At 69.0% G+C, this 55930-nt stretch carries 53 protein-coding genes and 6 pseudogenes (1 of these 59 cut by a window edge); 24 read left to right on the top strand and 35 right to left on the bottom strand.

What is annotated here, in order from left to right; all coding sequences use genetic code 11:
* On the bottom strand, nucleotides 1–332 hold the 5' portion of the coding sequence (locus tag ABZ656_RS18495; RefSeq protein WP_360269235.1) for a DNA-binding protein. Its footprint begins 1003 nt before the window's first position; 332 of the gene's 1335 nt are visible here — the first part of the coding sequence; it begins with the start codon at nucleotides 330–332; its stop codon lies beyond the left edge, outside the window.
* A gap of 404 nt (nucleotides 333–736) precedes the next feature.
* On the opposite strand from ABZ656_RS18495, the gene ABZ656_RS18490 reads away from it, so the two are divergent.
* A complete protein-coding gene (locus ABZ656_RS18490) occupies nucleotides 737–1258 on the top strand; it encodes a hypothetical protein (protein WP_360269233.1) in 522 nt (173 codons plus the stop codon).
* Between the two features lie 556 nt (nucleotides 1259–1814).
* On the opposite strand, the pseudogene ABZ656_RS18485 reads toward ABZ656_RS18490, so the two are convergent.
* Nucleotides 1815–2159, bottom strand: a pseudogene (locus tag ABZ656_RS18485) (Tat pathway signal protein); the annotation flags it as partial.
* Between the two features lie 189 nt (nucleotides 2160–2348).
* Here ABZ656_RS18485 and ABZ656_RS18480 point away from each other — a divergent pair.
* The 8 genes from ABZ656_RS18480 to ABZ656_RS18445 all read left to right on the top strand — a co-directional run bounded on the left by ABZ656_RS18480 (nucleotide 2349) and on the right by ABZ656_RS18445 (nucleotide 8786).
* The gene (locus tag ABZ656_RS18480) at nucleotides 2349–2846 is read left to right on the top strand and encodes a DUF6415 family natural product biosynthesis protein (protein ID WP_360269231.1); all 498 of its coding nucleotides are present in this window, start codon (nucleotides 2349–2351) and stop codon (nucleotides 2844–2846) included.
* Entirely contained in the window at nucleotides 2843–2986 is a 144-nt protein-coding gene (locus ABZ656_RS18475; protein ID WP_360269229.1) for a hypothetical protein, read from the top strand. The genes ABZ656_RS18480 and ABZ656_RS18475 overlap by 4 nt, the downstream gene beginning before the upstream one ends.
* Nucleotides 2987–3075: 89 nt before the next feature.
* Nucleotides 3076–4977 (top strand): glycoside hydrolase family 15 protein, encoded by a 1902-nt coding sequence (locus tag ABZ656_RS18470; protein ID WP_360269227.1) that lies wholly within the window; start codon nucleotides 3076–3078, stop codon nucleotides 4975–4977.
* Between the two features lie 26 nt (nucleotides 4978–5003).
* Nucleotides 5004–6521, top strand: coding sequence for an ATP-binding protein (locus ABZ656_RS18465; RefSeq protein WP_360269225.1), 1518 nt, complete (start codon nucleotides 5004–5006; stop codon nucleotides 6519–6521).
* Between the two features lie 73 nt (nucleotides 6522–6594).
* Nucleotides 6595–7110, top strand: coding sequence for a roadblock/LC7 domain-containing protein (locus ABZ656_RS18460; RefSeq protein ID WP_360269223.1), 516 nt, complete (start codon nucleotides 6595–6597; stop codon nucleotides 7108–7110).
* Nucleotides 7107–7520 carry a DUF742 domain-containing protein gene (locus tag ABZ656_RS18455; protein ID WP_360269221.1) on the top strand — a complete coding sequence of 138 codons (414 nt, stop codon included), beginning with the start codon at nucleotides 7107–7109 and terminating at the stop codon, nucleotides 7518–7520. The genes ABZ656_RS18460 and ABZ656_RS18455 overlap by 4 nt, the downstream gene beginning before the upstream one ends.
* A gap of 52 nt (nucleotides 7521–7572) precedes the next feature.
* Nucleotides 7573–8160: an ATP/GTP-binding protein gene (locus tag ABZ656_RS18450; protein WP_360269219.1), complete on the top strand. Its 588-nt coding sequence runs from the start codon at nucleotides 7573–7575 to the stop codon at nucleotides 8158–8160.
* Nucleotides 8160–8786: a GAF domain-containing protein gene (locus ABZ656_RS18445; protein WP_360269217.1), complete on the top strand. Its 627-nt coding sequence runs from the start codon at nucleotides 8160–8162 to the stop codon at nucleotides 8784–8786. Before ABZ656_RS18450 ends, ABZ656_RS18445 begins: the two co-directional genes overlap by 1 nt.
* Here ABZ656_RS18445 and ABZ656_RS18440 read toward each other — a convergent pair.
* Nucleotides 8752–8970: pseudogene (locus tag ABZ656_RS18440) on the bottom strand (DUF475 domain-containing protein); the annotation flags it as partial. The gene ABZ656_RS18445 and the pseudogene ABZ656_RS18440 overlap by 35 nt on opposite strands.
* 14 nt (nucleotides 8971–8984) lie before the next feature.
* On the opposite strand from ABZ656_RS18440, the pseudogene ABZ656_RS18435 reads away from it, so the two are divergent.
* The 3 genes and pseudogenes from ABZ656_RS18435 to ABZ656_RS18425 all read left to right on the top strand — a co-directional run.
* A pseudogene (locus ABZ656_RS18435) lies at nucleotides 8985–9581 on the top strand (CorA family divalent cation transporter); the annotation flags it as partial.
* Between the two features lie 106 nt (nucleotides 9582–9687).
* On the top strand, nucleotides 9688–10785 hold the full coding sequence (locus ABZ656_RS18430) for a magnesium and cobalt transport protein CorA (RefSeq protein ID WP_360269215.1): 1098 nt from the start codon (nucleotides 9688–9690) through the stop codon (nucleotides 10783–10785).
* A 307-nt stretch (nucleotides 10786–11092) separates the two neighbouring features.
* Nucleotides 11093–12964 (top strand): potassium transporter Kup, encoded by a 1872-nt coding sequence (locus ABZ656_RS18425; protein WP_360269213.1) that lies wholly within the window; start codon nucleotides 11093–11095, stop codon nucleotides 12962–12964.
* Nucleotides 12965–13276: 312 nt separating this feature from the next.
* Here ABZ656_RS18425 and ABZ656_RS18420 read toward each other — a convergent pair whose 3' ends face one another.
* Nucleotides 13277–13612: an SAV_915 family protein gene (locus tag ABZ656_RS18420; RefSeq protein WP_360269210.1), complete on the bottom strand. Its 336-nt coding sequence runs from the start codon at nucleotides 13610–13612 to the stop codon at nucleotides 13277–13279.
* Nucleotides 13613–13932: 320 nt separating this feature from the next.
* Between ABZ656_RS18420 and ABZ656_RS18415 the strand changes: the two genes are divergently transcribed.
* On the top strand, nucleotides 13933–14499 hold the full coding sequence (locus tag ABZ656_RS18415) for a universal stress protein (RefSeq protein WP_360269207.1): 567 nt from the start codon (nucleotides 13933–13935) through the stop codon (nucleotides 14497–14499).
* 7 nt (nucleotides 14500–14506) lie between these two features.
* Here the strand turns inward: ABZ656_RS18415 and ABZ656_RS18410 are convergent.
* The 5 genes and pseudogenes from ABZ656_RS18410 to ABZ656_RS18390 form a co-directional block, all read right to left on the bottom strand.
* Nucleotides 14507–14935, bottom strand: a pseudogene (locus ABZ656_RS18410) (ATP-binding protein); the annotation flags it as partial.
* Between the two features lie 63 nt (nucleotides 14936–14998).
* Nucleotides 14999–15799: pseudogene (locus tag ABZ656_RS18405) on the bottom strand (MFS transporter); the annotation flags it as partial.
* On the bottom strand, nucleotides 15799–16155 hold the full coding sequence (locus ABZ656_RS18400) for a nuclear transport factor 2 family protein (protein WP_360269204.1): 357 nt from the start codon (nucleotides 16153–16155) through the stop codon (nucleotides 15799–15801). The pseudogene ABZ656_RS18405 and the gene ABZ656_RS18400, both read right to left, overlap by 1 nt.
* A gap of 1 nt (nucleotide 16156) precedes the next feature.
* Nucleotides 16157–17614 (bottom strand): ATP-binding protein, encoded by a 1458-nt coding sequence (locus tag ABZ656_RS18395; protein WP_360269201.1) that lies wholly within the window; start codon nucleotides 17612–17614, stop codon nucleotides 16157–16159.
* Nucleotides 17611–18777 (bottom strand): transposase, encoded by a 1167-nt coding sequence (locus ABZ656_RS18390; protein ID WP_360269198.1) that lies wholly within the window; start codon nucleotides 18775–18777, stop codon nucleotides 17611–17613. The genes ABZ656_RS18395 and ABZ656_RS18390 overlap by 4 nt, the downstream gene beginning before the upstream one ends.
* A 419-nt stretch (nucleotides 18778–19196) precedes the next feature.
* Here ABZ656_RS18390 and ABZ656_RS18385 point away from each other — a divergent pair, with 419 nt between their 5' ends.
* Nucleotides 19197–20537: a cation:proton antiporter gene (locus tag ABZ656_RS18385; protein WP_360269195.1), complete on the top strand. Its 1341-nt coding sequence runs from the start codon at nucleotides 19197–19199 to the stop codon at nucleotides 20535–20537.
* Here ABZ656_RS18385 and ABZ656_RS18380 read toward each other — a convergent pair.
* The 19 genes from ABZ656_RS18380 to ABZ656_RS18290 form a co-directional block, all read right to left on the bottom strand.
* The gene (locus ABZ656_RS18380; RefSeq protein ID WP_360269192.1) at nucleotides 20491–22062 is read right to left on the bottom strand and encodes a Na+/H+ antiporter; all 1572 of its coding nucleotides are present in this window, start codon (nucleotides 22060–22062) and stop codon (nucleotides 20491–20493) included. The genes ABZ656_RS18385 and ABZ656_RS18380 overlap by 47 nt on opposite strands.
* The gene (gene glgB / locus ABZ656_RS18375) at nucleotides 22059–23954 is read right to left on the bottom strand and encodes a 1,4-alpha-glucan branching protein GlgB (RefSeq protein ID WP_360269189.1); all 1896 of its coding nucleotides are present in this window, start codon (nucleotides 23952–23954) and stop codon (nucleotides 22059–22061) included. The genes ABZ656_RS18380 and glgB overlap by 4 nt, the downstream gene beginning before the upstream one ends.
* The gene (locus ABZ656_RS18370; protein ID WP_360269186.1) at nucleotides 23951–26068 is read right to left on the bottom strand and encodes an alpha-1,4-glucan--maltose-1-phosphate maltosyltransferase; all 2118 of its coding nucleotides are present in this window, start codon (nucleotides 26066–26068) and stop codon (nucleotides 23951–23953) included. The genes glgB and ABZ656_RS18370 overlap by 4 nt, the downstream gene beginning before the upstream one ends.
* 37 nt (nucleotides 26069–26105) lie before the next feature.
* The gene (glgA, locus tag ABZ656_RS18365; RefSeq protein ID WP_360269183.1) at nucleotides 26106–27260 is read right to left on the bottom strand and encodes a glycogen synthase; all 1155 of its coding nucleotides are present in this window, start codon (nucleotides 27258–27260) and stop codon (nucleotides 26106–26108) included.
* On the bottom strand, nucleotides 27260–28555 hold the full coding sequence (locus ABZ656_RS18360; RefSeq protein ID WP_360269180.1) for an NDP-sugar synthase: 1296 nt from the start codon (nucleotides 28553–28555) through the stop codon (nucleotides 27260–27262). The genes glgA and ABZ656_RS18360 overlap by 1 nt, the downstream gene beginning before the upstream one ends.
* Before the next feature lie 30 nt (nucleotides 28556–28585).
* Nucleotides 28586–29338, bottom strand: a complete 753-nt coding sequence (locus ABZ656_RS18355; protein WP_360269177.1) for a P-loop NTPase — start codon at nucleotides 29336–29338, stop codon at nucleotides 28586–28588.
* A 67-nt stretch (nucleotides 29339–29405) separates the two neighbouring features.
* Nucleotides 29406–30644, bottom strand: coding sequence for a SpoIIE family protein phosphatase (locus tag ABZ656_RS18350; RefSeq protein WP_360269174.1), 1239 nt, complete (start codon nucleotides 30642–30644; stop codon nucleotides 29406–29408).
* Between the two features lie 7 nt (nucleotides 30645–30651).
* Entirely contained in the window at nucleotides 30652–31080 is a 429-nt protein-coding gene (locus ABZ656_RS18345; RefSeq protein WP_360269171.1) for an ATP-binding protein, read from the bottom strand.
* A gap of 19 nt (nucleotides 31081–31099) precedes the next feature.
* Complete coding sequence (locus tag ABZ656_RS18340) at nucleotides 31100–31411, bottom strand: STAS domain-containing protein (protein WP_360269168.1); 312 nt, start codon at nucleotides 31409–31411, stop codon at nucleotides 31100–31102.
* Nucleotides 31412–31455: 44 nt separating this feature from the next.
* Nucleotides 31456–33537, bottom strand: a complete 2082-nt coding sequence (glgX, locus tag ABZ656_RS18335) for a glycogen debranching protein GlgX (RefSeq protein WP_360269165.1) — start codon at nucleotides 33535–33537, stop codon at nucleotides 31456–31458.
* Nucleotides 33534–33881 carry an STAS domain-containing protein gene (locus ABZ656_RS18330; RefSeq protein ID WP_360269162.1) on the bottom strand — a complete coding sequence of 116 codons (348 nt, stop codon included), beginning with the start codon at nucleotides 33879–33881 and terminating at the stop codon, nucleotides 33534–33536. The genes glgX and ABZ656_RS18330 overlap by 4 nt, the downstream gene beginning before the upstream one ends.
* On the bottom strand, nucleotides 33878–35755 hold the full coding sequence (locus ABZ656_RS18325; protein WP_360269159.1) for an AGE family epimerase/isomerase: 1878 nt from the start codon (nucleotides 35753–35755) through the stop codon (nucleotides 33878–33880). The genes ABZ656_RS18330 and ABZ656_RS18325 overlap by 4 nt, the downstream gene beginning before the upstream one ends.
* Entirely contained in the window at nucleotides 35748–36221 is a 474-nt protein-coding gene (locus tag ABZ656_RS18320; RefSeq protein WP_360269156.1) for a VOC family protein, read from the bottom strand. The genes ABZ656_RS18325 and ABZ656_RS18320 overlap by 8 nt, the downstream gene beginning before the upstream one ends.
* Nucleotides 36221–36823 (bottom strand): DJ-1/PfpI family protein, encoded by a 603-nt coding sequence (locus ABZ656_RS18315; protein ID WP_360269153.1) that lies wholly within the window; start codon nucleotides 36821–36823, stop codon nucleotides 36221–36223. Before ABZ656_RS18315 ends, ABZ656_RS18320 begins: the two co-directional genes overlap by 1 nt.
* A complete protein-coding gene (locus ABZ656_RS18310; RefSeq protein WP_360269150.1) occupies nucleotides 36816–38393 on the bottom strand; it encodes a GMC oxidoreductase in 1578 nt (525 codons plus the stop codon). Before ABZ656_RS18310 ends, ABZ656_RS18315 begins: the two co-directional genes overlap by 8 nt.
* A 26-nt stretch (nucleotides 38394–38419) precedes the next feature.
* Complete coding sequence (locus ABZ656_RS18305) at nucleotides 38420–38809, bottom strand: nuclear transport factor 2 family protein (RefSeq protein ID WP_360269147.1); 390 nt, start codon at nucleotides 38807–38809, stop codon at nucleotides 38420–38422.
* Nucleotides 38810–38824: 15 nt separating this feature from the next.
* The gene (locus ABZ656_RS18300) at nucleotides 38825–39259 is read right to left on the bottom strand and encodes a nuclear transport factor 2 family protein (RefSeq protein WP_360269144.1); all 435 of its coding nucleotides are present in this window, start codon (nucleotides 39257–39259) and stop codon (nucleotides 38825–38827) included.
* 31 nt (nucleotides 39260–39290) lie between these two features.
* Nucleotides 39291–40928: a thiamine pyrophosphate-binding protein gene (locus ABZ656_RS18295; RefSeq protein WP_360269141.1), complete on the bottom strand. Its 1638-nt coding sequence runs from the start codon at nucleotides 40926–40928 to the stop codon at nucleotides 39291–39293.
* A gap of 59 nt (nucleotides 40929–40987) precedes the next feature.
* Nucleotides 40988–41809 carry a type 1 glutamine amidotransferase domain-containing protein gene (locus ABZ656_RS18290; RefSeq protein ID WP_360269139.1) on the bottom strand — a complete coding sequence of 274 codons (822 nt, stop codon included), beginning with the start codon at nucleotides 41807–41809 and terminating at the stop codon, nucleotides 40988–40990.
* A gap of 241 nt (nucleotides 41810–42050) precedes the next feature.
* Between ABZ656_RS18290 and ABZ656_RS18285 the strand changes: the two genes are divergently transcribed.
* From ABZ656_RS18285 to ABZ656_RS18250, 8 genes are all read left to right on the top strand, one after another.
* Complete coding sequence (locus ABZ656_RS18285) at nucleotides 42051–43094, top strand: ankyrin repeat domain-containing protein (protein WP_360269137.1); 1044 nt, start codon at nucleotides 42051–42053, stop codon at nucleotides 43092–43094.
* Between the two features lie 36 nt (nucleotides 43095–43130).
* Nucleotides 43131–43439 carry a muconolactone Delta-isomerase family protein gene (locus ABZ656_RS18280; RefSeq protein WP_360269134.1) on the top strand — a complete coding sequence of 103 codons (309 nt, stop codon included), beginning with the start codon at nucleotides 43131–43133 and terminating at the stop codon, nucleotides 43437–43439.
* 31 nt (nucleotides 43440–43470) lie between these two features.
* A complete protein-coding gene (locus ABZ656_RS18275; protein ID WP_360269131.1) occupies nucleotides 43471–44163 on the top strand; it encodes an EthD family reductase in 693 nt (230 codons plus the stop codon).
* Nucleotides 44160–44615 carry a nuclear transport factor 2 family protein gene (locus ABZ656_RS18270; RefSeq protein ID WP_360269128.1) on the top strand — a complete coding sequence of 152 codons (456 nt, stop codon included), beginning with the start codon at nucleotides 44160–44162 and terminating at the stop codon, nucleotides 44613–44615. Before ABZ656_RS18275 ends, ABZ656_RS18270 begins: the two co-directional genes overlap by 4 nt.
* A complete protein-coding gene (locus tag ABZ656_RS18265) occupies nucleotides 44615–45037 on the top strand; it encodes a nuclear transport factor 2 family protein (protein ID WP_360269125.1) in 423 nt (140 codons plus the stop codon). The genes ABZ656_RS18270 and ABZ656_RS18265 overlap by 1 nt, the downstream gene beginning before the upstream one ends.
* Nucleotides 45034–45930, top strand: a complete 897-nt coding sequence (locus ABZ656_RS18260; RefSeq protein WP_360269122.1) for an alpha/beta fold hydrolase — start codon at nucleotides 45034–45036, stop codon at nucleotides 45928–45930. The genes ABZ656_RS18265 and ABZ656_RS18260 overlap by 4 nt, the downstream gene beginning before the upstream one ends.
* 83 nt (nucleotides 45931–46013) lie before the next feature.
* Nucleotides 46014–46295 (top strand): UBP-type zinc finger domain-containing protein, encoded by a 282-nt coding sequence (locus ABZ656_RS18255; RefSeq protein ID WP_360269119.1) that lies wholly within the window; start codon nucleotides 46014–46016, stop codon nucleotides 46293–46295.
* Entirely contained in the window at nucleotides 46292–47989 is a 1698-nt protein-coding gene (locus tag ABZ656_RS18250) for an FAD-dependent oxidoreductase (protein WP_360269116.1), read from the top strand. Before ABZ656_RS18255 ends, ABZ656_RS18250 begins: the two co-directional genes overlap by 4 nt.
* 24 nt (nucleotides 47990–48013) lie before the next feature.
* On the opposite strand, the gene ABZ656_RS18245 is transcribed toward ABZ656_RS18250, so the two are convergent.
* The 7 genes from ABZ656_RS18245 to ABZ656_RS18215 form a co-directional block, all read right to left on the bottom strand.
* Nucleotides 48014–48448 carry a DUF3592 domain-containing protein gene (locus ABZ656_RS18245; RefSeq protein ID WP_360269113.1) on the bottom strand — a complete coding sequence of 145 codons (435 nt, stop codon included), beginning with the start codon at nucleotides 48446–48448 and terminating at the stop codon, nucleotides 48014–48016.
* Complete coding sequence (locus ABZ656_RS18240) at nucleotides 48445–49146, bottom strand: response regulator (protein WP_360269241.1); 702 nt, start codon at nucleotides 49144–49146, stop codon at nucleotides 48445–48447. Before ABZ656_RS18240 ends, ABZ656_RS18245 begins: the two co-directional genes overlap by 4 nt.
* Nucleotides 49147–49194: 48 nt before the next feature.
* A complete protein-coding gene (gene kdpC / locus ABZ656_RS18235; RefSeq protein WP_360269110.1) occupies nucleotides 49195–49824 on the bottom strand; it encodes a potassium-transporting ATPase subunit KdpC in 630 nt (209 codons plus the stop codon).
* Between the two features lie 21 nt (nucleotides 49825–49845).
* On the bottom strand, nucleotides 49846–51978 hold the full coding sequence (gene kdpB, locus ABZ656_RS18230; protein WP_360269107.1) for a potassium-transporting ATPase subunit KdpB: 2133 nt from the start codon (nucleotides 51976–51978) through the stop codon (nucleotides 49846–49848).
* A complete protein-coding gene (gene kdpA / locus ABZ656_RS18225) occupies nucleotides 51978–53642 on the bottom strand; it encodes a potassium-transporting ATPase subunit KdpA (protein WP_360269104.1) in 1665 nt (554 codons plus the stop codon). Before kdpA ends, kdpB begins: the two co-directional genes overlap by 1 nt.
* 36 nt (nucleotides 53643–53678) lie before the next feature.
* The gene (gene kdpF / locus ABZ656_RS18220) at nucleotides 53679–53768 is read right to left on the bottom strand and encodes a K(+)-transporting ATPase subunit F (RefSeq protein WP_360269101.1); all 90 of its coding nucleotides are present in this window, start codon (nucleotides 53766–53768) and stop codon (nucleotides 53679–53681) included.
* Between the two features lie 313 nt (nucleotides 53769–54081).
* Nucleotides 54082–54564 (bottom strand): ester cyclase, encoded by a 483-nt coding sequence (locus ABZ656_RS18215; protein WP_360269098.1) that lies wholly within the window; start codon nucleotides 54562–54564, stop codon nucleotides 54082–54084.
* A 432-nt stretch (nucleotides 54565–54996) separates the two neighbouring features.
* On the opposite strand from ABZ656_RS18215, the gene ABZ656_RS18210 reads away from it, so the two are divergent.
* A complete protein-coding gene (locus tag ABZ656_RS18210) occupies nucleotides 54997–55422 on the top strand; it encodes a TMEM175 family protein (protein WP_360269095.1) in 426 nt (141 codons plus the stop codon).
* Between the two features lie 16 nt (nucleotides 55423–55438).
* Nucleotides 55439–55561, top strand: a pseudogene (locus ABZ656_RS18205) (glyoxalase); the annotation flags it as partial.
* Nucleotides 55562–55930 lie beyond the last annotated feature (369 nt).

The following is a 55930-nucleotide window of genomic DNA, read 5'->3' as shown; positions in this document are numbered from 1 at the left end:
GCATCACGTGCGGTCATTCCGATTCGCTCTTCCAGATCCGGATCGTATGCGGGTACCTGGGGGTCGAAGACCTCAGACGGGTGCGCGAACAGCTGCTCCGCGGTGTATTCGGGGAACATGCGCTCAAGAATCGCGCACGTCTCCGCTCCGGGCAGGCCCACGAGCCGGCCAGCCGTCCAACGACGGAACTGAGGTTCTCCGCAGGTTGGATTGTTGGGGTTCCGGCCGAACAAATCCACGCCGGTCTGCGTGAACCGCTCATTGAACTTGCGGTATGTCAGCCGCTCCCGGTCACACAGCAACTTGAGCAGTGTGTTCGGCTCGCCGCTCATACCGCCCCCAGTCTCCAGCGCCGTTCATCTGGCGCGTCCTCGGATCAATCCCTTCTCGGGAAGGGGATACCTCCGACTCCCCCAACCGCAACACGTCCTGAATAGAAGCAACTTCAAAGCTACCCGGAGGCTATGTCCGTCACTCAGAAGCGCCCCAGAGGCAACTTCCTAGGACATGGCGGAGCTACGGGTCACAGGAGAACGCTGATCAGCCAACCCCCCGCTGAAGGTGCACGTCTAAGCACCAGCTGATCCAGGGAGTCCCTCGTGAGCCCGCCCCTACAGCGCACTGTCACCCCCACCACCGCTGACACGATCGCGGCCGTTGCGAACGTACTGCGCCCGACACCGGAGGCTGTGCGGTGAGAGAAGAGGTACGCGCGCCCGTAGAGGCCGGGACTGGCGTGCTTGTGCACTCCCGGCAGGACCGTGAAATCGCCGTCCGTGCCTGGCTCCTGGTAGCGGCGCCGGACGTGAGCGAGGCTACGGCACAGTGGCAGGAGAGCGGGATCGCGCTCCTTCGGTGCGGTGGCATCTTCGGCGCGGTCCGGATCTCCGCCAACTTGGTACGCGCAGCAGCCGGCACGGACAACACTCGGGAGATTGACGCCTTCCTCGCCGAAGCGTTGCAGGGCGGCCCGGTGTTCATGGACCTGTACACCCAGCGGTACTACGTCCTCGTACCGGTGAGCACCGGGCAGCGCTACGAGTGGACCTCACGCCGTGATCCGGAGGCAGAGTTCCTCGGGCGCGGCTGCTTCCTCGGCGTGCCACCGCTCGAAGCCACCGAACCGGAGGACGTGCGCTCGTACTGGTGCGTCCCGATGGATGGTCCCGGCACCCTCACCGTCCCGGACACGGTGTCCCAGTTCCTCACGGTCGCCCGGTCCCGGCGCGCCCAGGCGGAGAGGGAAGCCGATGAGTAACGAGGACGACTCGATCGACGCCGCCACGATCCGAGACGCGTACACGGCTGGCCTCGACGTGTGGGGCAGCTGCCCACCGAAGGCCGAGAAGCTGGAGCAGTTCCGCGACAGGCTCATCGAGCCCGTGCAGCTCCTCGTCCATGCGCTCACCCACTCAGCACCCCGGTCGAGAACACGTTGCCTCTCCCGCCGACCACACTCCAGCCGCTGCCTCCGACACCGCGGGCGGAGGGAGGACGAGCGGCAGGACGTCGCAGCCCGCCAGTTCACCCGTCTGGCAAGCCAGCGCTGCTTTGCACAACAGCGGCTTTCCGACGGCATTTTCGGTCGGAACGTTGATTCGATTCCTGGGACGTCCCAGGACGTCCCGACCGGGTCCTGTGGGGCGACACTGGTGACTCCGCATCCCTTGGACGATGCCCATGTGGCACGCCACGGCGTGCCACACCTGGACGAACCGCCCTTGTCGGCGAGTGGCGGCTCGAACTGCCTCGGCGACTCCTCTATGCGAGCCGCCGAGGCAGAGCTCCGCCCCTCGCCCACTTCGGATCCAGACCATGTCGAGATCGTCGCTTCCCAGCTCGGCCAGTGCGGTCAGAGGGTCGACGCTCCAGTCGGAACCACTGTCGATCGTGCCTGTCGGCTCTTCTTCCAGCCCGAGGTCGGCCGGGGTGAGACGGCGGCCAAGTCTGCGGGACAGCGTCTCGCGCAGGATATGCGGCGCTCTGCCACTCGGCTTCGTGCCCAGGACCCACATGGAAATGTGCGAGCGGGAGATCCCCTCCAGCTCACGCACCCCGCACTCCGCGGCCACCCGGGAAACGGCAGCGGCTGCTTGCGGCTGGGACCAGCCTGCTTCGCGCAGAAGTGCGGCGAGGGCGACGTTTCGCTCACGGGCCATGGACTGCCCCTCGGTTCCGAAATGATCTTTGGCGCCTTTGGCGGCCTTCCGGCCCGCGCACGCATACCCCTCAGACGGGATTCACGGTTCGCTCAACGTAGCGGCCAGATCACTCACTTCTCACGTCAGCCGTCGGAACCACTCGGCGATCTCAGCTCACTTTGGCTTGATCCGAACAGGAGTTGCGTCATGCGTCTTTCGCTGGTCCCTCGCCGAGGCGACATCCAGCGCGTGGACGGGAGCGGACGGCAAAGGCCCGCCACCGCGGAGCCAACGCCGCAGCGGAATCACGTGGTGGCCGCGTCGAAGACAGTGACGCTCGTACTGAGCGAGGATTCACCGCTGCCCGAGAGCGCTGCCGATGTGGAGGCCCTCGTTCGTCTTCTGCGCGGTCACGTTGCCCAGTTGGGAGCACGGACCGCTTCGGGCAGCCCTGTCCTGCTGTGCGCGCACCGGCTCTGCTCCGAAAGCATTCCCGAGGGCTACATGCCCAGCCGGGTGTACCTGGTCCAGCTCGCCGAAGCGACCCAGGAACTGGTCGCGTATGTGGAGCGCGTCGGTCCCGGGGCGATGCTCCCGAGGCGCAGGCGGCGTTGGCGGAAGCCGAGGATCAACGTGCTGCGCGGGGCGGTCTTCGCTGTTGCCCTCGCCTGCTTGGTCTGGGCCGCTTCGGTGCCGCGGACATGACGGCGACCGGAGCCGTCGTCATCGGGCTGATCCTCGTGCCGATGGCCTGGCTTGTTCTGCGGGGCAAGCGCGCAACCGGCCCTGCTGCGCCCGGCGAGGAGTCCCCGCCGTCTCAGATCGCCCCTTCCCCGCCCCGGTGACACCGGTGCCTCTCGTTCCTACCGTTCCCGGCCGCTGCGGCGGCCCCGAAGCCATCCCCGGATCCGCGGGGCCTACGGAGATCCACACGATGAAGCGCCTTCCGCGTATCGAGCATTACGGCCTGATCGGCGACATGCAGACCAGTGCCCACGTCTGCGACGACGGTTCGATCGACTGGCTGTGCCTGCCCCGGTTCGACTCGCCGGCCGTCTTCGCCAGCCTGCTCGGCACGCAGAAACACGGCACCTGGCGGATCGCTCCGGCCGCTCCCGCTGGCCGTTCCAGCTCCGAAGCAGTCGCCGAGCGCCGGTTCCGCGGTGACTCGCTCGTCCTTGAATCGGTATGGCGCACCCAGGCCGGTTCGGTCCGCGTCCTGGACTTCATGCCACCGCGCGACGGGGCACCGCAGGTGATCCGGATCGTCGAGGGCCTGACCGGTGAGGTCTCCATGGTCTCGGCCATGCGTCCGCGGCCGGGGTACGGCGGCGTCAGCCCGTGGATTCACGAGGTCGGTGGGCGCATGGTCGCGGAGGCTGGCGCGGACGCTCTGTGGCTCGACACCTGCGTCCAGCAGGTGGAGAAGGACGGCGTCATCGTCAGTGCCTTCTCCGTCGCCGCCGGGCAGAGCGTGGCGTTCGTCCTCAGTTGGTGCCCGTCCCACGCGACGGCGCCCGACGTTCCCGACCCGGAGGCCGCGCTCAGCGAGACGCTCACCTTCTGGCGGGACTGGACACGGGAGTGCACCTACGAGGGGCCCTATCGCGAACCCGTGGTCCGTTCATCGATCGCGCTGAAGGCGATGAAGTACGGGCCGAGCGGTGGGATCGTCGCGGCGCCGACCACGTCGCTGCCCGAGGAGATCGGCGGAAATCGGAACTGGGACTATCGCTTCACCTGGTTACGGGACGCCTCCACGACGCTGGCCGCGCTGCTGGGAACCGGATACCGGCAGGAGGCGCAGGCATGGCGGCGATGGCTCCTGCGAGCCGTGGCCGGCGATCCGGAGAACCTGCAGATCATGTACGGGATCACCGGGGAGCGTGACCTGCGGGAGCGGGTGTTGCCCTGGCTGCCCGGGTACGAGGGATCAGCCCCGGTGCGGGTCGGCAATGGGGCAGCCGACCAGCTGCAGCTCGACGTGTACGGCGAGGTGATCGAGACCCTGTACCTCGCGCACGAGAGCGGTGTGGCCCACTGCGCCGACACCGCCGTGCTGCACCAGCGACTCGTCGAGCACCTGGCACAGCGCTGGCAGGATCCCGACGAGGGGATCTGGGAGATTCGCAGGGCACGCCGGCACTTCGTGCACTCGAAGGTGATGGCCTGGGTGGCGATCGACCGCACCATCCGCTTGGTGGAGGCCGGCTCCCTCCACATGGACCTGGACTACTTGGCCGAACTGCGGGCGAAGATCCACCACGAAGTCTGCACCAAGGGCTTTGACCCGGTGCGCAACACCTTCACCCAGTCCTACGGCTCGCAGGAGCTGGATGCCGCCACGCTGCTGATCCCCCGCGTCGGCTTCCTGCCGCCGGACGATCCGCGCGTCGTCGGCACCGTGGACGCGGTACGTCGTGAACTCTCCACCCCGGACGGGCTCGTTCGCCGGTACCCGACCATCGGCGACCACGCCGGGGTGGACGGCCTGACCGGAGACGAGGGCACATTCGTCCTCTGCTCCTTCTGGCTCGTCGACGCCCTGGCCCTGACCGGCCGACTGGACGAGGCCCACGCCCTATTCGAACGCCTCCTCGCGCTGCGCAACGACCTCGGGCTCCTGGCCGAGGAGTACGACCCCGTCCAGCAGCGCCAGCTCGGCAACTTCCCGCAGGCGTTCAGCCACATGGGCCTGATCCAGAGCGCCCGGCTCCTTCAGCTCCTGGCGACGCAGTCCTCCCACCACCGCGGCGTGGTCGCGGTTCCGACGCCCCGCTCGACCTCACGCAGCACACGCCAGACCTGCGCAGACCTGACGCCGCAGCACGCTTAGCCACCCCCACCCTGACGAGGATTCCCATGCCTGACAGCGCCTTCCCGGCACGGCCGGCCGCTACCGGCCACCGCAGACGGCGGCCTCCGATCGACGCGTTCACGCTGCACCGTGTCCGCCGCGCCGTGGCACTGCCCCTGGTGCTCCTTGCCGCGCTGCTCGGTGCCGCCTTCCCCCTCTGGTCGGTGTCTGCGGAAGGCCCCGGCTGGCTCCTGGCCGGCCTAGTCTGCGGACTGGCTGGGGTCGCCACGGTGGCGGCTCGCGGAGCGCGAACGGCCGCAGGGGCCGTGCAGACAGCCGCGGAGGAGGCCCGGGCAGCGGCACTGACCGCGGTCGCGGGGGCAGCGGCAGCCGTCGAGAAGTCGGTGCAGTGGTCGGCGGACGAGCTGTGCCGCGGGGGACGCCCGCCGCTGCCGGACCTGCAGGCGCCACCATCGGCCAGTCCGAACGCCGAGATCAACAAGGCGTTGAGTGCAGTCCAGGCGCAGGCCATCGCGTCGCTGATACGTGTGCACGACGAGTCCCAGTCCGTCGTCCTCCTGGAAGTGCTGCGCCGTCTGGCCATGCGCGAGCACGCCCTGGTCGGCAAGGCGCTTCAGGCACTGAGCCAGCTGGAGATGCTGACCGACGACCCGGAGCTGCTGGCCAAGATCTTCGAGATCGATCACCTCGTGACGCGGATGCGTCGCCAGGTCGAGAGCACGGCGGTGCTGGGCGGGCAGTCCCTGCGCAGCGTGCGCCGGCCTGTTCCCGTCGCGACGGCGCTGCGCGGCGCGGTCTCCGAGGTCGTGCAGTATCCGCGTGTGGCTGTCGCGGCCGGGTCTGTGGGCGCCGAGCTGGGTCTTCCCGGACATGTGGGTCCGGACCTGACGCACCTGCTGGCCGAGCTGATCGAGAACGCCTGCGAGTGCTCCGATCCGGCGACGAAGGTGATGGTGCGTGCGCAGCGGGTGGCGAACGGGCTGGCGGTCGAGGTCGAGGACCGGGCCATCCCCATGCATCCGCAGACGCGGGCACAGATGAACCACCTACTCAAAGCCCCCGACGAGGTCGACGTCAGCGGCCAAGTCCGAGCCGGCCAGCTCGGCTTGCTGGTCGCCGCGAAGATCGCCCAGTCCCACGGGCTGTCCGTTCTCCTGCAGGAGAACGTGACAGGAGGCACCACCGCCCTGGTCGTTATTCCGGCACGGCTCCTCGTAGCGATTCCCTCCGTCGACGATGCGAGCGCGCTGCCAAAGGAAGCCCGCCCCTCCGCGCCGCAGCCGCGGCAGGTTGCCGCGACTCCAGCCATCCCGACGGCCGGCCAGGTCACACGCCCCGGCACCGCAGGGGCACCGGGAGCCGCAGAGACAGGTCACTCTGCTGATGCGCCCGCTCTTCCCACGCGTAGACGTCAGGTCGGCTCGTTCCATCCACCACGCGAGCGGGAGCAAGCCCCCGTGACCGCGGCGACGCCAGGGCTCGCAGCCGCCTTCCGCAACGGCATCCAGGCCGGCGGGGCCGCCGGTTCTCCCACCGCTTCGACAGAGCAGCCCAGGCCCTGAACCTCGCCCTTCCTTCCACGTTCCCGGCGGCCCGTTACATCCGCTGGCCCTTCCCCCTTTTGGAGCGATCCCTATGAGCACCCACCCCGCGATGAACAACGTGACCGGCGACGCGCCCGCATCCGAGACAACGGCAAGCGGACAGCGGGACAACATGGCCTGGCTGCTGCGTCAGTTCGCCTCCGATGTCCCGGGCGTCACGCACGCCGTCCTGCTGTCGCGGGACGGACTGCGGCTGCTGGACAGCGACGTCGACAAGGACTGGGCGGACGAACTGTCGGCCGCGCTCAGCGGAGTGGCCTCACTCGCGGCGAACATCACCGGCCCCAGCCACAAGAAGCGGCCGGCCAGGCAGGTCGTCATCGAGCGAGACGACTGCCTGTTCTTCGTCCAGAGCGCCGGTCGCAGCGCGGCCTTCGAAAACCACCCCGGCAACGAACGCGGTGAGGTGGACACGGTCCTCGCCGTCATCGCCACCACGGACGCCGACGCGGGCACCGTCGGGTACGAGACGGGGCGGCTGGTGCAGAGGTTCGCCCCCTACATGCAGATCCCCGTCCGCGTCGGCACGGGTGCTGAGGTCCGGTGACCACACACGGCCGCGCGGCCGAGGATTCGACGTTCGTGCGGACCTACACCCTGACGCGCGGGCGTACCAAGCCGCGGCACCTGCTCGGCCTGGAAACCGTGCTGGACGCCGGGCCGGGGCGTCCCGGCCCGGGCCAGGCCGAGGAATGCGAAGACATCCTCACCCTGTGCCGAGAGCGCCGACGTTCGGTGACCGAGCTGGCGGGCCGACTCGGCCGCCCTGTCACTGCCGTCAAGATCCTCGTCTCGGACCTCCTGGACGCCGACGCCCTGGTCGTCCCCGTCACCTCCCCCTATGCCGCAGCCGACGCGGACGCGGATGCAGGTCCCTCCCCGCAACTGCTGGCGGCCCTCTCAGCGGGCCTGAAAAGGAAGTGGCCCGATGCCATCGCCTACCCCCAGGCCGGATGACCCGGCCGTGGTGCTGCGGACTCCGGCGCGCCCGGATGCCGGTGCACCTACCGTGCTGAAGATCGTGATCGCCGGGGGCTTCGGCGCGGGCAAGACCACCGCCGTGGGCGCGGTCAGCGAGATCACGCCGCTGAGCACGGAGGAGTACCTGACCGAAGCGAGCGCGGACGTGGACAGCCTGGAAGGCGTCGAGGCCAAGCAGACCACCACGGTCGCCTTCGACTTCGGTCGCCTCAGCCTGCCCGACGCGCCCGTACCCCTGGAACTGTTCCTGTTCGGCACGCCGGGCCAGGACCGGTTCGTCGACCTCTGGTACGACCTCTCCCGCGGAGCCGTCGGCGCGGTCGTCCTGGTCGATACCCGCCGCCTGGAAAGCAGCTTCACCCCCGTCAGCTTCTTCGAAGACATCGGCCTGCCCTTCGTCGTCGCCGTGAACCAGTTCCACGGAGCACACCGCTACCACCCCGAACAGGTCCGTACCGCCCTCGAACTACCCGCCTCTGTACCGGTGGTCACCTGCGACGCCCGCGACCCGAACCACGTCGCCGGCGTCCTGCTGACCCTCGTCGGCCACGCCGTGAGAAACGCAGCGGCGGGCCCCGTCCGCCCCACACCCACTACCACCCTCCAGGACGCCTGATGACATACCAGCCCACCAACCCCTACCTCGGACCGCAGACCCCGCCCACGCAGGCACTGCCGCGCCGCAACCTGCGGGACCTCGCCCCTGGGCCGTCCGTCCCTGCCGCCGCCGTCACCGGCCCGCAGGCCCAGCGGACGACCGAACTGGCGCGGCGGTACGAGCTGATCGAGCGCCTGGGCATGCCTACCGCTGCCAGCGACGACTTCGACGAGATGGCCCGCGACATGGCCACGCAGGCCGGGTTCCTGTACGGGTTCGTCAATCTGTTCCTGGAGGAGCAGACCTTCGTCGGACTGCACCAGCCGCCCGCGGACAGCGGGTACGTCATCGTAGGCCGCACCATGAGCCGCGACCACGGCTGGTGCCCGGAGGTCATGGCCCGCAAGAAGGCCCTCCCGCTGCACGACGTGCACGCCAGCCCGCGCTTCAGCAGCAACCACGTGGTCGACGCGGTCGGGATCCGCTCCTACTTCGGCGCCCCGCTCATCCACGACAGCGGCACCGTGCTGGGCACGGTGTGCGTCATCGACCCCGAGAAGAGGCCCCTGAGCGAGGCGCGACGCCTCAGAGACATCGTCATCAACGCCGGCGCAGCCACTGGATGTCCCGGTCCTCGAAGATGAAGTCGAGGAAGATCATCAGCAGGAACATGCCACCGAAGGCGGCGATCGCCGAGTGGGCGTCGGTGACCAGCTGCTGGTAGCGGTCCTTGTTGTTGAGCGCCAGGTCGACGGCCTCGATCGGACCCATCTTGGCGCTGATCGCGACGATGACGATGGGGAAGACCAGCCTCATGCCGAAGACGGCGCCGCGTCCGCAGCCGCTTGGAGGCCGACCCCGGGCGGCTCGCCCACGGCCCGGCGGCCGTCCTGCACGCAATCGCCAACAGCGTCGTCGACCAGTACCTCGATGTCGTCGCCGCCCTGGAGGCCGACGCCGACGAGGTCGAGAGCGACGCCTTCTCCCCGGCCGTCGGCCACGACGTCGGCCGCATCTACCAGCTCAGACGCGAACTTGTGGAGTTGCGGCGCACGGTCGCGCCCCTCGCCCGGCCCCTGCGCGACCTCGCCGAACGCCGCGTCCCCGGCGTGGACAGGGAGCTGGCCCCCTACTTCTGCGACGTCCAGGACCACCTCGCCCAGGCCGCCGAACGTGTCGCGGTCCTGACCGAACTCGTCGACAACGCCTTGTCCATGGCCCTCGCCCAGACCGGCATCCAGCAGAACCACGACATGCGCCGCATCAGCGCCCTGGCCGCACTCATCGCTGTACCCATCATGATCGCCGGCATCTACGGCATGAACTTCGACCACATGCCCGAACTGCGCCGGGTCTTCGGCTACCCGATGATGCTCATCGCCACGGCCACGCTCGTCACGCTCATCTACCTGATCTTCCGCAAGAAGCGCTGGCTGTGACCCGGCTGGGCACCAGCGGCCGAGCGCGGCGTCCTGGGCACTTGACTTTCGCTTCACCGTCTCCTGGCACACTGTCCGGACCCGCACCGGCGAAGGAGAGTCCCGCATGTCGATGGTCGGCAACTTGCGCAAAGTCACCAGCCTGACCCGGCGCAACCGCCGCCGCGTGGACCTCAGCCACCCGGCCCGCTCCCCGCTCGGCTCCTCCGTCGTCAACTGCGTCCTCTACCGTGACGGTATCCGGCAGCCCGGCACGGACACGGTCGAAGAGGCCGTCCGGCACGTACGCAAGCACGGACACGACTTCGTGTGGCTGGGCCTGCACGAGCCCACCGAGACGGAGTTCGCCCGCGTCGCCGAGCTGTTCGATCTGCACCCGCTCGCCGTCGAGGACGCCGTCCAGGCGCACCAGCGGCCCAAGCTGGAGCAGTACGGCGACGTCCTGTTCGCCGTCTTCAAGACCGTCACCTACGTGGAACACGAGCAGCTGACCGCCACCAGCGAGGTGGTGAACACCGGCGAGATCATGGTGTTCACCGGCCCGGACTTCGTCGTCACCGTCCGCCACGGCCGGCACGGATCGCTCGGCCCCCTGCGTGAGGACCTGGAAGCCGAGCCCGAGCAGCTGACCAAGGGCCCCTCGGCCGTACTGCACGCCATCGCCGACCATGTCGTCGACGACTACGTCACCGTCACCGACGCCGTGCAGGAAGACATCGACGAGGTCGAGTCCGAGGTCTTCTCCCCGAGGGGCGGTCAGACCGCGGACGCCGGCCGCATCTACCAGCTCAAGCGCGAACTCCTCGAACTGAAGCGCGCCGTGGTGCCCCTCGGCCGCCCCCTGGAGACGCTCTCCACCAAGCCGCTTCGCTCCGTCGACCCCGGAATACGGGCATACTTCCGTGACGTCGCCGACCACCAGGCCCGGGTCACCGACCAGATCACCGGCTTCGACTCCCTGATCGACTCCATCCTTCAGGCCCACCTCGCCCAGGTCGCCGTCGCGCAGAACGACGACGCCCGCAAGATCACCGCCTGGGCCGCGATCATCGCCGTACCCACCATGGTGTGCGGCGTCTACGGCATGAACTTCGATCACATGCCGGAGCTGCGCTGGCGCTTCGGGTATCCCCTCGTCCTCGGCGTCATCGTCACCGCCTGCTTCCTCCTCCACCGTGCTTTCAAGCGCAACGGCTGGTTGTGACACGCGCCTCCTCTTCACCCAAAGATCAGAAGCAGCGGCGCGCCTGAACGGCGAGCAAGCTTCAGCGGCACAACCCACCACGCCAACGGAGCGAGACACCATTCCAAACGGAGAAGTGTCTCCTACCGGCGGGGGCGCCACGGGATGGGTATCGTCCGCCTCGATGCCCTGGCCTGCACTTCAGCGGCCTGCACGGAAGAGGATCACCATGGCCGATCGGCAGCGGAGAACTGCGTCAGACGACGGATGCGCTTCGCAGACGCCGGGGGCTCCACGGGCGGGCGCGCACGACACGACGCGTCTCGCAGTGGTGATCGGTGCTCTCGGCGTGGTCTTCGGCGACATCGGGACCAGCCCGATCTACACCCTCCAGACCGTGTTCAACCCGAGGGACCCGCACCCCGTCCCGGTCAGCACCCAGAACGTGTACGGCGTGGTGTCGCTCGTGTTCTGGTCGGTGATGACCATTGTGACGGTCACCTACGTACTTCTGGCGATGCGCGCCGACAACGACGGCGAGGGCGGCATCATGGCGCTGATCACCCTCGTACGGCGGTGGGGCTCGCAGCGGAGCCGGCGGGCCACGGCCGTACTGGCCGCGCTCGGCGTCTTCGGCGCTTCGCTGTTCTTCGGCGACAGCATGATCACTCCGGCGATCTCGGTACTCTCCGCGGTTGAAGGGCTCAAGGTCGTCCAGCCTTCGCTGGAGACCGCGGTCGTGCCGATCACCGCGGTGATCATCGTCCTGCTCTTCATCGTGCAGCGCCGAGGGACCGCCGCGGTGGGCCGGATGTTCGGGCCGGTCATGATCGCCTGGTTCGTGGTCATCGGCGCCAGCGGCGTGGCCGGCATCATCGACCACCCGGCGATCCTCCGGGCGCTGTCGCCCACGTACGCCCTGGGCTTCCTGTTCGGCCATTTCGGCACCGCTTTCTTCGCCCTGGCCGCGGTCGTGCTCGCGGTCACCGGCGCGGAAGCGCTCTACGCGGACATGGGGCACTTCGGCCGCCGGGCCATCACCCGCGGCTGGATGCTACTCGTCTTCCCGGCGTGCGTCCTGAGCTACCTCGGCCAGGGCGCGCTGATCCTCGCCGACCCGCACAACGTCAGCAGCCCCTTCTTCCTGCTCGTGCCCCACTGGGGCAGGTGGCCGATGGTCCTGCTGGCCACCGCGGCCACGGTGATCGCCTCCCAGGCCGTGATCACCGGCGCGTACTCGGTCACCTCCCAGGCCGCCCAGCTCGGCTACCTGCCGAGGCTGCGGATCGCGCACACCTCCGAATCCACCATCGGCCAGATCTACGTCCCCTGGATCAACTGGCTGCTGATGGTGTCGGTCCTCACCCTGGTCTTCGCCTTCCGCAGCTCCACCGCGCTGGCCTTCGCGTTCGGCATGGCGGTGACCGGCACCATCACCATCACCACCCTGCTGTTCTTCTACGTCGCCCGTGCCAAGTGGGGCACGCCCAAGTGGCTGATCGGCGTCGGCGCGACCGTGCTGCTCTCCGTGGACCTGCTGTTCGTTGCGGCCAACCTGACCAAGCTCGTCCACGGCGCGTGGCTGCCGCTGCTGATCGGCCTGACCGCGTTCACCGTCATGACCACCTGGCAGCGCGGCCGCGAACTCGTCACCTCCGAACGAGCACGCCAGGAGGGCCCGCTGCCGGAGTTCATCGACCGCCTCCGCAGCGGCGAGGTGTCGACGCTGCGGGTCCCAGGCACAGCCGTCTTCCTGAACCGCGGCAAGCAGACCACCCCCCTGGCCATGCGGGCCAACGTCGAACGCAATCACGTGCGACACGACCAGGTCGTGATCCTGGCCATCGAGACCGAGCCGGTGCCCCGCGTACCGGCCGACCAGCGACTCGCCGTCGACGACCTCGGCTACACCGACGACGGGATCATTCACGTCACCGCCCGTTTCGGCTATATGGAGACACCGGACGTACCCAGCACCCTGGCCACGCTCGAACCGGCGCAGACCGAAGGACTGTTGCAGCTCGAACAGGCGACCTACTTCCTGTCGAAGATCGAACTGCGGCGCGGCAAGGCAGCGACCATGGCGCCGTGGCGCAAGCGGCTCTTCATCGCCACCTCGTACATCACCGCAGACGCCGCCGAGTACTTCGGCCTGCCCCGTGACCGCACGGTCATCATGGGCTCGCACATCGAGGTATAGGCGCCGGTCGCTGATCGCCCGCGCAGACCCCACCCGGCAACCGCAGCACGCTCCCTGCCTGTTGACGGCGCGTTCCCACCGAGGAAGACGCCGTCGGCGAGGCCGCTGACGAGCCGGAAGTTCCTCAGGGCCGGGCGGATTTGGCGTGGTTCGTAGGGCAGTCGTGCGCCTCCCGGTACGGTCGCGGTCGCGGACCTCGGCCTCATCCAGGACGTAGAAAGGGATACCGAAGGGGTCGGGGGCCACACCCACAGGTCCGCAGCGTGTTGGGGGCGGTGGGTTCGTGAACCGTGGTCATCGTGTCTTCCCCTCTCAGGCGGTCCGCAGCGCGAAAGCAAGTGCCGGTGCGGACTTCGGCTTGGGGGCCGGGACGGTGAACTGCGGGTCCACCGTGAGGGCCGTGACGCCGAGCGGCTCGGTCAGCGCACGCAACGCAGGCTCGGCGAGGCGGATCCGCGCCTGGTCGCGGCCGAGCGTGGCGGTCAGCCGGCGCAAGGAGGTGAAGCCGACGGCCGTACGGTCGCCGAGCGGGGTGCGGAAGAGGCGGACCCTACAGCCCGAGGACCCCAGCCGGACCGGGACGTACAGGGGTCCGGCCGGGAACCGATCGGAGGGCTCAAGGTCTTCGCCATAAAGGAGTTGTGCCATGGCGTGCCTCTTGAAAGGCAGGGAGCGACAGATCTGGAATGCCCCGAATGCGGCGAGGCGGACCGGGGCTCACCGTCGAGGTTGTGCCTGGTGTCACCCGCTCGCGGGCGTGCCCTGACGAGACGCTGACGATGATCCGGACGACCTTGACGGAATGCTGACGCGCCTGGTCAGAGGACATGGAAAGGACTGTCAGAAGGGCGCCAAGAATTGGCGTACGGACTGTTCGAAAGTCCTGCGGGGAGATGAGATGGAAGCGATTCCAAGGAGGATCGTCGGCCGGGACACCTTCGGTCGGCGTGTGCAGAACGGTGTAAGTGATGTCCGAGTCCCGACCGCCCTCAGCCCCCCGCGTCGTTGCGGGAGTGAGCGGCTCGCTGGGCAGTCTCACCACCCTGGGCCGGGCAGCAGAGGAGGCCCGGCGCCGGGAGGCAGAGCTCTGGCCTGTACTGGCATGGGAGCCGCCGGGCGGGGATCTCACCGCGCGCAGATCCCCTTCCGCGTCCGCCATGGTCCCGGAATGGGAGCGGCTGGCACGCGAGAGGCTCCTCGGGGCGCTGCACGAAGTGTTCGGAGGCACGGACACCGGGCTGCCCGGACAGGCGCTCGTCGCACGGGGTGCCCCGGGACCGGTACTCGTGCACATCGCCAGCCGGGAGGGCGACCTCCTGGTGATCGGCGCCGGTGGGCGCGGCCGGCTGCACCGCACGCTCGCGCCGTCGGTCGGCCGCTACTGCCTCGCCCACGCCGGCTGCCCCGTCCTCGCGGTGCCGCCGTCCCCGCTGCAAGCTGCGCTGGCAGCCGTACACCGCCGGAACATCTGGCGGCTACGGCTGGACACCGGGGACATGCGGAAGGAGTTCGAGACCGTGCCGCCCGACGCCTGAGGTGTCCTCAGGACGTGGCAGCCGCAGACAGATCCGGCTGCTCCGGCCTTCCCCTCCCCGGTGCCGTCGGTACGGCGAGCACCATGGTGAACCCCCCGCCGGGGGTGTCCTCGGCGTGCAGGGTGCCTCCGATGGCCTCGGCAAAACCGCGCGCCACCGCGAGGCCGAGGCCGACACCGACACCGCGGGGTGAGTCGCCGTACCGCTGAAAGGGTTCGAAGATTCGGTCCTTGGCCTCGTCCGGAACGCCCGGGCCCCGGTCCACGACCCGCACCTCGACCCGGTCGGCGAGAGCGCTCGCGGACACCAGGACCCTCTCCCCCAGCGGGCTGTATTTGACTGCGTTCTCGACGACGTTCGCGACGGCCCGCTCGAGCAGCCCCCGGTCGATCCACACCATGGGCAGGGTCTCGGGGATGTCCAGTTCCACGCTATCGAGCGCGAGCCCGAGGATGGCGTTGCCCGCCAGCAAGGTGCCCGAAGCGTCCCCGTCGGCGAACCTGCCGCCGGCGAACGTACCGATCGCGCTGGTCACTCCGAAGATCAGCAAGAAGATGCCGACGCTGCCACCCGCAACGCCGGTGACGTCCTGCACGAACGGCGCGAGGTAGGTGAAGGCCGTGAACTGGGCGCCCATGAGCAGTACTCCGGACCCCGCCATCGCCAGCACCCGCGGCGCGAAAGCGTGGCGGGCCTGGGCTGCCAGTCCCGCTGGACCGCTGCCGCCCGATTCCGGCACGCACAACAGCGTGGCTGCCAGAGCGACGGCGCACAGCACGACGACGCCGACGAACGTGGCTCGCCAGCCGAGTGTCTGCCCGAGCCATGTGCCGAGCGGCACGCCGAGCACGGTGGAGACGGCGATGCCACCGAAGACCAACGAGACGGCGTGACCGCGGCGTTCGACGGGAACCAGCCCGGTGGCGACGGCGGCGGCCGCGCCCAGAAACAAGCCGTGCAGGACGCCGGTGAGGGCTCGGGCGGCCAGCAGCACACCGAACTCCGCGGCCGTCAGCGCGACCACGTTCACGGCGATGAAGGCGGCCAGCGCCAGCACCAGCAGCCGGCGCCGCGCCATCTTGATGGTCAGGGCGGTGACGACGGGCCCTCCGACCGAGATGCCGAGCGCGTACGCCGTGACGAGGAGTCCGGCGGTGCCGACCGAGACCTTCAGGTCGTCCACGATCAGGTCCAGTACGCCTACGATGACAAGCTCGGCCGTACCGATGACGAAGGCACCGAGGCCCAGGGCCGCGAAGGCGAAACGCCGCCCGGGCACACGGGATTCCCCGGCGGCCATCATGGACGGGTCCTCTCCGGGGAGTGCTCCAACGCCTCTTCTTCGATGAACGCCACCGTCTGACGCCAGATCCGGCCGTTCCGCAGGACGAGCGTCCCCACAGCCGGCCGATCCTGACCGCCCACGTTCATGACGGCCCGGTAGAGCAACGTGTCGCCGTGCTCCGCGTACTGCTCGAGGGTCACCAGGCGCGGCATGTGAGCCAGGTAGATGGACAGGCCCAGCCGGATCGCTTCGACGCCGACGAAGAGCTGGTCGAATCTCAGGAGCGTGGCGTCCGGCGCGTAGTTCTCCATCACCGCCTCGATGTCTCCCGAGGCGAGTGCCGCCAGTTGCCGTTCGAGTACGGCGTGCACCTCAGCAAACTCCCTTCGTGTGTGCTCCGTTGACGGGGATCCGTACTGTCATCCAGGTGTCACCGGGGGCCGAGCGCGCTGACATCGACCCACCGTGGCGCTGGGTGACGATCCGGTACGACAGATGCAGTCCGAGACCGGTGCCCTTGCCCACGTCCTTGGTCGTGTAAAAGGGCTCGAAAATCCGGGAGAGCGAATCGGCGGGGACGCCGCAGCCGGTGTCCCCGATCTCGACGGTCAGGCAGTTGCCCTGGAGGCAGGTGCGCACGGTGAGGACCCCCTCTCCGTCCATGGCGTCCACGGCGTTGTCGATCAGGTTGGTCCACACCTGGTTGAGTTCGGACGGATAGCCAGTGATCGGCGGTATCTCTCGGGCGTACTGACGGACGATCCTCACCTTCGCGAGCTTGGGGCGCAGCATTGTCAGGGTCGCCTCCAGCCCTTCGGAGACCGAGAACGCCTGCCGCGGCGCCCGGTCGAGGTTGGTGTAGTCACGGGTCGCGGCGACCAGCGCGGAGATACGCGGGCCCGCCGTGCGCAGCTGGGTGGTCAGGCCGCGAGTCTCGAGGAGTACCGACAGCTGGTCGAGCGCCAGCGGGACGATGTGCCGGCGCATCCCGTTCACCCTCCCCGTGAGCCATGGGCAGTCCAGTCCGCGCTCCGCGAGGGCGGACGCAAGCGCTGTGGGCCGCTGCGCTCCCCGCTCTCTTGCCCAGGCGTCCACTTCGTCCTCCAGGTCCGTAAGCGTGAAGGGATCGGACTCCGCCGGGAGTGGCGTGCGTTCGATCTCGGCGAGGGTCTCTCTCAGGGCGGACGACTCCCGGTCGTCAGCCATGCGGCCCCATTCCTCGGCGGTGCCGGCGAGCGCGTCGACCACCGGGCCGAGGTCCTCGGCGGCGCGTGCCACGGCGGCGGCAGGGTTGTTGAGTTCATGGGCCAGTCCGGCGGCGAGGGTGCCCAGGGCCGTGACGGTGGCCCGGTTCCTGGCCTGGACCTCCGAGGAGGTGATGCGCCAGGCCAGCACAGGCAGCAGAACGCCCGCCACGCTCGGACAGCGCGCCAGCATGTCGAAGAACGCCTGCTTGGGGCAGGAGAGGACGGTCGTGGGGCCCACGGCGGCGGCGGTTGCCACGTAGTCGCCGCCGGTCAGCAGCGGGAGTTCACCCGTGAAGCGGTGGGCAGCCGGCGGCTTGCCCTCGTGTCCGTCGCCGGGGCGGGGCCGGGTGGTGTGCCGAGTCAGCAGTTCCTCCCGCCCGTCCACGATCTTGGTGACGACCAGTTCCCCGTCGAGCAACACGTGGAAACGGCGCGCGGGTTCTCCGTCCTCGAAGAGGATCTCCCCGTCCTCCAACTGCCGTTCCTGCGTGACCGAGGCAAGCCAGGCCAGTTGGTCGTCGGTGAGATCTGCGAAGAGTTCGATCTCCCGCAGCCGCGCTCCGTGGTGCACGCCGGGGCTCATCGCCGTGATCCGATGAGCGGACGTGTGGGTAAGGGCTGTTCGGCGAGCGGCCGATGGGGTCCGGCGGCTTTGGAGAGGAGCGATATCGCGTGCGCGATGGAGACGAGCGTGGCGTGGTGGTGCCACCCTCGGAAGGACCGGCCCGCGAAGTCCCGGACGCCCACGTTGTCGCAGACCTCGTGCAGGTCGCGGGAGACCCGTCGGCTGAGCTTGGCGATTCGGAACAAGGTAGGAACGGGGAGATGTCCAATGTTGGACAGCCAGTACTCCGTCGGCCTGCTGTTGGTGGGATCCGTCCAGGCTCCCACCAGGGCGAACGAGGGGACGCCCGTTCCGTGTGAAAGAGGGTCGACGGACATCGGCAGCCCGACCCGCGTACCGGCGACCTTGGTGACACGCCGGCGGGACTGCCCGAGGTCCTGCCACTCCACGGCACCCGCCTGGTCGCCCAGCTCGCTCGCCACCCGGGAGGCGGTCGCGATGCGTTGACCGCCGAGCCCTTGCGCCGGGTCGTGGGTGACGACGGGGAGCGAGCCCTCGACACGAAGCACGAAGGGGATGTGGCGCATCCCGAACGACGTCATCACGTACGGGAGGTCTGCGTCGGTCACGGCCATCACCACGGGGCGGGGCGTGAGGCCCCAGTGCTCGGCCATCTCCACCACCGATTCGACAGCGCACTGGACGGGGGTCCGGGCCCGGACGTGGTCGGGGATGGCGGCACGCCGGCGCTGCTCGGGGCAGGCCACCCACCTGGCGGGCAGGGCGAGTTGCCAGTCCACCGGGCAGCTCGCTTCCTGGGATGCCAGCCAGATACCGGAACTCTGCTGGCAGTTGGTCACCCGGCCGAGGCCGGTCGCGAACTGGCGCTCCACACCCACGGAGTGTTTCCCGGCCTTGGGCACGGCGAGGGTCTCCACGATCCAGGCATGCGGCCGGATTTCGCGGTCCACGTAGCCGGCGAGAGATTGCCGAACCGGTTTCCAGTCCCACGGAGACGTGCTGATGAATTGCTGGAGGCTCTGCATCGCGGCACTACCGACGACAGCTGCTATGCCCCTCATCGTCTTGCGCCCCTCCGCCAGAAGCAGACCGCGGACGTACATTTCACCCCAACGCCGCTGATCACTTCTCGGGATGGAAGACAGCAGGAGCCGGCTCATTCTTCCCACCCGGTCCTGAGAAAGCGAAAGCCGATCGGATCCACTAGGCCCGACGTCCACACAAATCCCTCCTCGCAGCAAAGCGCGAATACCAGAACCTGGCGGGAAAGATTCACTGAACCGGGCGATCCGGAATGAGAATGCGCCATCCGGCCGGCGGGTATTCCCGGCTACAGTCTGCACCCCTGCGCTCGCATCAACCTCTGGGAACGACTCTCAGAGAGGGCTGACTGCCAAGCCACATCAACACCATTCATCGGCGCCTTCTAGCCCACCCCGGACCAGGCGGTGGGTCGATTCCGCCAGCCATTAAAGCGAATCACGTAAGTCCGGCCAAGCCTGTAGGCCCTACCCTTACGTATTCCATATGCACAAACGCCGCCCGACGCGGGAGACCTAACAAATCGAAGAAGGCGCTATTGACAGCGAGTGAGGCCCTGGGTATTGCATGGGTTCTGGTACAGGCCAAAGAGAAAGGGCCGCCCCGTAGAAATGTCTGCAAACCCTGCGAATACAGCCATGCTAGATGTGCTCGCCGCTCTCGTGGTGGTCCTCCTTGCCGCGCGCTCTGCGGCCGGCTGGCGGTTCTGGTGCGGCAGCCACCGGTCGTCGGCGAGATGGCCGCCGGCATCATCCTTGGCCCGAGCGTTCTCGGCCGGTTGCCTGGCGATCCGCACTCCCGCCTCTTCGGTCCGCACGTCATGCCGTGCCTCCAGATCCTGGCGCAGGTGGGGCTGGCCCTGTACCTCTTCGGCGTCGGCCATGAACTCGGCCGACGCTCTTCCCTGCAGGGCGGTCGCGCGGTCATGGGTGTGGTGATCGGGGGGTTCGGACTACCGATGGCCCTCGGAGTGGCGGCCGGAGTCGCCATGCACGGCGAGCCCAGCACGGTCGGCGGCGTACCCGTCGTCCTGTACGTGGGAGTGGCCATGGCCATCACCGCCCTGCCCGTGCTGGCCCGGATCCTCACGGACCACAAGATCAGCACCACGACCGCGGGGACCGTCGCGCTGACAGCCGCCACAGCAATGGACGTCCTGGGCTGGGCCGTACTCGCCCTCGTGGTCGCGCTGGCGCGGGGTGCCACGTTCGTGCACGGGACGACCCTCGTGGGGTGGGCCTGCTGTTTTCTCGCGACGGCATGGCTCGTACCTCACCTTCTTCGGCGTATGCCCGGTCTCGCGGGCAGGGCCGGTCCCGTTCCGGTCGCTGCCCTGGCCCTCGCCGCGGCCTGGACCGCCGAACGCCTCGGGCTCCACGCGGCGTTCGGCGCCCTGCTGGCCGGCGCCGTGCTCCCCCGGCGCCCCACCTCCCCCGACAAACCGGCACCGGCCAGTCCCTTCCCACCACTCGCCGGCGCGGCCAGGCTTCTCCTCCCGGTCTTCTTCGTCGTCGCGGGCAGCTCGGTCGACCTGGGCTCTCTCACCGGCGGCGCACTGCTGCTCCTGGCACTCGTGCTGCCGCTCACGGTGGGCGGCAAGATCCTTGGCGGCTACCTCGGCGCCCGCCTGGGCGGACTCACGCCACACGACTCGCTGACCGTCGGGATCCTGCTGAACACCCGTGGGCTCACGGAACTGATCGTGCTGTCCATCGGCCTGACGGCGGGGCTGCTGAGCCAGGCGATGTACACGGCGTTCGTCGCCATGGCCCTGGTCACCACGGCCATGACCGGCCCTCTGCTGTCCGGGCGGGCCCTGGCTCCACGGGAGGTCAGTCACGGCACAACACCGATTCCTCGAGATCGAGGTCGTGCATGACGCGCCGCAGCACCTCGTGGTTGATCCGGCCCTGCCTGCAGAGCTGGATGAAGGCCCGGCGTTCGGCCGCAAGCATCTCCCGCCGCAGCCGCCGGTACGCGCCGGTCGGGGTCTCCCTGCCCTGCACCGGGCCGTCCGCCCGCACCCGCTCCCACGCCGTGGCACGACGGTGCTCGGCCAGCTGCCTCAGCCGGTCGAGCACATGCTGAGGAGGCGCGTCACCGCCCGCGGTGACCAGTTCCTCCACCCGGGCCCAGCCGGCGTCGGCAGCCGCCTCCTGCGCCACGGCCTCGGCCAGGTCGTCCTTATGCGCCTCCCCCGACTCCTTAGGACCGATGAGGCGCACCACCAAGGGGAAGGTGAGCCCTTGGAGCAGGAGTGTGCCAAGGACGACGGAGAAGGCGAGAAAGAGCAGGAGTTCACGATGGGGGAGCTCCGCCGGGACAGCGAAGGCGGCGGCCAGTGAGACCACTCCGCGCATGCCGGCCCAGGAAATCAGGGCGGGTAGCTGCCAGGGCGGGGAGGGGTCGCGTTCGCGGATGCGGGACGAGAGCCTGCGCGGGAGGTAGGTCGCCGGGAAAATCCAGCAGATGCGGATCAGCAGGACGGTGGCGAAGACAGCGGCCGCGTACCGGCCGAGGGCGGCAAAATCAGTCGTGTGCAAAGCAGCAAGCACCGGGCGAAGTTGGAGGCCGATCAGGGCGAAGACGACGGATTCCAGCAGGCAGGCGGTCAGTCGCCAGGTGGCCCGCTCCTGCAGCCGGGCCTCGTGCGAGAGGCCGGTGGAGTGATGCCCCAGGTACAGCCCGGCGGCCAGCACCGCCAGCGTGCCGGAGGCATGCAGGGACTCAGCGACCGCGTAGGCGGCGAAGGGTACGACCAGCGACACGGCGTTCTCCGCCACGGCGTCGTCGAGCCAGCCCCGTAGCCGCCGTACCGGTACGGCGAGCAGCAGTCCAACCGTCACGCCCCCGCACGAGACGAGAAGGAACTCGCCGACGCCTTGGAAGATCGATGTGGTGGCGCCGAGGGCGATGGCCACCGTGAGACGGAAGACCGTCAGACCGGTGGCGTCGTTGACGATGCTCTCCGCCACCAGGATGGTGACGATCCGGCGTGGCAGCCCCAGCCGCCGGGCCAGGGCGACGGCGGCCACCGCGTCGGTCGGCGCGAGGATCGCCCCGAGGACGAAGGCCACGGGCCACGGGAGTCCCGGAACGACGGCATGGGCCACGAGTCCGACGATTCCGGTCGTGCACAGGACGAGGCCGATGGAGAGCAGGCCGATGGGGCGGGCGTTGGCACGCAGGTTCAGGTACGAACTCTCCAGGGCATCGGAGTAGACCAGAGGCGGGATGAAGACCAGCAGAGCGAGTTCGGGATTCAGGTGGTAGTCCGGTACGCCGGGTACGAAGGAGACCACGAGCCCCGCGACAACCAGGGTGATCGGCACCGACAACCCGGCCCGCCGGGCTCCCGCCGACACCAAGGTCGCTCCGACGGCGAGGAGCAACACCTCCGTCATGACTCCTCCGGCCGCAGCCACAGGGCGCCCAGCGGAGGCAGCACCACCGAGGCACTGGCCGGAAAGCCCTGCCAGGCCCACGATTCGGCCCGGACACCACCAAGATTGCCGACGCCGCTGCCGCCGTAGCACAGGGCGTCGGTGTTGAGGACCTCCCGCCACCCACCGGAGCGGGGAAACGCGAGCCGTGCAGTGCGGCTCTGCGGGGAGAAGTTGTAGGCGCACACGAGCGGACCCCCGCGGGCGTCGTACCGGACGAACGACAGGACGTTGTCCTCAGCCGCGTCTGCGTCGATCCAGCGGAACCCCTCGGAGGAGGCGTCGCGTTGCCACAGCGACGGGGTCGCGCGGTAGATCCGGTTGAGGTCGCGGACCAGATCGCGGATGCCCCGATGCGCGGCGGAGTCGAGGGACGTCCCGTCGAGCAACTCCCAGTGCAGCGACCCGTCGTGCCACCACTCGTCCGGCTGCGCGAACTCCTGGCCCATGAACAGGAGTTGCTTCCCTGGGTGGGCCCACATGAAGGCCAGGTACGCGCGCAGATCGGCGAACCGCCGGCACCGCTCCCCCGGCATCTTGCCCAGCAGCGCGCCCTTGCCGTGCACGACCTCGTCGTGGCTGATCGGCAGCACGAAGTTCTCGGCGTGGGCGTACATCATGGGGAAGGTCATGCCGGTGTGGTGGTGTCGGCGGTGCTCGGGTTCGTGACGCATGTAGCCGAGCGAGTCGTGCATCCAGCCCATGTTCCATTTCAGGCCGAAGCCGAGCCCGCCGGAGTCGGTGGGGCGGGTCACGCCCTCCCAGGCGGTGGATTCCTCGGCGATGGTGAAGACGCCCGGGCAACGCCGGTAGACGGTGGCGTTGAGTTCCTGGAGGAAGGCGATCGCGTCCAGGTTCTCCCGGCCGCCGTGGGCGTTGGGCCGCCACTGGCCGTCCTCGCGGGAGTAGTCGAGGTAGAGCATCGAGGCCACGGCGTCGACCCGCAGGCCGTCGACGTGGAACTCCTCGCACCAGTACACGGCGTTGGCCACCAGGAAGTTGCGCACCTCCGGTCGGCCGTAGTCGAAGACGAGTGTCCCCCAGTCGGGATGGACGCCCCGCAGCGGATCGGGGTGCTCGTAGAGCGGGAATCCGTCGAACCGGGCGAGCGCCCAGTCGTCCTTGGGAAAGTGGGCGGGCACCCAGTCGACGAGGACGCCGATGCCGGCGCGGTGGAGAGCGTCGACGAGGTGACGGAAATCGTCCGGAGTGCCGAGGCGGGCGCTGGGAGCGTAGTACGAGGTGACCTGATAGCCCCAGGAACCGCCGAAGGGGTGCTCGGCGACGGGGAGGAACTCGACGTGCGTGAAGCCGAGGTCCTTCACATAGGCCGGCAGGACGTCGGCGAGTCGGCGGTACGACAGCCCGGGTCGCCAGGAGCCGAGGTGGACCTCGTAGATGCTCAGCGGCGCCTCGTGCGGCGGCAGCGAATCTCGTCCCGCCATCCACTCCGCGTCCGTCCACTCGAACCGGGAGAGGTGGATCCGCGAGGCCGTCCCGGGCGGGCACTCGGCGGCGAAGGCAAAGGGGTCCGCCTTCTGCCGTACGTGGCCGTCCACGCCGCGGATCTCGTACTTGTACAGGTCGCCTTCCTCCGCCTCGGGAACGACCAGCTCCCACACCCCGGAGGAGCCCAGCCGCCGCATCCGGTGCGCGCCGCCGTCCCAGTCGTTGAAGTCGCCCACCACGTGAACGGCATGGGCGCCGGGCGCCCACACCGCGAACGACGTCCCGCCCGCGCGGGGATGTGCGCCCAGGACGTGCCAGAGCTGCTCGTGCCTGCCCTCTGCGATCAGATGGAGGTCCAGCTCGCCCAGGGCGGCGGCCGGGGTGGTGGTGTCGATGACGGTCACCGTGAAGTCCTCGAAGTCCTCGTCAGGCGTCGGATGGTGAAGATGTGGGCGACCTGGCCCTGGTGCGGATCGAGCCGCACGTAGTTCTCCCGGCCCCAGCGGTATGTGGCGCCGCCCAGCTCGTCGTGGACCTCGGACAGCTCCTCGTCCGGCATGCCGAGTTCGGCGAGATCCAGGCGGACAGTGGCGTGGTGCGCCTGGTGTGGATCAAGGTTGATCACCACCAGGACCATGTCGTCGCCGTCGCGGATCTGAAGCCGCTTGGAGAAGCAGAGGATCGCCTCGTTGTCGCTGTGGTGGAAGCGAAGGTTGCGCAGGTGGTGCAGGGCCGGATGGGCCTCGCGGATCCGGTTGAGGGTGGTGATGAGGGGTGCGATCGACCGCCCGTCAGCTTCGGCCTCGGCCCAGCCGCGCGGTCGGTACTCGTACTTCTCGGAGCGGGCGTACTCCTCGGTACCGGGCGTGGCAGGGGTCGCCTCGCACAGCTCGAAGCCGGCGTAGACGCCCCAGGACGGGGAGGCCGTCGCCGCCAGCACGGCCCGGACCGCGAAGGCCGCGCGTCCGCCCGTCTGCAGGTACTCGGGAAGCATGTCCGGGGTGTTCACGAACAGGTTGGGCCGCAGGTACGCGGCCGACTCCTCACCGTCGAGACCGGACAGTTCACGCAGATACGACTCCACCTCCGGGCCGGTGTTGCGCCAGGTGAAGTAGGTGTACGACTGGTGGAACCCGATCCGGGCCAGGGTGCGCAGCATCGCCGGCCGGGTGAACGCCTCGGAGAGGAACACCACGTCCGGGTCGGTGCGGTGGATGTCGGCGAGGAGCCGTTCCCAGAAGGCGACGGGTTTGGTGTGTGGGTTGTCCACGCGGAAGATCCGCACGCCCTGCCCCATCCAGTGCCTGAGGACGCCCGCACAGGCTTTGTGGATCCCGTCCGGGTCGGTGTCGAAGTCCAGGGGATGGATGTCCTGGTACTTCTTCGGCGGATTCTCGGCGTAGGCGACGGTGCCGTCCACGCGCCGCCGGAACCAGTCGGGGTGCTCACGCAGCCACGGGTGGTCCGGGGAGCACTGGAGCGCGAAGTCGAGGGCGACCTCCAGGCCGAGGTCGCGCGCGGTGCGGACGAAGTGGCGGAAGTCCTCCGGCGTACCGAGGTCCGGGTGAATCGCCTCGTGTCCGCCGGCGGGTGAGCCGATCGCCCAGGGCGAGCCGGGGTCGTACGGGCCGGCGGTCAGGGTGTTGCCCGGTCCCTTGCGGTGCCGGATGCCGATGGGGTGGATGGGCGGCAGGTACACCACCTGGAAGCCCATCGCGGCGATCGCGGGCAGTCGCCGGGCGGCGGTGCGGAAGGTTCCGGAGACGTGCGGCCCGTCCGCGGCGAGGGCGGCACCCTCCGAGCGCGGGAAGAATTCGTACCAGGCGCCGTACAGCGCCCGTTCACGGTCCACTCGTAGGGACAACTTCTGTCCATGTGTGAGGAGTTCACGCAGTGGATGTCGGTCCAGCACGTCGGTCACACCGGTGGCGAGAGCGGCGGCGAGCCGTACGGCCCTGGGGCGGCCGGTGTCGCGCAAGGCGGCCGCCGTATCGGCGAGAAGCACCTGGGCGGGGGTGCCGGTCACGTCCGGTGCGAGGGCCACCCGTTCCAGCAGACTGGCGCCCTCTTCCAGGGTGAGGTCGACGTCGATGCCTGTGGGAACCTTGACCGAGGCCGCACGACGCCAGGTGGCGATCGGGTCGCCCCAGGCGTCGACCCGGAAGGTCCACTCCCCCACCCGGTCGGCCACGATCAAGGCCGTGTACCGGTCGGTGCCGCTGACCGTCTCGGTCATCCGGACCGGGGAGTGCTGCTCACCGTCCGGGCCGGTCAGTACGACGTGTGCGGCCAGATCCTCATGTCCCTCACGGAAGATCGTGGCGGAGACCTCGACAGCCTCACCGGGTATCGCTCGCGCGGGCCTGCGTCCGCCGTCGACGCACGGGTGGACATCCGTGATCGGGATACGCCCCACGGTCGCGTCGGGCGCGGGGCAGTGGGTGCGGAACTCCTCTTCCAGCAGCCGTGCCAGCACGACCCGTCCCAGCAGGCCGTCGTCGGTCAGCTCGATCGTCATCGGAACGCGGAACCTCCCCATTCTCGGTGCTGTCGGTTCAGATCAGTGATTGGTAGACCGCGTGGACCCGCGCGGCGGCCGCGGCCCAGGAGAACCGGCTCTCCGCTCGGCAGCGGCCGGCACGGCCCATACGGCGGGCTCGCTTCGGGTCCGCCAGCAGCTCGTTGACGCGTGCCGCCAGGTCCTTGGCGAACGCCTCCTCGTCGGCCACCAGTGGGACCAGCAGCCCCGTCTCCCCATCGGCGATCACCTCCGGGATGCCGCCGACGGCCGTGGCGACGACGGGCGCAGCGCACGCCATCGCTTCGAGGTTGACGATGCCCAGCGGCTCGTAGACGGACGGGCAGACGAACACGTCGGCATGCGAGAGGACTTGGCGCAGGGTGTCGCGGGACAACGGCTCCCGGACCAACACCACGTCGGCTCCCCTGCCGGTCACCTCCCCGGCGAGCGCGGTGAACTCCTCGGCGAGCTCGGGGGTGTCCGGGGCGCTCACACACATCACCAACTGAGTGCCGGGGGGCAGGTGGGGCGCGGCCCGCAGCAGGTGGAGCAGCCCCTTCTGTCGGGTGAGGCGGGCGACGCAGGCCACGACGGGCCGGTCGGTGCGCACCCCCAGCGGCGCGAGCCGGGAGGTGTCGGTCACGGGGACGAACTCTTCGGTGTCGATGCTGTTGTGGATCACGACGACCCGGTCGGGATCCAGGGCGGGGTAACAGCGCAGGAGGTCCTGCCGCATAGCGCCCGACACGGCGATCACCACATCGGCGGCCTCCATGGCGATGCGCTCGGCCCAGCTGGAGAGGATGTATCCGCCACCGAGCTGCTCCGCCTTCCACGGGCGCAGTGGCTCCAGGCTGTGGGCGGTGACCACGTGCGGTGTGCCGTGGTAGAGCTTGGCGAGGTGGCCGGTGATGTTGGCGTACCAGGTGTGGCTGTGCACCACATCGGCTCCGACTGTGGCCGCCGCCATGGCAGGGGCGATGCCCATCGTCTGCAATGCGGTGTTGGCTTCGGCGAGTTCTGCGGGGGCCCGGTGGGCGGTGACGTTCGCCTCCTGTCGCGGCTCGCCGAAGCAGTGCACCCGCAGGTCGACCAGTCGCCTCAGCTGCTGGGAGAGGTGGTCGACATGGACCCCTGCTCCGCCGTAGACCTGCGGTGGGTACTCGCGGGTGAGTAGGTCGACACGCATCACGCCGCCTCCCCCAGCCCACGCAGCACGTCCTTCAGGCAGGACAGGTCGGAGCCGGGCGGGACGCTCGCGCCGCTGCGGATGTCGAGCCGCGGATACACCCTGACGCCACTCAGCCGGACGCCGTCACCCACCCGCACCTCGTCCCCCAGGGCGCAGAAGTCCCAGAGGACCACGGGGTGGTCCGCGGTGGAGCGAATGTCGACCATCGCTCCGAGGTAGGCATCGAAGATCCTCGCGCCGGGCCCGATGATGCTGTGGTCGCCGCAGGCGACGCCCCTCAGCACGCTGCCCGCGCCGATGTCCACGCCGTCGCCGATGTCCGACTCGGCGATGACGACGCCGGGTCCGATCTCCACGTCCCGCCCGATGCGGACGCCGGGTCCGATGAGAACCGTGCCATCGGCGATCTTCTCCGCGAGCGTACAGCCGGTGGTCTCGTCCTTCAGCTGCAGGCTGCTTTCGTGAATCCGGGCGCGGCCGCTGAGCACCGGGTACGCGTCGCGGAGCACCTCGCGCAGTGTGGTCAGGTAGTCGCGGGGGCTGCCCAGGTCGCCGAACCTGGTGATCGGGTGGGAGGCGACGCGGTGGCCGTGACCGACGAGGTACGGCAGCAGGTCCCCACCCCAGTCCAGACTGTGGCAGGCCAGAGCGGCGAGCGCCGGTTCACGACCGGCCATCCGCAGCCGCTCGCAGTCGACCAAGTACATCCCCGCGTTCGTCTCGACCTGGCCGCCGTCGATCGTCCGCAGGGCGGGCTTTTCGAGGAAACGGTTCACCAGTCCGTCGGGGCCGCGTCGTAGGACCCCGTACTTGCCCGCCGCCTCGGCGGCCGGGCGGAGCACCGTGGCCACCGTGACCACGGCGTCGGCGGCCCGGTGGGCGCGGACCATGGCGGCCAGGTCGAAGTCGAAGACCGAGTCGGACGGGAAAACCAGCGCCAGGCCGCCGAGGTCCCAGTGTTCCAGGCAACGCAGCGTGGCTTCACCGGAGCCGGTGTTGGCGCCGTCGAAGCGGGTCCGGGAGTAGCGAACCGAGACGCCGAGCCGCTCGCCGTGCTCCAGGATGGCCTTGGTCTGGGCGCGGTTCTCGCCGCCGTTGGCGGCCACGTAGAACCGGTGGACGCCCTGAGCGCGCAGGGCGTCCACCGCCCACTCGATCAGGCTGCGGCCGGCCAGGCCCATCGCGGCCTTGCTGCGCAGGTGGTCAGGGGAGTTCAGGGTCAGCGGCCTGGCACGCACTCCCTGGCCGCCGACCAGGGCTATCGCGGAGATCCGATCCGTTGTCGCGGTCACCGGAGACCTCTCAGTCCTCTCAGTGTTCTCTCAGTTCTCGTGGAGCAGGGAGGGAATGACCGAGCGCAGCCGTGCCACCAGGGGATGGTCCGGGTGCGCGTCGGCGAACAGCCGGTCGCCGGCGACGCAGGCCAGTTCCGGCGCGTACGGCAGGACGGCCCGCGCGATCGAGCCGTAGGCGGCCTCGGCGCGCTTGCGGGCCGCCGCACCGGGCACGCCGGGCGGCACCATGTTCACGACGAGCGCGCGGCGCAGGCAGCCGAGCTGGGCCGCGAACTCGAGGGTCTCGCCGGCGCCGGTGAGATCGAGGCGGCAGGATCGCGTCACCACGACCAGGGTCTGCGCGCTGGCCACCGCGGTCACCGTCTCGTTGTTGATGCCGGCGTGGGTGTCGAGCAGCAGCACGTCGAGGCGGAGGGCCTCGATGAGCCGGTCGAAGCCCTCGCGCAGCAGGCCCACGTCGTACCCTTGGGCGATGATCTCGTGGATCCCGGCGGCCTCCGCCCGGGCGGGTACCAGGAACAGCTCCCCGCCCGACGCGACGCCGGGCACCGGGGCCGCTGCCTCCTCCACCTCGCACCGGCCGATCAGATAGTCGGCGAGGGTGCGCCGCGGCGCGAGGTCCGTGATCCCGAAGAGCACATGGGCCGCCGGCGACTGGATGTCGGTGTCCACCAGGGCGACGCGGTGTCCGGCCGCGGCCAGCAGCCGGGCCAGGTTCGCCGCGATGCTGGACCTTCCGGTACCGCCCCGGTGCGAATGCATTGCGATGATCTGTGCCATGAACGGTCCCGTCTTGTCCGGTCCTGTCCGGTCGTCGTCCAACCTCGTGGGGGTGCGCCTGGGCCGGTCAGTCCGGGGTGACCGTCCGGTGGACGGCCATCATGGTGATGTCGTCGTGCTGCTCCGCCGCACCGCTGTGCTCCCGCAGCGCCGACTCCACGCGCTCCAGCAGAGCTCGGCCGGACGGTGCGGGCTTGCGCAGTAGTTCCAGGACGCGCTCGTCGCCGAAGAACTCGCCCTGGGCGTTGCGCGCCTCTGGGACGCCGTCGGTGTAGATGAAGAGCGTGTCGCCGGGCCGTACGCGCGCCTGCCCCAGTGAGAACGCGCAGTCGGGGATGACGCCGACGGCTGGTCCGGTCGGCTCCAGAGGCTGAGGATCGCCGCCCTCCGCAGCGACGAGGAGCGGAGGGTTGTGCCCGCCGTTGATGTAGACGAGGTTGCCGGTGGCCGGGTCCAGGACGCTGAAGAACATAGTCGCGAAGTAGCCTTGGCCGCTGTGGTTGCGGGTGAGGTAGCCGTTCGTGCCGACGACCGCGTTCATTAGGGGGGTCGCGCCGACGACCGGGATCACGGGAGAGTCGCCATCGCCCGGACCGGGGTGATGGTTCGTCATGAGATTTTGCAGTCCGCTGTGCTCCGCGGTGTGCCGTAGGAGACTGCGGATCAGCGCCATGAACAGGGCGGCGCCCACACCCTTGTCGCAGACGTCGGCGACGACGAGGGCGAGCCTGCGGCGGTTGACCATCTCGAAGACGTCGTAGAAGTCGCCGGCCACGTTGCGTGCCGGGCTGAAGCGCACGTCAAGGTCCCAGCCGTCGAGCGTAGGGAGCCCCTCGGGCAGGAAGCCCTCCTGGATCTCGCGTCCGATTTTCAACTCCCGCTCATAGCTGAGAAGTTCGGCCTGCGCTGCGACTTCCTCCATGGTTCGGCTCAGCTTGGCGCGTTCGTAGCAGCTGCGCAGCCGCGCACGGACCAGGGGCGGCAGGAAGGGTGGGACGACGTAGTCGTGGCCGAGCCTGATGTGCTGCTCGATGCTGGTGAAGTCTCGGTCGGCGTAGACCACGACGATCGGTGTCCGGCCCGTCTCGCTCATCCGGCGGCTCACCGCCTGGACGGTGCGCGGCCGCATGGCCGCCGGAGCCAGCAGGACCTCGGCGGCCGGGGCCGGCCCGCCGTCGCCGGCGGCGGCGATGGCCTCGTCGGGGGTGCGGATCTCGACTGCCACGTCCGCTTGGGCGAGGGCGGTCAGCAGGTCGGGGGGCGGGTTCCGCTCCTGGTCCACCAGGAGGGCGGTGACGTCGGGCATGTCGGCCTCACTTCGAGGGTTCTTCGTGATCGCGGCGGTGGATCACGAGCGTGTTGCTGTTGTGTCCGTCGGTGTAGTGGTGGCGGAAGTCGTCGAGGGCGGTGAGCGCGAGGTGGATGCCGAGGCCGCCGATGGGGCGCTCGGAAAGCGGAAGGTCGGTGCGCGGGGGAAGGCGGTTCGCGCCGGGGTCGAAGCGGGGGGCGTCGTCCTCAAGGCGGATCCAGACGGTGTCCTCGTCCATCCCGCCCGTCACGCGTAACTCGCCTTCGGCGCCGCGGTATCCGTGCATGACCACGTTGGTGGCCAGCTCGTCGGTCGCCAGCCGCAGCCGGTAGGCAGCATCGTCGGGCAGCCCGGCCCGTTCTGCCAGATCCCCCACATAGGCCGCGACGTCCTCGAAGGAGGTGAGTGCGGCGGACAGGCGTAGGGCGTTCATCTGCGCGGCCCGTTCGTCGTCACTCGTCGGTGAGCGTGACGCTGCGGTCGAAGCCGGCCTGCCGTATCGTCCGGGCCACCGACTCGCTCGCCCCCGCGACGGTGATCCGGACGTCGTCGCCCATCTTCTGCCGGGCGAACACGAGGGAGCGCAGTCCCGCGCTCGCCATGTAGGTGAGTTCGTGGGCACGGATGACGACGTGGGTGACGCCGGCGGCCGCTGCCTTCTCGATCGTCTGACGGAAGTCGGGGGCGCCTGCGGCGTCGAGTTCGCCGGCGAGGTTGATGGTCGCGGTGTCGGTCGTCGTGGTGACCGAGACGGTGAAGGCCACGGTGGGTCTCCGTTTCTGTGCGTGTCGTCGGGTGATGCGGGGGTTCAGGCACGGGCGAGCAGGATCACGGTCGAGCGGGTCGCGATCCGGTAGCTGTCGGGGACCGTCAAGGGTGCTTCGTCACCCGGCTCGCGGAAGTCGTAGGGGGATGCGGCCGCGGTGTCGGCGACGAGGTGCCAGGTGGTCCCGGATTCCGGGCGCGGCAGTTGAAGGTCGTGCGCTTCCCAGTGGGCATTCATGGCGACGTAGATCTGCTCACCCTCGGTGGAGCGCATCAGGGCCAGCAGTCTGCTCTCCGGGGACCAGTCGGGTTCCCAGGCCCGTACGCCGTGCCAGCTGATGCCGTCGGGCGAGTGGGCGGCGCTGCGCAGGGCGGGGTGCGCCCTGCGGAAGGTGATCAGGGAGCGCGCGAACCGGTGCAGTTCCGCGTGGGTGTCGCGCAGGCTCCAGTCCAGCCAGGACAGCTCGTTGTCCTGGCAGTAGGTGTTGTTGTTGCCCAGCTGTGTGCGGGCAATCTCGTCACCCGCGAGCAGCATCGGCACGCCCTGGCTGGTGAGGAGGATCGCCAGGGCGTTCTTCATCTGCCGCATCCGCAGCCGGAGGATCTCCGGGTCGTCGGTCGGGCCCTCGGCGCCGCCATTCCAGCTGTTGTTGTCGTTCGCCCCGTCGGCGTTGCCCTCTCCATTGGCCTCGTTGTGCTTGTCGTTGTAAGCGACGAGGTCGTGGAGGGTGAATCCGTCGTGTGCGGTGACGAAGTTGACGGAGGCGGTGGCGCCGCGGCCCGTGTAGAGGTCCGGTGAGCCGGCAAGCCGGGTCGCCAACTCGGCGACCGTGCCGGCGTCGCTCTTGAGGAACCGGCGTACGGTGTCGCGGTACTTGCCGTTCCACTCCGCCCAGCGCCCGTATGCGGGGAAGGTGCCCACCTCGTACAGCCCGGCCGCGTCCCATGCCTCCGCGATCAGCTTGCAGTGGCGCAGGACCGGGTCGTGGGCGAGCTGCTCAAGGAGCGGCGGGTTGGCCAGCGGGGTGCCGTCCGGGGCCCGGTCGAGGATGGCGGCCAGGTCGAAGCGGAAGCCGTCGATGTGGTACTGCGAGACCCAGTGGCGCAGGCAACCGAGGACGAAGTCGCGCACCACGGGGTGGTTGCAGTTGACGGTGTTGCCGGTCCCGCTGAAGTTGTAGTAGTCACCGGCCGGCGTGAGCATGTAGTAGGTGGCGTTGTCGAGGCCGCGGAAGGAGATCGTCGGCCCCCGTTCGTTGCCTTCCGCCGTGTGGTTGAAGACGACGTCGAGGATGACCTCGATGCCGGCCGCGTGCAGTTCCTTGACGAGGGTCTTGAACTCGTCGGCCTGCATGCCGAAGCGGCCCGTGGCGGCGTAGCCGGCCTTCGGGGAGAAGAAGCCGATGGTGTTGTAGCCCCAGTAGTCGAGGAGTGGTTCGCCGGTGACGGGGTGGCTGCGCGGGTTGTCGTGCTCGTCGAACTCGAAGACGGGCATGAGTTCGACGCAGTTGACGCCCAGGTCCTTCAGGTACGGGATCTTCTCCCGCAGGCCCGCGTAGGTGCCCGGGGCCGACACCCCGGAGGAGGGGTGCCGGGTGAAGCCGCGTACGTGCAGCTCGTAGACCACCAGGTCCTCGGCCGGGATGCGCAGCGGCGCGTCGTCGCCCCAGTCGAAGTCGTCGAGGACCAGCCGGGACCGGTAGGGGCAGGGGCGGTCGCGGTCCGGCACGGTGCCCCACTCGTCCCGCCCGGAGATCATCCGGGCGTACGGGTCGGTCAGCACCTTGGACACGTCGAACCGGTCACCGCGCTCCGGGGCGAAGGGGCCCTCGGCGCGGAACCCGTACTCCAGGCTCTCCGCCTCCAGACCGAACACGGTCATCGCGTACACGCTGCCGATCCGGAACGACGGCGGGAACTCCAGTTCGGCCAGCGGCTCCCGTGCTCCGGGCTCGAAGAGCACGAGCCACATCCGGGTGGCACGGTCCGAGTAGACCGAGAAGTTGATCCCACCGGGGACGAGGGTGGCGCCGAACGGCAGCGGGTGGCCGGCTCGGACTCCGTAACCGGCGATGTGGTGCGTGGGGTAGGCGTCGATACGCTCCCGGCTGTCGAGTGACGTCATTGGCCCGCCGCTCCTGGTTCGAGGGACGCCTTGTCGCGAATGTCGAAGAAGTCGAGGAACCCGGTGGAGGACATGACGAACCTGACCTCCTCCGACAGGCCGACCAGGACGGTCGTGCCCTGCCGGCGCAGCGCCTGGCGGTGCACCAGAAGCAGGGTGCGCAGTCCCGCGCTGGAGATGTACGGCACGTGGGTGAGGTCGATGACGGTGGTGCGGTCGGATCCGACTAGCGGCAGGATCCGCTCCTGGAGCGCTGCCGAGGTCACGCTGGTGATCTCGCCCGTGAGTTCTACGACCATGGCACCGTCCACGTCATGGGAGTGGACCTGTACTTCGGCGGTCATGAGTGCGACTCCCGTTCCAGGGAGGGTTCGAGGCGGACACGCACCTTCACCCGCTCCGAGCCACGCTGGGGCAGGCGCACGGTGAGGGCGGCAGCGTCGTAGTCGTCGTGCGAAGAACCCTCGACGTCGACCTCCGCGATGCGCACGGAGCCCGCCGGCAGCAGATCGGGCGCGACGCGCAGCACACCGCCGTCGAGTCCGGACGGGTCCGGCTTGAACCAGAAGTCCATGGGCTTGCCGTGGATCAGCAGGTTGTTGTAGACGGCGGCCAGGTAGCACAGCTCGGCGGAGTGGTACATGGACATCGAGTGGCTGCCCTTGAGCCGCTCGGTGCCCAGCAGATACGGCAGTCCGGAGGCGAGGACGTTGAAGTAGACGGCGCCCTCGTCGTGGTCGAGGAAGAAGGTGTTGTAGAAGGACTCGGCCCGGCGCGCCTCCTGCAGGAAGTCCTCGCGGCCGGTCGTGCCGCGCAGGATGAGATAGGCGAGAATCGCCTGCTCCTGCTGCCACCACGCCTTGCGGTCGTGCCAGGCGAAGCGGTGGAACTTCTGGCCGGCGGAGCGAATCCGCTCGACGACGTCGTACCAGCCGCCGCGCCGCAGGTCGCTGCCGACCGCAGGCATCGACTCGCCGATACCGACGGCGGTGTCGAGGTACTCCGGCTTGGGACGCAGCGAGTGCAGCCGCATCAGATTCCAGGCGATCTTGAGGTTGTGGCCGACGACCGCTCGGTCCTGCTGCCAGCCGTGGGTGGTGTCATGAGACCAGTCGCGGTGGAACCGCTCCTGCACGAACGGGCTGTTCTTGCGGTCGGGGAAACGCTCGACGATGGTGTCGAAGGTGTACTCGAGCATGCGTGCGTACCGCTCGTCACCCGTGGCCAGGTAGAGGTTGATCAGATAGGCCGGGGCGTGGTCGCCGACCGAGTTCCAGTTCTTGCGGTCCTTGTTGGGACCCAGGGACTCGTGGTCTGCGCGGAAGAGGATCGGGTCGACGTGCGAGAAGTAGCCGCCCTGCTCCTGGTCGAGGAAGAACTTGTCGAACAGCCGCAGCGTGGCGTCGGCATCGCTCTTGATCCGCGGATCGGCGGTGACGCGGTAGGTCTGGACGGGTCCCGCGAGCGCGTAGATCTGCTCGTACATGGGGATGGCGTCGTAGTCGTCGGAGAACTCCGAGGTGAACAGCTTCTTCTCGGTCTCTCCGTCCACGCTGAGCCCGTGGTACCAGTAGACGACGTCCTCCTCGGGATCGACGACGCGCATGTGCTCCCGCAAGTAGGCGGTGCCACGCTCGGCGACCTCCAGGTACTCGTCGTTGCCCGTCAGCATGAACGCGGACGCCATGCCGTAGACCAGACGGGAGATGGTGTCGGTCTCCTGGATGTGGCTGGCGGTCTTGTCACCGCCGAGCCTCAGCTGGGTGCGGTACTGCGTGTAGTCCACGGGTCCGTCGCCGAACTGGGCGCGGCGGTAGAAGCCGGCAACGCTCTCCAGCTGGCGTATCCACCAGTCGGTCTCCTCGAACCGGAACGTGCCGGGCCGCCGGCCGGGGAAGACCAGTCGCTTGGCCTCTATACGGGTCGTGCCGCCCTCGGGGTAGAAGACCGCGTAGGCGAAGAGGAAGCGGCCGGGTTCGAGCATCTCGTCGAGATGGGCTCCGGCGTCGGCGTACGGTTCCTCCAGGTTGTGCACGACCTCGGCGGCGACCTCGCCGCCGACGAGGATCTCGAGTTCGCGGTCGTCGGCGGTGGACAGCCTCACGAGCCGGGTCGCGCGGTCGTACGACGTGACGTGGCCGGCGATGGTGTCGGAGAACGTGAAGTTCACCGCGTCGGCCGTCACGGATGCCTCGGATATGCCAGACGTCTCAGACATGGAGTGGGCTGTCCTTTTCGTGTGTGGGTGCCGCGCTGATGGGGGTCGCGTCGACAGCGACCGTTTCCCGGTCGTCCCGGAATCCCTGGCTGACTTCCACGACGACGCCGTCGGGGTCGCGCAGCCATACCGTGCGCCAGCCGGGGACGACGTCGTCGAAGCCGAGCGGGCCCAGGGTCACGTCGGCCGCGTCGCCCATGGAGGCGAGCAGGTCGTCGACGCTGTCGGTCTGGAACGCGATGTGGCGGACTGCGCCGGGTGCGGTGGGGCCGTCGTCGCGGGCGGGAGCGGCCCGCTCCTCGCGGGCCGGGAAGAGTTCGAGATAGGCGTCGCCCCGGCGGAGGAAGACGATCTGCCGGTCGCCCACGGGCACCGCACGGGCCCGGTGGAATCCGAACCAGCGGGCGTAGAACTCCTCGGTCCGCCGCTGGTCGCGGCAGTTGAGGCCGACGTGGGACCAGTGCATCAACGGGCCTTTCGCTGAATGAGCAGGTCGATGAGCCGGCGGGCGAAGAGGTGGTGGTGCTCGCCGGTGCGGGCGGTCAGCAGGTCGCCGTCGAGGACGACGTCCTGGTCCACGTATTCGGCGCCCATGTTCCGGACGTCGCCGACGAGGTTGTTGTGGCAGACGACCTTGCGGCCGCGGACCACCTGGGGGACGGCGGAGGCCAGCCACATGCCGTGGCAGATGATCCCCTTGACGAGATCCGGCTCCGCGAACGCGCGGCGCAGCAGCTCGGTCGCGGGCGCGGGCCGACTGACGTCCTCGCTGTAGCGCAGGCGATCGGCGACCATGCCGGAGGGCACGATCAGCGCGGCGTACTCACGCAGGCGGGCGTCGCTGATGTCCTCGATGCCGCGGTGGACGGTGAACGGGGCCCGGTACTCGTGTCCGGTGAAGGTCAGCTCGGCATTGCCCCACAGCCGGGTGAGGAAGTCGACCTGGACGCCCTCTTCGGCGAACCGGTGGCGGTAGTAGAAGATTTCGGGCTCGTAGAAGTCGCTCTCCAGCAGCACCGCGATGCGGGTGCCGGTCAGCGGCCCGTCGTCGACGGCGACGTCAGGCATGCGGAGCTCCTTTGCGGAGGTCGGCCGGGAGAGGCTCGGCCTTGATGAGGTCGGTCGCCCGCTCGGCGATCACGAGGACGGCGCTGTGACAGTTCCCGGAGGGCACTTGGGGCATGACGCTCGCGTCCACCACCCGCAGGCCCCGCACTCCGTGGACGCGCAGCCGCGGGTCGACGACCGACAAGTCGTCGGTGCCCATACGGCAGGAGCCGGCGTGGTGGTGGTAACTGTCCGCGGTGCGGCGCACGAAGGCCCGCAGGTCCTCGTCCGTGGTCACCGTCGGCCCCGGCCACAGCTCCTGCTTGTTCCACGGGGAGAAGGCCGAGGTGCCGACGATCTCCCTGGCCAGCTTCACGCCCCGCACCAGCCGCTCCAGATCGGACCGGTCGGCAAGATAGTTGGGGTTGACCAGGGGCTTGGCCAGCGCGTCGCCGTGAGCGAGCCGCACCCAGCCGCGCGAGACCGGGCGGACCACTCCGGGCAGGATGCTCACCGTGTGGGGATGCCGCTCGCCCACAGTGGGGTCGAACGGAGCGTGGACGAAAGCGAGCTGGAGATCGGGGCCGGTCAGTCCGGGGGCGGAGGAGGTGAACAGCGCGCTCTCGGAGAGGTTCTGGCGGGGGGCCGGGACCACGGTGCGGGACTCCGTCATGACAGCGGTGAGCACGTGGTTGTGGAAGTTCTCCCCCACTCCCGGCAGCGCCGCCTTGACCGCGATGCCCTGCGCCCGGAGACGGTCAGGGTTGCCGATGCCGGAGAGCATCAGCAGCTTGGGCGACTCGATGGCTCCGCACGCGACGATCACCTCGCGGGTGGCCCGGACCTGGTGCACGCCGGGCCGGAGATGTTCCGCGTGCGCGTCCCGCACCGGGCGGCCTACGGCTTCCGCCGGTTCCGGGCGCTGGAGGTACTCCACTCCCACGCAGGTGTCGCCGATCACGGCGAGCCCGATGGTCAGGGCGCTGGTGCGCAGGGTGAGGTTGGGACGCTCCAGCGCCGGCTCCAAGTAGGAGGCGAGCGCGCCGTGGCGTCGGCCGTCGGCGATGTCCAGCCGGTGCCAGCCGGCGCCCGACATGACCCCGGTGTTGAAGTTCGCAACCCGGGGGAAGCCGAGTTCGGTGCAGGCGTCGAGGAATGCCTCGGAGGCCGGATTCGGGCCGCCCTGCTCCGCGTCGACGCCAGGCCGGGTCGCCAGGCGCCCGAAGTACGGCCGGACGTCGCGGTACGACCAGCCCGCCGCCCCCTGGTGGGCCCAGTGGTCATAGTCCGACGGGTGGCCCCATACGTGCATCATCAGGTAGAGGTTGCTGCTTCCGCCCGGCGCACGGCCGCGCGGTTCACGGGTGATCCTCCCGTTCAGGCCCTGCTGCGGCACGCTGCGGTGCTTCCAGTCGATACGGCCGTCCATCAGCCGGTGCCAGGCGGTGGGGTCGTCCACCTCCGAGGGGATGCGGCTCGCGCCGGCCTCCAGCACGAGGACCCGTACGTCCGGGTCCTCGGTGAGCCGGTTTGCCAGCACACAGCCGGCCGTGCCCGCGCCGACGACGACGTAGTCGAACTCTTCTTTCATCGTTCTCTCCGAGCGTCCCGTCCGGTCTAGCTCTGGGAGAGCACCTGGAAGGGCAGGGTGTCGTGGTAGTTGGCCATGTAGGTGATGAGCCCGTTCTCGATGCGGAAGTAGTTCATGACGTCCGCCTCGATGGGCTTGCCCGACGCACTGCGGGCGGTGATGCGGGAGACCACCGCCGCCTGGTTGCCGTCGACCAGGACGCACAGCGGCTGGTTCTCGAAGGAGGCGTACAGCTCCCCCATGCCGGTCATCATCGAGCGGAGCTTGTCGCGTCCCTCGATCCGGCCCGCGAGCTGCTCGTCCATGAACATGGACTCGGCGAACAGGTCGCACCAGCGATCCCACCGGCCGCTGTTGGCGTAGCGGTAGTAGTGGGCGAGCACTTCACGGGCGGGCATGACGTCCCCGGTTCCCATAGCGTTACCAACTCCTCAGAGGGCGGCAGAGCCCGACATGGGTTCCAGCGCGTCGCAGATGTAGGTCTTGATGAGCGGAACCGCACGGGTGTCGCCGGCCACGACGACCCAGGTCTGCTCAGCGTCGAAGCCGAGCCACTCGCTCCTGGCGGCCGGCGGGTTCCACACCCGGGCCTGCCAGTTGACGTGGACCTGTACGCGGGCGTCGGTGCCGTCGATGACGGCGTGGACGTCGGTGACCTTGTGCTCCTCGTCGAAGAAGCGGTGGCAGACGGCCTTGTACCACTCGGCGAAGCCGGAGTGCCCCCGGAAGGTGCCCTCGGGGAAGCGCATCTCCAGGCCGGCGTCGACGACGAACTTCTTCACCTCGTCCAGGTCGTCGTGACGGTCGAGGGCGGCGTACCACTGCTCCACGAACGTGCGGATCGAACGTGCGGTGAAGTGCCGCATGGCGCACTCCTTGGTGGCCTGGAGGGGATGGTCAGACCTGGAGGTCGACCAGGAAGGGCCCGGTCGCGGCGAGCATGCGCTCCACCGCGTCGGCGGCCCCCTCGGGCTTCTCGACCCGGATGCCGTCGGCGCCCAGGGCGCGGGCGAGGTCGGCGAAGCGGATGTCGGGCCGGGAGAGGTCGAAGGAGGACGGGAAGTCATGCAGGGGGATGTCCCGTTCCTTCCAGTACTGGGCGATGTTGTCGTCGAGCAGCCGGTACTTGCGGTTGTTGCAGACCACGAACTTCGCCGCGATGTCGTGCCGGGCGGCGGTCCACAGGGCCTGGTAGGTGTACATCGCGCCGCCGTCGCCGGTGAAGCCGACGACCGTACGGTCCGGGCGTGCGAGCTTGGCCCCGACCGCACCCGGGATGCCGACGCCGAGCGAGCCGCCTCGGGTGAGGAAGTAGTCGCCGGGCCGGTTGGGGGGCAGGTGCTTCACCACGGTGGGCGAGGAGGTGAGCGCCTCATCGAAGACGACCAGGTCGTCTCCCGTCCGGCGGGCGAGCTCCCGCAGGAACCGCTCCAGTGTCGAGTCGCCGGACGCCCGCTCGCGGATGCACCGGTGCCGCTCTTCACGCCGCGCCGCCAACCGCCCGGCGGCTTCCTGCCGTTGGGCCGAGGCGAGCCGGCGTTCCAGCTCGGCGGCGAGTGCCGCGAGTGTCGACTTGGGGTCCGCGACGATGCCGAGGTCCACCGGGTGGTTCTTGGCGATCTCGTACGCGTCGAGGTCGACGTGGACGATGCGGGCGTCGGGCCGGAACGGGTTGGTGAGCCGGGGGAAGACCTCGGGGAAGACGTACGTGCCCACGATCAGCACGGAGTCGGCGTCCGCCACCACCTCGGCGCTGCGCTCGCCGAACATGTGGCCGAGTTGTCCGCGGGAGAGCGGGTGCGAGGCCGGCATGTTGACCTCGGAGGAGTCCACGGACCAGGCGTCCGCGCCCAGTTGTTCGGCCACGCGCACCAGCTCCGGCTGCGCGCCGGCGAGTCCGACCCCGTCGCCCACCAGGATCAGCGGGCGTCGGCCGGAGGTCAGCAGCTCGGCGGCCCGGGTCACCGTCTCCGCCGGCGGGGTGGAGACGGTGACCGGGAGAGTGGAGGCGAGGACGGGTTCGTCGTTGAGCTCGTCGAGGACGTCCATCGGCAGGGCCACGAAGACGGGGCCGCGCGGCGGCGTCATGGCGATCTTCACGGCCCGGCGTATGACGCGCAGCACGGAGCGCGGGTCGGTCACCCGGGTCGCGTACTTGGTCACCGGGCGTGCCATGGCGACCAGGTCGGACGCCATCTGCGCGTCCATCGCGTCGTAGCGCACGCCCGCGTCACCGGCGATGGCGACCAGCGGCGTGTGCCCGCGCATCGACTGGTAGAGCATGCCGACGGCGTTGCCGAGTCCGACGCCGGTGTGCAGCTGCAGCAGTGCCGGCCCGCCGGTCGCCCGTGCGTAGCCGTCGGCGATGCCCGCGGCCACGGTCTCCTGGAGCGCCAGGACGTACCGGAATCCCGGGTTCTGCTCCGCCGCGTCGAGAAATCCTTGTTCCACGGTACCGGGATTTCCGAACATGACGTCGAGCCCGTCCGCCATGAACTGCTCGATGAGTTTGACGTTTCCTGACCTGCCCGCCACCGAATACTCCTATGCGGTTTCGTGTCGCGCCCGAATACGGAAAAGGAATCGAGAAATCCCTACCAGCCGTACCGGGTGAGGCCCTCTTCCAGAACCTCGACCATCTTCTGGCCGGTGAGGAAGGAGTCGGGCGTGGAACGGCCCGTGATGAACGGGAAGTCGACTATCACCGAGGTCGGCTTTCCGAAATTCCCATGGTACGCGCCGCCGGGCGCGGTCGCGTCGCGGAGGATGTACTCCAGCGGGTACGGCGGCGGTCCCATGACGAAGTCGGTCCCGAGGAATCCGGTGCCGTCCTTGTAGTCGTACTCCTTGCAGTGGCCGGTGACGTGCTTGCCCCGGATGATGCTCGCCCGGTCGTCCCAGTCGCGGGCGAAGGCGAGGCAGGCGACTCCGTAGCACTCGGCGCCGACCGGCTTGCCGGCCCGGACGAAGGTCAGGATCAGGTCGTGGACCCGCTCGTTGTTGGCGAGGTCGACGATGGGGCCACTGCCGCCGACGACGAGCAACGCGTCGTACTCCCGCAGGTCGGCGTCGATTTCCTCGAGCGAGCGGTGGTAGTCCTCCAGCCTGCTCAGGTAGTCGGGCGCGCTGGTGTAGGGGCGCTCGGGGATCCAGCCGGCGAGGCTGCGCGGGTCGTCGAGCCGGCTTCCGCTTTCCACCACACGGCCCAGCTCGGCCACCTCGGCGGTGGTCACCGAACGGCCGAGCGGCGGGTCGATGTACTCCTCGTCCAGGCTCGGCGGGAGGGCGTGGGCGCGCTTCCCGGTGGGCGTCGCGAAGGTGACTCGGTAGCCGCGCTCGTCGAATGCGCTGAGCGGCCCGACCAGTTCTTCGGCCCAGTATCCGTATTCCGAGAGAACGATCAGAATATGCGTCACTTTCCGCCTCCGATGTGCACCGGTTGATGTCCGGTAACGACAGTGAGCCTGCAATGAACCGGCTGTCAACAGGCTCCCGGACCAGTTTGTGAGGTCACCGGGGGATTGGTGAGGTCGCGATCGGTCGGCGTCAAGACTCCCCGGTAACGAACGAGAGTTTGTGAGGTTGCCGCATACCCCTGCCCAGGGCTGGCTAATGTCCCGTCGCCGGATCATCTCCGACAGAAGGCGGAAGAAAAGGATGACGATTCCCACGCGCGAGGAATTCCTCTCGGCGGTGCAGGACGGCGATGCGGAAACGGTCTCCGGACTGCTCGCGCTCGGCGCCGGCCCGGACGTCCGGGACCCGCTCAGCGGACTGACCGCCTTGATGATCGCGGCGGGGCGTGGCAACGCCCCGCTCGTCCGCCGGCTGCTGGCCGCGGACGCCGATCTGCACACCGGGGACTCCCGGGGCGGCGCCACGGCCCTGCACAAGGCGGTTCAGGGAGGCGACCCGGAGACGGTACGCGTCCTGCTGGAGGCAGGCTCCTTCGTGGATGCCGTGGCGCCCACCACCGGTCACACCCCGCTCATGGACGCCCTCTGGTACAAGTGGCCCGGGGTCGTGACCGTACTCCTGGAGCACCAGGCGGGGCTCAACCTGTCGACGCACTACGGCTTCTCGATGCGCGAGCACTTCGAGTACGAGCTGAACGTCAACATTCGCGGCAAGGACAAGCTCCTCGAGGCCGAACGGCTCCTGACGGCGCGGACGCAAGCCGACGAAAGCGCGGTAAGGGCACAGCACTTGATGGCCGCCGTCACCACCGGCAACCTCGATGCCGTGCGACGCCGCCTCGCGGAGGGCGCCGAGGTCGACGCCCGCTACCCGATGGTCAACGGCTTCAACGACGCGCACACCCCGCTGCTGGTCGCCTGCCGCGACGGGCACGAGGAGATCGCCAGGGAGCTGCTCGCCGCCGGCGCCGACGTCAACGCCGTCGAGCCGACCTTCGGCGCGGTGCCACTCCACAAGGCCGTCTACAACGGCCATGCGGGCATCACCGCCCTGCTCGTCGAGGCACACGGCGTCGACCTCGACTACCAGGGCATCACCAACGGCTACACCCCGCTGCACGACGCCCTCTGGCACGGCTACGAGGAGTGCGCCCGGGTCCTGATCGACGCCGGTGCCCGACTGGACCTCGTCGGCCACGACGGCAAGCGGCCCGCCGACATCGCCCGCGAGAGCCTCGGCGCGGACCACCCGCTCACCAAGGCCATCACTCACGCGACCCCCTGACCACCCCGCTCTGCACAAGTCTGACAAGGAGTCACCGTGCTGTTTTTCGTACAGATGAAGTGGAATCACGAGGGCCGCATCTCGCTGGACGAGCTCTGGGAGGTGGAGGCGGAGGAGACGCTCCACGCCAAGGAGACGATCGAGTCCGGCATGGTCGTCGGCATCTGGAAGGTCGCCGCCCAGAAGCGGGTCATCGCCGTCGTGGACTGCGAGAACGCCGAGGAGCTCGACCGTACGGCGCTGGGGCGGCTGCCCATGCGCGAGTACCTGGAGTTCGAGGTGGTGTGGCCGCTGCGCGACTACCTCGGCTTCGCGGACGACGTCAACGCCCGCTACCGGGTCTGACACCCGCACGCCCATCCCCGAGGAGAGACAAGTGATTCACCAGATCATCCTGGCCCACCCCAAGCCCGGCATGTCGGAGAAGGAGTTCCAGCGGTACTGGGTCGAGGAGCACGCGGTGCGCTACGCGTCCCGGATCCCGCAGATCAAGCGGTACTGCGTCAACACGCGGACCCCCCGGTCCGGCGACGGGGCCGACCCGCTGTGGAGCGGGGCGGCCGAGATATGGCTGGAGAACGAGGCGGAACAGCTCGCTTCCCTGCAGACCCCGGAGTTCCTGGAGGGCGCGCGCCGGGACGAGCCCCGCTGGGCGGCCTTCTGGCGCACGGTGGTCCTGGACACGGACGCGCACGTCGTGGTCGAGGGTGCCGGCGCCGACGACCCCACGACCAAGCTGCTCATCCTCGTCAAGCGCCGTGAAGGGCTGCCGCTGCGGGAGTTCCGCGACCGGAGCCTGAACCGGCACGCCCGGCTGGCCGAGAAGATCCCGGGGCTGCGCAGGTACATGCAGAACCACACCCGCGACGCCTTCTACGGGGTGGGCGAGGCCGTGCTGGACGGCGCCTACCAGCTCTGGTTCGACAGCCCGGAAGCCTACGAGGCCGCCCGCGAAACCCCCGAGTTCCGGGACATGCTCGCCGACTTGGCGACCTTCACAGAAGCCCGCTACGTCCACACCCTCCTCTTCGAGGAGCACTGGATCTTCGGCCGTGAGGGAACCCGATGAGCGACCAGGATCTCCGTGACCGCCTCGACATCATCGAGACGTGCACCCGCATGTGCTGGCACACCGACAAGCGCGAGTGGCAGTCGCTGCGTTCGTCGGTCTTCACCGAGAAGGTGCTGGTCGACTACAACAGTCTCAACGGAGGCGAACCCGCCGAGCTGGCCGCCGACGACCTGATCGAGGCATGGCGGACCCTGCTGTCCCCACTGACCTCGACGCAGCACCTGCTCACCAACCACCTGGTGCGGGCCTCGGGTGACGCAGCCGTCGCCACGGCCGACTTCCTGGCCACACACCTGCTGCCCAACGCCCTCGGCGGTCCGCTGTGGACGCTCGGCGGCCACTACCGGTTCACGCTCAACCGCACGCCGGCCGGATGGCGGATCGACGGCCTGACGATGACCGCCGACTGGGCCGACGGCAACCGGAAGATCATGGAGAGGAGCAAGTGATGGCCGGCAATACACGCGAGGTCGCCGAGGAATGGTTCGCTGCGCTTACCGGCGGCGACACCGAGCGGGCCCTGACATTCCTAGCGGACGACATCGAGTGGATCAACTACGCACCGGTGCCCGGCTACAACGACCGCATGCCGTGGATCGGCACGTACCACGGTCCCGCGGAAGTGCTGGACAGCCTCAAGGTCTTCCTCGGCGTGGTCGACGTCGGGGACGAACGGCTCGTGGAGCTGATCGTCGAGGGCGACCGGGCCGTGGGTGTGCTCTACGAGAAGTCCGTGGTCAAGGAGACCGGCCAGACCTTCGAGATCGAGTTCGTCCAGCACCTCACGGTCCGCGACGGCAAGATCGTGCGCTGGAAGTCCTACACCGACCCGTCGCAGATCCTGCGGGCCATCGACGGGAGGGCGGCATGACGTACACCGTGCGCACGGAGCGCGTCACCTTCGACAGTGCCGGGCACCGTCTCGTCGGCACCTTGTACCGTCCCGACGTCCAGGGCCGTGGGCCCGCGGTCGTCGTGGCCGGTTCGTGGACGACCGTCAAGGAGCAGATGGCCGCGCTCTACGCGCGCCGGATGGCCGAGGCGGGGCTGACGGCGCTGGCCTTCGACTTCACCGGCTTCGGCGAGTCCGGCGGCGAGCCGCGCCAGCTGGAGTTGCCGGACCGCAAGATCCGCGACATCCGCGGTGCCGTCACCTTTCTCGCCGGGCACGGGTCCACCGACCCGGACCGGATCGGCGCACTGGGGATCTGCGCCGGCAGCGGCTACGTCGCGGTGAACGCCGCGGAGGACCGGCGCCTGCGCAGTCTGGCCCTTGTAGCGCCGTGGCTGCACGACCCCGAGCTGGTGAGGGAGGTCTACGGCGGCACGGACGGGGTGCAGAAGAGGCTCGACGCCGGCCTCTCGGCGCGGCAACGGTACGAGAAGGGCGAGGCCGTCCCGTACGTGCCGGCTGTCAGCACCACGGACCCCGACGCCGCCATGTTCGGCCCCTTCAAGTACTACCTCGACGACAAGCGCGGGGCGGTGCCCGAGTGGGACAACCGGTTCGCCGTGATGTCGTGGCCCCACTGGCTGTCCTTCGACCCGCACCCGGCAGCCGCCGGCGTCACGGTCCCGACCGTGATGGTCCACAGCCGTGACGCCGCCCTTCCGCAGGGTGCGCAGAAGTTCCACGACGCCCTGGGTGGTCCCAAGCGCATCGTGTGGACCGACGGCACACAGTTCGACTTCTACGACCAGGAGGAGAAGGTCGCCGAGGCCGCGGGCATCGCCGCCCGGCACTTCACCGAAACCCTGGCCTAGGACGGCGGACGGCCGGGGTGCGACAGCGAGCGACGCGAAACCGCCGCACCCCGGCCCCGCCCCGACGGAGGCATCCCACACACATGCCCGAATGCATACACCTCGACCAGATCACCCCTGTGGCCGCCGCGTCGGACGACGGCTGCCAGGAGTGCCTGAAGTCCGGCGACCGCTGGGTCCACCTGCGCAGGTGTCTCAGCTGCGGGCACATCGGCTGCTGCGACTCCTCGCCGAACCAGCACGCGAGCCGGCACTACACCGCGACCGGCCACCCGATCGTCCTCTCCCACCAGCCGGGCGAGTTCTGGGGCTGGTGCTTCCCCGAGGGACTCTTCCTGGAGTTCGACGAAGGGACCTGTCCATGAGTACGACGGTGCCGGGGACCACCGTTGACGAGACGCGCAAACCGGTCATCCTCGCCGTGGACGACGACCCCCAGGTACTGCGGGCGGTCCGGCGGGATCTGCGCAGCGTCTACGCCGACCGCTACCGGATCCTCGGCGCTTCGTCCGCCGGTGAGGCGTTGAAGGTCCTGGACTCCCTGGAGGAGCGGGGACACGACCCGGCGCTGTTCCTCGTCGACCAGCGCATGCCCGACATGACCGGCGTCGACTTCCTGCAGGAGGCGGTGAGTCGTTTCCCCGACGCCCGTCGGGTGCTCCTGACCGCGTACGCCGAGACCGACGCGGCGATCACGGCGATCAACAGGGTGCGGCTCGACTACTACCTCATGAAGCCGTGGGACCCGCCCACCGAGCGGCTGTTCCCCGTCCTCGACGACCTGCTCTCCGACTGGATCGCAGCGTATCGCCCCGCCTATCGTGGCATCCGGGTCGCCGGCCATGTCGTGTCGGCCCGGACACACGCCGTACGGGACTTCCTCACCCGCAACGGCCAGCCGTTCCGGTTTCTCGACGTGACGACCGATCCGGAGGCCCAGAAGCTGGTGGAACAGCACGCAGGGGCAGAGCTTCCGTTCGTTGCCTTCCCCGACGGTGCCGTGGTCGCCGCCCCCTCGAACGCCGAACTCGCCGACCACCTCGGCCTGCCCACCACCGCGTCCCGCCCGCACTACGACACCGTCATCGTCGGCGCGGGACCCGCCGGACTCGCCGCGGGTGTGTACGCGGCCTCGGAGGGGCTCTCCACACTCCTGCTCGACGCCGACTCACCTGGCGGCCAGGCGGGAACCTCCAGCCTCATAGAGAACTACCTCGGCTTTCCCGCGGGGCTGTCGGGCGGCGACCTCACGCGGCGGGCCGTGAGCCAGGCGGGACGGTTCGGCGCCGAATTGCTGTCGCCGGTGGAGGCCGTCGGGCTGCGTCCCGTTGGCCCCGCGAAGATCATCACCCTGGCCGACAACTCGGAGATCAGCGCCGAGACCGTGCTGCTTGCCACCGGGGTGTCGTACAACCGCCTGGCGATCCCGGGTGCGGAGCAGTTCGAGGGCGAGGGGCTGTACTACGGCGCCGCGATGGCCGAGAGCAGTTCCTGCATCTCGCACCACGTGTTCATCATCGGGGGCGCGAACTCCGCCGGGCAGGCCGCGATCCACTTCGCCAAGTACGCGGCGAAGGTCACCGTGCTGGTCCGGGCCGACTCGCTCGAAGCCGGGATGTCCCAGTACCTCGTGGACGAAATACGCCGGACGACGAACATCGAGGTACGGGTGAGCACCCGGGTCCTCGCCCTGCACGGAGACGAGCACCTGGAGCGCATCACGCTCATCGACGACGCGACGGGTACCGAGTCCGACGAGCAGGCGAGGTTCGTCTTCACCTTCATCGGTGCGCGGCCCCGCACCGACTGGCTGGCCGGGGTCGTGGACTGCGACGAGCACGGCTTCGTGTTGACGGGCCCTGATCTGGCGCGCGCCGGCGTGCTTCCTGCCGCTCGGCCGTCGGCGCGCGAACCCCTGTTGCTCGAGAGCAGCGTCCCAGGAGTCTTCGCGGCCGGTGACGTGCGCGCCCACTCGATCAAGCGGGTGGCTTCCGGTGTGGGCGAGGGCGCCATGGCCGTCGCGCTGATCCACCGCTATCGGGCGTCATCGGGCCGGTGACCCGGGGTGCCGCAGGGCTGTCCGTCACAACGCATCGCACCCAGGCCCTGTCAGGCTGACCAGCACCAGTGCCAGCAGCACCACGATCGCCCCGGCGGCGATGAACACGTAGTCCAGCAAGCGCCGTTCCCGGTTGTAAACGACGACGGTGCCCGGGTTGGCCGGGTCGTAGGTGATCAGCAGTGTGTCGCCGTGCTGCAACGGCCGCCGCCTCGTCGGCGCTACGGGACTGACGATCTCCACGACTCGGCCGTCCTCCGTGGTGAACTGGAGCAGCGGGCGTGGTGGCGCGGGATCGTCGTCACGCGAACCCGGGTTTCTCTTCACCAGTGCCCAGACCCGGACGCCGCTCCGTGCGATCCTACGGGTCTGGCGCAGGCTGGTGATTCCGGCAAGCGCCATGAGCCCGCCGCCGCAGGCTGCGAACACCGCCAGGACGACCATGTCTCCTGCGCTCACCTGGCCTTGCCTCCACAGGGCTCGAAGCGGTAGCCGATGCCGGGCTCGGTGATGAGGTAGCGCGGGTGGGCCGGGTCGGGCTCGAGTTTGTGACGCAGGGCCGACATATAGATGCGCAGGTAGTTGGAGTGCTCGTCGTGGCCCGGTCCCCAGATGTCTCGCAGCAGCTGGTGGCCGGTGACCAGCCGTCCCGGATTACGCAGCAGCGTGGCGAGCAGCCGCCATTCCGTCGGGGAGAGACGAACGGGCTCGCCTCGGCCCGAATCGCCTACCACGGTGTAGGCCGGCAGGTCGATGGCGTACTGGCCGACAGTGACGGTCGGAGGTCCGCCGGAGCAGTCCGACCGGCGCAGCACGGCGCGCAGCCGGGCCAGCAGCTCCTCCATGACGAACGGCTTGGTCACGCAGTCATCGGCACCCGCGTCCAGCACCTCGACGACGTTCGCCGGTTCGGCATGCTCCGACAATGCGATGACGGGTATGGAGGACCAGTCCCGCAGGCCGGTGATGACGTCGGTGCCGTCGTCGTCCGGCAGGTCGAGGTCGACGATGACCGCGTCCGGCGGCGTGCGGGAGGCCAGGCTGAGGGCGCTGGTCCCGTCGGGCGCGGTCGCGACGGTGTAGCTCTGCGCGGCGAGACCGACCTCCAGCGCGCGCAGCAGCTGCGGCTCACTGTCGACGATCAGCACGCGTCGCATCATGCCGGCCCATCTCCTTGCGCTGAACGGCTGTTCTCTCGTCCATCGTCACTTCAATCCGGCCAGATCGTGGTTGAGCTGGACGACGTTGACACTTTCCTGACCCAGGAAGCCCAGCGAGCGGCCGTCTATGCGCCGGGCGACGAGGTCGCGGACCGCGGCCGGGCCCAGCCCGCGGGCTTTCGCCACCCGGTTGACCTGCTCGTAGGCGTACACGGGTGAGATGTCCGGGTCGAGTCCGGAGCCGGAAGCGGTGACCGCGTCGTCGGGAACACGGTTGGGCTGGACGCCGTCGAACGCGGCCACCGCGGCACGCCGTTGTTTGATCGTCTTGATCAAGGTGGCGTTGTTGGGTCCGAGGTTGGAGGCGCCGGAGGTGGTCGGGTCGTAGCCCGTGCTCCCGGCTGCGGACGGGCGGGGCTGGAACCACTTGGGGTCGGGTGCCGGCGTGGTCTGGCCCTTGCGCGGCGAGAGGTCGAAGTTCTGGCCGATGAGGGCGGAGGCGACTGGACGTCCGTGGTCCTTGATCATTGATCCGTTGGCCTGGTGCGGGAAGAGGCCCTGGGCGATGCCGGTGACGGCCAGCGGGTAGGCGATGCCGGTGATCACGGTGAAGACCAGCAGCATGCGCAGTGCCGCCAGGTGGTGGCGGATCACGCGGGCGGGAGAACCTGCCACGGGGATCGTCCTCCTTGTCGGTCAGTGCAGTCCGGGGACGAACTGGATGATCAGGTCGATGGCCTTGATGCCGAGGAACGGCAGCACCAGGCCGCCGAGGCCGTAGATCCAGATGTTGCGGCTGAGCAGCGCGGCCGCCGAGGACGGCCGGTAGCGGACGCCGCGCAGGGCCAGCGGGATCAGCGCGACGATGATCAGCGCGTTGAAGATGATCGCGGAGGAGATGGCCGAGGTCGGGCTGTGCAGGCCCATGATGTTGAGTCGGTGCAGGCCCGGGTAGACGCTGGCGAACATCGCGGGGATGATCGCGAAGTACTTGGCTATGTCGTTGGCGATGGAGAAGGTGGTCAGCGAGCCCCGGGTGATCAGCAGCTGCTTGCCGATCTCGACGATCTCGATGAGCTTGGTCGGGTTGGAGTCGAGGTCGACCATGTTGCCGGCCTCCTTGGCGGCCGACGTACCGGTGTTCATCGCCACGCCGACGTCCGCCTGGGCCAGCGCGGGCGCGTCGTTTGTACCGTCACCGGTCATGGCGACCAGCTTGCCGCCGGCCTGCTCCCGCTTGATGAGGGCCATCTTGTCCTCGGGGGTGGCCTCGGCGAGGAAGTCGTCGACGCCGGCCTCCTCGGCGATCGCCTTGGCGGTCAGCGGGTTGTCACCCGTGATCATCACGGTGCGGATGCCCATGCGGCGCAGCTCGTCGAAGCGCTCGCGCATACCGTGCTTGACGACGTCCTTGAGGTGGATGACTCCGAGGATCCGGGCGCTCTCGCCCCCTCCCTGCCGTACCACCTCGCCAACGACCAGCGGCGTGCCGCCCGTGGCGGAGATGCCGTCGACCAGCGGGCCGACCTCGTCGGTGGGGTGGCCGCCGTGGTTGCGGACCCAGCGCATGACAGCGGTGGCCGCGCCCTTGCGCAGCGCGCGGTTGGCCAGTTCGTCGTCGAGGTCCACCCCCGACATCCGGGTCTGCGCGGTGAACGGGACGAACTCGGCGTGCGCCAGCTCGCCCTCGGACCGTGCCCGTAGCGCGTGACGTTTCTTGGCGAGGACCACGATCGAGCGCCCTTCGGGGGTTTCGTCGGCGATCGAGGACAACTGGGCGGCGTCCGCCAACGTCTCCAGGTCCACGCCGCTGACCGGCAGGAACTCGGCAGCCTGCCGGTTGCCCAGGGTGATGGTGCCGGTCTTGTCCAGCAGCAGGGTGTTGACATCGCCCGCGGCCTCCACAGCACGTCCGGACATGGCCAGCACATTGCGCTGCACCAGCCGGTCCATCCCCGCGATGCCGATCGCGGCGAGCAGCGCGCCGATCGTGGTCGGGATCAGGGCGACGACCAGCGCCACCAGGATGACGATGGACTGCTCGGCGCCGGCGAAGACGGCGAAGGGCTGCAGGGTCACCACAGCGACCAGGAAGACGATGGTCAGCGAGGCCAGGACAATGTTCAGCGCGATCTCATTCGGTGTCTTCTGCCGGTCCGCGCCCTCCACCAGCGCGATCATGCGGTCGATGAAGGTCTCGCCGGGTTTCGAGGTGATCCGCACCACGATGCGGTCGGAGAGCACCTTCGTCCCGCCCGTCACGGCGGAGCGGTCGCCGCCCGACTCGCGGATCACCGGCGCCGACTCGCCCGTGATCGCGGACTCGTCCACGCTCGCGATGCCCTCGATCACATCGCCGTCACCGGGGATGATCTCACCGGCCTCGACCACGACGTGATCACCGAGCCGCAGGTCGGTCCCCGGCACCTCCTCGGTGACCTCCGGTGCGCCGGGCTGCCCTTCACGGAGGACACGGCGGGCCATGGTGTCCTTCTTCGTCCGGCGCAGCGTCTCCGCCTGCGCCTTGCCGCGCCCTTCCGCCACCGCCTCCGACAGGTTGGCGAAGACCACGGTCAGCCAGAGCCAGACCGTGATCACCCATGCGAAGACGCTCGGGTCCCTGATCGCCGACAGCGTGGTCAGCACGGCGCCGACCTCGACCACGAACATCACGGGGTTCCTGACCATCAGACGTGGGTCGAGCTTGCGCAGCGCGTCGGGGACGGAGGCGAGGAGCAGCCTGGGCTCCAGCATTCCCGCAGAGATCCGATGCGGTTCGGCCTCCGGCGGGCCCTTCGGCGCCGTGGTTTCCAGGGTCGTGGTGGGCATCAGTGCAACCCTTCCGCGAGCGGCCCCAGCGCGAGCGCGGGCAGGTAGGTGAGGCCGACAACGATGAGGATCACGGCGGACAGCAGGCCGACGAACTGCGGCCGGTGGGTGGGCAGTGTGCCCACCGTGACGGGCACCGGCTGCTGCGTGGCGAGCGATCCGGCCAGCGCCAGCACGAACACCATCGGCAGGAAGCGGCCCAGGATCATCGCAAGCCCGAGCGCGGTGTTGTACCAGACGGTGTTGACGCTCAGCCCGGCGAAGGCAGAGCCGTTGTTGTTGGCGGCCGAGGTGAAGGCATAGAGCACTTCGGAGAAGCCGTGCGGACCGTGGTTGAGCATCGCCGCCCGCTCGCCCGGCAGCGCCATCGCGATGCCGGAACCGACCAACACGATCGCCGGGGTGGTGAGGATGTACAGCGAGGCGTACTTCATCTCCCGACCGCGCAGCTTCTTGCCCAGGTACTCGGGCGTGCGACCGACCATCAGGCCGCCGACGAAGACCGCCACGACGGCCAGGATCAGGATCCCGTACAGGCCGGACCCAGTGCCGCCGGGCGCGATCTCGCCCAACATCATGTTGAAGATCGTCATGCCGCCGCCGCCCGGCGTGAGCGAGTCATGAGCCGAGTTGACCGCACCGCACGAGGTCAGCGTGGTGGACACGGCGAACAGGGCCGAGGCCCAGATCCCCAACCGCTGCTCCTTGCCCTCCATCATCCCGCCGGCCGCGTGCCCGGCCGAACTGCTCACGCTATGCAGCTCGTTGGCGGTGACGATGGCCACCGACGCGGCCCAGATCAGCGCCATCACGGCGACGATCGCGTAGCCCTGCCGCTTGTCACCGACCATCGTGCCGAAGGTACGCGGCAGCGAGAAGCCGATCACCAGCAGCAGGTAGATCTCCAGCCAGTTGGTGAACGGGTTGGGGTTCTCGAAGGGGTGGGCGGAGTTCGCGTTGTAGAACCCGCCGCCGTTGGTGCCCAGCTCCTTGATGGCCTCCTGAGAGGCAACCGGACCGCCCGGGATTGACTGGTGCTGCCCCGCGATGGCGGTGATCGACTGGAAGCCGTGGAAGTTCTCGACCGTACCCGCGGCGACCAGCACCATCGCCATGACCAACGAGATCGGCAGCAGTACCCGCAGCACGACCCTGGTGAGGTCCTGCCAGAAGTTGCCGACCCGGTCGGTCTTCTTACGGGTGAACCCGCGGATCAGGGCCGCGACCACGGCGATCCCGACCGCCGCCGAGACGAAGTTCTGCACCGCAAGACCCGCCATCTGCACCAGATGCCCCAGGGCCGACTCGCCCGAGTAGGACTGCCAGTTGGTGTTGGTGACGAAAGAGGCGGCGGTGTTGAAGGACTGATCGGGACTGATCGGCTTCATGCCGAGGGAGAGCAGCAGATGGTTCTGCAGCCGCAGAAAGCCGTAGAGGAACAGCACCGAGACCACGGAAAATGCAAGCACGCTGCGCAGGTAGCCGGACCACGTCTGCTCCGAGTCCACGTGCACGCCGCCGACCCGGTAGACCAGGCGCTCCGACCGCCAGTGACGGGTGGAGGTGAGGACATGGGCCATATAGTCGCCGAGCGGGCGGAAGGTCAGGGCCAGCGCGCCGACCAGGGCGATGATCTGCAGCCAGCCCGCGAGAGTGGCGTTCATGGAGAACCTCTCCAGCCACGACCGTTCGGGGCGAAGCTAGAACTTCTCGGGGAAGATCAGGCACAGGACCAGGTAGATCACCAGACAGACGGCGACGACCAGGCCGACGACGTTCTCCACGCTCACAGCCGGTTCACTCCCCTGGCGACCAGTCCGATCAGACCGAAGGCGACGATGACGAGAACGATGAATCCAAGGTCCGGCATGTGTGACACCCCCGTAGCGATGACGGAAAGGGACCGCTCGGCCAGGCGTGGCGACGCGATGCGGAGGCGCCGAGGCGCGGGGCGGTGTCGGTGGAATCCGGCTTCTTCAGCGAAACGCTGCGACGCTGGGTCCGCCAGCCTCGTTAGCGGGAGTTTGACACTTTCAGCCACTCCTTTAACGAATTCCTGACACACCGCCTCCGCCAGTCGGTGCGGTCCACCCGTGTGTGGGCCTATCGCCGCTCCTCCGAGTGTCCCGTCTCCTGCGAGACCACCGGGAAGTCGGTCAGCTGGCTGTAAATGCCCCACAGATCCAGCTGGGCCCACTGCCCCGTAACTCTGCCCTCCCTGATCTTGACTATACGGATGGCCTGGAACGAGATCCGGCGCCCTGTCGCCGGCACACCCAGAAACTCCCCGACGTGCGTAGCCTCGACGCGGAAGCGAATCGTGACGGCGTCCCGTCCCTCGACCACGTCTTCTTCGTACATTTCGAGGTCGCGCCAAGGCTTCACCATGTTCTTCACGTAATGACCGACGGCGACCTGGAAGTCGGTGAGCCAACCGGTCAGCCCGAGGCATTTCTCCTTCCATCGATCGGAGTCGATGAGCCGGGCTGCTCCTTCGGTGTCCCCGGCCAGCAGAAGACTGTTCCACGCGCGATAGATCTCCAGCGGTGAGACATCACGCCGCGTTTCGATCCGCTTCTCATTCATACTGCGACCCTTCTTTCCGTACTGATGCAGGCCGACAACCCATCAGACGAACTACCAACCGGACCCCCGCAGCAATCGCATACCTCACAAACTGTCATGCGGATCGAGGTCCGAGCCGGTCCGCCTCTGCACAGCGGAGACGAAAAGGACGCGTAGGTGGCTCGGTCCGCTCAACGACTCGCGTGCGACGAGCAGTTCCGAGGCGTTTCCTCTCCCCGGGACATCCGTTCGCGGAGGTGCCGTGGCCGTCGCCACCCCTTTCGGCTCATCGTCGTAAGGACGGCGACAAGAACGGTCACGACCGCTTGAGTACACGGGTGGCGGCCGGGTTGGATCGACAGCGGAAGCGGCGGATCCAGCGGCTGGTCTCGCCGTCGGCGGGGCCTGGACGAGCCCCGTACGCATGCCGCGCGGAGGCTGGTGGGGGCGCAGGTGGCCAAGCGTATTGAAGTCGTCGTCGACAGGGCCTTCGCCGCCGCCATCGCCCTGATGATCCTGGTCGTCCCCCTGCCCAGGGACTCAGGCCCCGAGTTGACCGAGGCACTGGCGCACCAGTGGCCGTACTACCTCACCTACGTCGTGAGTCTTCTGGTTCTCGGGGCAATGTGGATCAACCACCACGACCTCTTCGCCGAGGTCCGGAGGACCGACCGCACCCTGATCCTCCTCAACCTACTTCTCCTCATGGTCGTCGCTGCAGTGTTCTGGTCAACGGGCTTTCTGGCTGGCCGGCTTCACGCAGGCCGGGAGGCGACGGACGCCGCCCCGCTCTACGGCATCCTGGTGACAGGCGGCCGGCATGCCGGACCGGTCCACAGGCCCAGCAGATGCCGCGCCGGCCCGCAGGTCCAGTGGTAGCGCCGGGCCTTGGGCGATGTCGGACGCAGCGCAGGAGAACCGGGAGTTCTATGGCCTGCTGGGCTTAGAGGAGGTCATGAACCTCGGCAGGATCATGACGCTCGCCTCGCCGTCCGCTCCGGCGGCGCAGGTCAGCTTCAACAGTAACTGAATAGGCCAGTTGGCGAACAAGGCGCCAGAGGCCACCCGGGGATGCTGACCGGATGTCGCGGTTTTGTCCGAGCATGGCTGACAGCCTCCGGGGCGCCGGGCCGGCTGTGCCCACGGGAATGCCGTGCCATCGGGAATGCCGTGCCATGGGGCGGCGCGGTGAGACACAACTCAGTAGAGGCCGTCGGGCCAGTGCGGGTCGTCCCAGCGGGCGTCCCCGGTGAGCCCTATCAGGCGTACCTGGTGGAGCAGTTCCTCGGGCATGAAGCTTCCCCGTGATCTCGGACACGTAATGGCTATGCCGCGAGGGTGTGTTGATGCCGCTGCCTGGTCTCAGCCGGGGTGAGGTAGCCGAAGA

This window comes from Streptomyces sp. NPDC007095 (assembly GCF_040634475.1).
Classification (GTDB): Bacteria; Actinomycetota; Actinomycetes; order Streptomycetales; family Streptomycetaceae; genus Streptomyces.
This window is presented reverse-complemented; position numbering and strand designations above follow the sequence as displayed.

Bases quoted from the DNA above. Each gene is read 5' to 3' on its own strand.
- ABZ656_RS18250 (WP_360269116.1), top strand. From the start codon at position 46,292: ATGAGTACGACGGTGCCGGGGACCACCGTTGACGAGACGCGCAAACCG.
- ABZ656_RS18300 (WP_360269144.1), bottom strand. From the start codon at position 39,259: ATGCGGCACTTCACCGCACGTTCGATCCGCACGTTCGTGGAGCAGTGG.
- kdpB (WP_360269107.1), bottom strand. From the start codon at position 51,978: ATGCCCACCACGACCCTGGAAACCACGGCGCCGAAGGGCCCGCCGGAG.
- ABZ656_RS18370 (WP_360269186.1), bottom strand. From the start codon at position 26,068: ATGACGATCGAGCTGACCGACGACGGCCTGCTGGGACGGGTCGTGCTG.
- glgX (WP_360269165.1), bottom strand. From the start codon at position 33,537: ATGACGTCACTCGACAGCCGGGAGCGTATCGACGCCTACCCCACGCAC.
- ABZ656_RS18215 (WP_360269098.1), bottom strand. From the start codon at position 54,564: ATGAATGAGAAGCGGATCGAAACGCGGCGTGATGTCTCACCGCTGGAG.
- ABZ656_RS18285 (WP_360269137.1), top strand. From the start codon at position 42,051: ATGACGATTCCCACGCGCGAGGAATTCCTCTCGGCGGTGCAGGACGGC.
- ABZ656_RS18430 (WP_360269215.1), top strand. From the start codon at position 9,688: ATGTCGATGGTCGGCAACTTGCGCAAAGTCACCAGCCTGACCCGGCGC.
- ABZ656_RS18270 (WP_360269128.1), top strand. From the start codon at position 44,160: ATGAGCGACCAGGATCTCCGTGACCGCCTCGACATCATCGAGACGTGC.
- kdpA (WP_360269104.1), bottom strand. From the start codon at position 53,642: ATGAACGCCACTCTCGCGGGCTGGCTGCAGATCATCGCCCTGGTCGGC.
- ABZ656_RS18350 (WP_360269174.1), bottom strand. From the start codon at position 30,644: ATGCCCGACGTCACCGCCCTCCTGGTGGACCAGGAGCGGAACCCGCCC.
- ABZ656_RS18415 (WP_360269207.1), top strand. From the start codon at position 13,933: ATGTCCGAGTCCCGACCGCCCTCAGCCCCCCGCGTCGTTGCGGGAGTG.
- ABZ656_RS18315 (WP_360269153.1), bottom strand. From the start codon at position 36,823: ATGCCTGACGTCGCCGTCGACGACGGGCCGCTGACCGGCACCCGCATC.
- ABZ656_RS18480 (WP_360269231.1), top strand. From the start codon at position 2,349: ATGCGTCTTTCGCTGGTCCCTCGCCGAGGCGACATCCAGCGCGTGGAC.
- ABZ656_RS18310 (WP_360269150.1), bottom strand. From the start codon at position 38,393: ATGAAAGAAGAGTTCGACTACGTCGTCGTCGGCGCGGGCACGGCCGGC.
- ABZ656_RS18330 (WP_360269162.1), bottom strand. From the start codon at position 33,881: ATGACCGCCGAAGTACAGGTCCACTCCCATGACGTGGACGGTGCCATG.
- ABZ656_RS18355 (WP_360269177.1), bottom strand. From the start codon at position 29,338: ATGGCACAGATCATCGCAATGCATTCGCACCGGGGCGGTACCGGAAGG.
- ABZ656_RS18255 (WP_360269119.1), top strand. From the start codon at position 46,014: ATGCCCGAATGCATACACCTCGACCAGATCACCCCTGTGGCCGCCGCG.
- ABZ656_RS18320 (WP_360269156.1), bottom strand. From the start codon at position 36,221: ATGCACTGGTCCCACGTCGGCCTCAACTGCCGCGACCAGCGGCGGACC.
- ABZ656_RS18390 (WP_360269198.1), bottom strand. From the start codon at position 18,777: ATGAGCCGGCTCCTGCTGTCTTCCATCCCGAGAAGTGATCAGCGGCGT.
- ABZ656_RS18445 (WP_360269217.1), top strand. From the start codon at position 8,160: ATGACATACCAGCCCACCAACCCCTACCTCGGACCGCAGACCCCGCCC.
- ABZ656_RS18465 (WP_360269225.1), top strand. From the start codon at position 5,004: ATGCCTGACAGCGCCTTCCCGGCACGGCCGGCCGCTACCGGCCACCGC.
- glgA (WP_360269183.1), bottom strand. From the start codon at position 27,260: ATGCGTGTCGACCTACTCACCCGCGAGTACCCACCGCAGGTCTACGGC.
- ABZ656_RS18305 (WP_360269147.1), bottom strand. From the start codon at position 38,809: ATGGGAACCGGGGACGTCATGCCCGCCCGTGAAGTGCTCGCCCACTAC.
- ABZ656_RS18460 (WP_360269223.1), top strand. From the start codon at position 6,595: ATGAGCACCCACCCCGCGATGAACAACGTGACCGGCGACGCGCCCGCA.
- ABZ656_RS18470 (WP_360269227.1), top strand. From the start codon at position 3,076: ATGAAGCGCCTTCCGCGTATCGAGCATTACGGCCTGATCGGCGACATG.
- ABZ656_RS18380 (WP_360269192.1), bottom strand. From the start codon at position 22,062: ATGACGGAGGTGTTGCTCCTCGCCGTCGGAGCGACCTTGGTGTCGGCG.
- ABZ656_RS18345 (WP_360269171.1), bottom strand. From the start codon at position 31,080: ATGAACGCCCTACGCCTGTCCGCCGCACTCACCTCCTTCGAGGACGTC.
- ABZ656_RS18260 (WP_360269122.1), top strand. From the start codon at position 45,034: ATGACGTACACCGTGCGCACGGAGCGCGTCACCTTCGACAGTGCCGGG.
- ABZ656_RS18475 (WP_360269229.1), top strand. From the start codon at position 2,843: ATGACGGCGACCGGAGCCGTCGTCATCGGGCTGATCCTCGTGCCGATG.
- ABZ656_RS18240 (WP_360269241.1), bottom strand. From the start codon at position 49,146: ATGCGACGCGTGCTGATCGTCGACAGTGAGCCGCAGCTGCTGCGCGCG.
- ABZ656_RS18265 (WP_360269125.1), top strand. From the start codon at position 44,615: ATGGCCGGCAATACACGCGAGGTCGCCGAGGAATGGTTCGCTGCGCTT.
- ABZ656_RS18395 (WP_360269201.1), bottom strand. From the start codon at position 17,614: ATGAGCCCCGGCGTGCACCACGGAGCGCGGCTGCGGGAGATCGAACTC.
- ABZ656_RS18420 (WP_360269210.1), bottom strand. From the start codon at position 13,612: ATGGCACAACTCCTTTATGGCGAAGACCTTGAGCCCTCCGATCGGTTC.
- ABZ656_RS18325 (WP_360269159.1), bottom strand. From the start codon at position 35,755: ATGTCTGAGACGTCTGGCATATCCGAGGCATCCGTGACGGCCGACGCG.